55 protein-coding genes, 1 pseudogene and 1 riboswitch (2 of these 57 running past the window's edge) are annotated in these 57,671 nt (G+C 38.5%); of the genes and pseudogenes, 5 read left to right on the top strand and 51 right to left on the bottom strand.

Going from position 1 to position 57,671, the window contains the following annotated elements; translation table 11 throughout:
• The 3 genes in view from BV906_RS16405 to BV906_RS16395 are tightly spaced (each overlapping or abutting the next) and all read right to left on the bottom strand, a layout consistent with a single transcriptional unit that may run on beyond the window.
• A protein-coding gene (locus BV906_RS16405; protein WP_087974701.1) for an energy-coupling factor transporter transmembrane component T family protein crosses the window boundary here: on the bottom strand, positions 1–800 show its 5' portion. Its footprint begins 19 nt before the window's first position; 800 of the gene's 819 nt are visible here — the first part of the coding sequence; the start codon lies at positions 798–800; its stop codon lies beyond the left edge, outside the window.
• Complete coding sequence (locus BV906_RS16400) at positions 784–2,544, bottom strand: ABC transporter ATP-binding protein (RefSeq protein WP_087974700.1); 1,761 nt, start codon at positions 2,542–2,544, stop codon at positions 784–786. Before BV906_RS16400 ends, BV906_RS16405 begins: the two co-directional genes overlap by 17 nt.
• Complete coding sequence (locus BV906_RS16395; protein WP_087974699.1) at positions 2,541–3,428, bottom strand: DUF8171 family membrane protein; 888 nt, start codon at positions 3,426–3,428, stop codon at positions 2,541–2,543. Before BV906_RS16395 ends, BV906_RS16400 begins: the two co-directional genes overlap by 4 nt.
• Before the next feature lie 194 nt (positions 3,429–3,622).
• On the opposite strand from BV906_RS16395, the gene BV906_RS16390 reads away from it, so the two are divergent.
• A complete protein-coding gene (locus BV906_RS16390) occupies positions 3,623–4,456 on the top strand; it encodes a MurR/RpiR family transcriptional regulator (RefSeq protein ID WP_245844248.1) in 834 nt (277 codons plus the stop codon).
• 344 nt (positions 4,457–4,800) lie between these two features.
• On the opposite strand, the gene BV906_RS16385 is transcribed toward BV906_RS16390, so the two are convergent.
• The 6 genes from BV906_RS16385 to BV906_RS16355 form a co-directional block, all read right to left on the bottom strand.
• Entirely contained in the window at positions 4,801–5,073 is a 273-nt protein-coding gene (locus BV906_RS16385; protein WP_087974698.1) for a hypothetical protein, read from the bottom strand.
• Positions 5,074–5,649: 576 nt separating this feature from the next.
• The gene (locus BV906_RS16375; RefSeq protein ID WP_087974697.1) at positions 5,650–6,123 is read right to left on the bottom strand and encodes a MarR family winged helix-turn-helix transcriptional regulator; all 474 of its coding nucleotides are present in this window, start codon (positions 6,121–6,123) and stop codon (positions 5,650–5,652) included.
• 12 nt (positions 6,124–6,135) lie between these two features.
• On the bottom strand, positions 6,136–6,939 hold the full coding sequence (locus tag BV906_RS16370) for an N-acyl homoserine lactonase family protein (protein WP_087974696.1): 804 nt from the start codon (positions 6,937–6,939) through the stop codon (positions 6,136–6,138).
• Positions 6,940–7,293: 354 nt separating this feature from the next.
• A complete protein-coding gene (locus BV906_RS16365; RefSeq protein WP_087974695.1) occupies positions 7,294–7,674 on the bottom strand; it encodes an LLM class flavin-dependent oxidoreductase in 381 nt (126 codons plus the stop codon).
• A 30-nt stretch (positions 7,675–7,704) separates the two neighbouring features.
• The gene (locus BV906_RS16360; protein WP_087974694.1) at positions 7,705–8,556 is read right to left on the bottom strand and encodes a VOC family protein; all 852 of its coding nucleotides are present in this window, start codon (positions 8,554–8,556) and stop codon (positions 7,705–7,707) included.
• Between the two features lie 10 nt (positions 8,557–8,566).
• Entirely contained in the window at positions 8,567–8,971 is a 405-nt protein-coding gene (locus tag BV906_RS16355) for a DoxX family protein (RefSeq protein ID WP_087974693.1), read from the bottom strand.
• Positions 8,972–9,110: 139 nt separating this feature from the next.
• Between BV906_RS16355 and BV906_RS16350 the strand changes: the two genes are divergently transcribed.
• Together BV906_RS16350 and BV906_RS16345 are read left to right on the top strand one after the other, a co-directional pair.
• Positions 9,111–9,443 carry a winged helix-turn-helix transcriptional regulator gene (locus BV906_RS16350; protein ID WP_087974692.1) on the top strand — a complete coding sequence of 111 codons (333 nt, stop codon included), beginning with the start codon at positions 9,111–9,113 and terminating at the stop codon, positions 9,441–9,443.
• A gap of 247 nt (positions 9,444–9,690) precedes the next feature.
• A complete protein-coding gene (locus tag BV906_RS16345) occupies positions 9,691–10,191 on the top strand; it encodes a helix-turn-helix domain-containing protein (protein ID WP_087974691.1) in 501 nt (166 codons plus the stop codon).
• 211 nt (positions 10,192–10,402) lie between these two features.
• Here the strand turns inward: BV906_RS16345 and nadX are convergent, their stop codons facing one another.
• The 31 genes and pseudogenes from nadX to BV906_RS16195 form a co-directional block, all read right to left on the bottom strand.
• Positions 10,403–11,182 carry an aspartate dehydrogenase gene (nadX, locus tag BV906_RS16340; RefSeq protein WP_087974690.1) on the bottom strand — a complete coding sequence of 260 codons (780 nt, stop codon included), beginning with the start codon at positions 11,180–11,182 and terminating at the stop codon, positions 10,403–10,405.
• Positions 11,183–11,505: 323 nt separating this feature from the next.
• Complete coding sequence (locus tag BV906_RS19240; protein ID WP_140322014.1) at positions 11,506–11,646, bottom strand: aminoglycoside 6-adenylyltransferase; 141 nt, start codon at positions 11,644–11,646, stop codon at positions 11,506–11,508.
• A gap of 32 nt (positions 11,647–11,678) precedes the next feature.
• Positions 11,679–11,774 (bottom strand): annotated as a pseudogene (locus BV906_RS16335) (aminoglycoside 6-adenylyltransferase); the annotation flags it as partial.
• Positions 11,775–12,012: 238 nt separating this feature from the next.
• Positions 12,013–12,720: an FAD-dependent oxidoreductase gene (locus BV906_RS16330; RefSeq protein WP_087974688.1), complete on the bottom strand. Its 708-nt coding sequence runs from the start codon at positions 12,718–12,720 to the stop codon at positions 12,013–12,015.
• Positions 12,721–12,780: 60 nt separating this feature from the next.
• Complete coding sequence (locus tag BV906_RS16325) at positions 12,781–13,152, bottom strand: iron chaperone (RefSeq protein ID WP_087974687.1); 372 nt, start codon at positions 13,150–13,152, stop codon at positions 12,781–12,783.
• A 78-nt stretch (positions 13,153–13,230) separates the two neighbouring features.
• The gene (locus tag BV906_RS16320; protein ID WP_087974686.1) at positions 13,231–13,623 is read right to left on the bottom strand and encodes an SRPBCC family protein; all 393 of its coding nucleotides are present in this window, start codon (positions 13,621–13,623) and stop codon (positions 13,231–13,233) included.
• 2 nt (positions 13,624–13,625) lie between these two features.
• Positions 13,626–13,946, bottom strand: coding sequence for an ArsR/SmtB family transcription factor (locus BV906_RS16315; protein WP_087974685.1), 321 nt, complete (start codon positions 13,944–13,946; stop codon positions 13,626–13,628).
• 275 nt (positions 13,947–14,221) lie between these two features.
• On the bottom strand, positions 14,222–15,205 hold the full coding sequence (locus BV906_RS16310) for a tRNA dihydrouridine synthase (RefSeq protein ID WP_176330386.1): 984 nt from the start codon (positions 15,203–15,205) through the stop codon (positions 14,222–14,224).
• A gap of 287 nt (positions 15,206–15,492) precedes the next feature.
• On the bottom strand, positions 15,493–16,872 hold the full coding sequence (rlmD, locus tag BV906_RS16305; RefSeq protein ID WP_087974683.1) for a 23S rRNA (uracil(1939)-C(5))-methyltransferase RlmD: 1,380 nt from the start codon (positions 16,870–16,872) through the stop codon (positions 15,493–15,495).
• Positions 16,873–17,013: 141 nt separating this feature from the next.
• A complete protein-coding gene (locus BV906_RS16300; protein WP_087974682.1) occupies positions 17,014–17,922 on the bottom strand; it encodes a diacylglycerol kinase in 909 nt (302 codons plus the stop codon).
• A 249-nt stretch (positions 17,923–18,171) separates the two neighbouring features.
• On the bottom strand, positions 18,172–19,602 hold the full coding sequence (gatB, locus tag BV906_RS16295; protein ID WP_087974681.1) for an Asp-tRNA(Asn)/Glu-tRNA(Gln) amidotransferase subunit GatB: 1,431 nt from the start codon (positions 19,600–19,602) through the stop codon (positions 18,172–18,174).
• Positions 19,602–21,065, bottom strand: a complete 1,464-nt coding sequence (gene gatA / locus BV906_RS16290; RefSeq protein ID WP_087974680.1) for an Asp-tRNA(Asn)/Glu-tRNA(Gln) amidotransferase subunit GatA — start codon at positions 21,063–21,065, stop codon at positions 19,602–19,604. Before gatA ends, gatB begins: the two co-directional genes overlap by 1 nt.
• Before the next feature lie 91 nt (positions 21,066–21,156).
• Positions 21,157–21,453, bottom strand: a complete 297-nt coding sequence (gene gatC, locus BV906_RS16285; protein WP_087974679.1) for an Asp-tRNA(Asn)/Glu-tRNA(Gln) amidotransferase subunit GatC — start codon at positions 21,451–21,453, stop codon at positions 21,157–21,159.
• Between the two features lie 161 nt (positions 21,454–21,614).
• A complete protein-coding gene (putP, locus tag BV906_RS16280) occupies positions 21,615–23,138 on the bottom strand; it encodes a sodium/proline symporter PutP (protein WP_087974678.1) in 1,524 nt (507 codons plus the stop codon).
• 548 nt (positions 23,139–23,686) lie between these two features.
• Positions 23,687–24,793 (bottom strand): CamS family sex pheromone protein, encoded by a 1,107-nt coding sequence (locus BV906_RS16275; RefSeq protein WP_087974677.1) that lies wholly within the window; start codon positions 24,791–24,793, stop codon positions 23,687–23,689.
• A gap of 13 nt (positions 24,794–24,806) precedes the next feature.
• The gene (ligA, locus tag BV906_RS16270; RefSeq protein WP_087974676.1) at positions 24,807–26,810 is read right to left on the bottom strand and encodes an NAD-dependent DNA ligase LigA; all 2,004 of its coding nucleotides are present in this window, start codon (positions 26,808–26,810) and stop codon (positions 24,807–24,809) included.
• Positions 26,811–26,824: 14 nt separating this feature from the next.
• Positions 26,825–29,047, bottom strand: coding sequence for a DNA helicase PcrA (gene pcrA, locus BV906_RS16265; RefSeq protein ID WP_087974742.1), 2,223 nt, complete (start codon positions 29,045–29,047; stop codon positions 26,825–26,827).
• 19 nt (positions 29,048–29,066) lie between these two features.
• Complete coding sequence (pcrB, locus tag BV906_RS16260; protein ID WP_087974675.1) at positions 29,067–29,750, bottom strand: heptaprenylglyceryl phosphate synthase; 684 nt, start codon at positions 29,748–29,750, stop codon at positions 29,067–29,069.
• A 272-nt stretch (positions 29,751–30,022) separates the two neighbouring features.
• Positions 30,023–30,334: a YerC/YecD family TrpR-related protein gene (locus BV906_RS16255; RefSeq protein ID WP_087974674.1), complete on the bottom strand. Its 312-nt coding sequence runs from the start codon at positions 30,332–30,334 to the stop codon at positions 30,023–30,025.
• Between the two features lie 23 nt (positions 30,335–30,357).
• Positions 30,358–31,371: a DUF3048 domain-containing protein gene (locus tag BV906_RS16250; protein WP_087974673.1), complete on the bottom strand. Its 1,014-nt coding sequence runs from the start codon at positions 31,369–31,371 to the stop codon at positions 30,358–30,360.
• A gap of 150 nt (positions 31,372–31,521) precedes the next feature.
• On the bottom strand, positions 31,522–33,279 hold the full coding sequence (locus BV906_RS16245; RefSeq protein ID WP_176330385.1) for an adenine deaminase C-terminal domain-containing protein: 1,758 nt from the start codon (positions 33,277–33,279) through the stop codon (positions 31,522–31,524).
• 753 nt (positions 33,280–34,032) lie between these two features.
• Entirely contained in the window at positions 34,033–35,280 is a 1,248-nt protein-coding gene (gene purD / locus BV906_RS16240) for a phosphoribosylamine--glycine ligase (RefSeq protein WP_087974672.1), read from the bottom strand.
• 67 nt (positions 35,281–35,347) lie between these two features.
• A complete protein-coding gene (gene purH / locus BV906_RS16235; RefSeq protein ID WP_087974671.1) occupies positions 35,348–36,880 on the bottom strand; it encodes a bifunctional phosphoribosylaminoimidazolecarboxamide formyltransferase/IMP cyclohydrolase in 1,533 nt (510 codons plus the stop codon).
• A gap of 10 nt (positions 36,881–36,890) precedes the next feature.
• A complete protein-coding gene (gene purN, locus BV906_RS16230) occupies positions 36,891–37,457 on the bottom strand; it encodes a phosphoribosylglycinamide formyltransferase (RefSeq protein WP_087974670.1) in 567 nt (188 codons plus the stop codon).
• On the bottom strand, positions 37,454–38,473 hold the full coding sequence (gene purM / locus BV906_RS16225; protein ID WP_087974669.1) for a phosphoribosylformylglycinamidine cyclo-ligase: 1,020 nt from the start codon (positions 38,471–38,473) through the stop codon (positions 37,454–37,456). Before purM ends, purN begins: the two co-directional genes overlap by 4 nt.
• 88 nt (positions 38,474–38,561) lie before the next feature.
• Positions 38,562–39,911 carry an amidophosphoribosyltransferase gene (gene purF, locus BV906_RS16220; protein ID WP_245844241.1) on the bottom strand — a complete coding sequence of 450 codons (1,350 nt, stop codon included), beginning with the start codon at positions 39,909–39,911 and terminating at the stop codon, positions 38,562–38,564.
• Positions 39,912–40,038: 127 nt separating this feature from the next.
• Positions 40,039–42,264, bottom strand: a complete 2,226-nt coding sequence (purL, locus tag BV906_RS16215; RefSeq protein ID WP_176330384.1) for a phosphoribosylformylglycinamidine synthase subunit PurL — start codon at positions 42,262–42,264, stop codon at positions 40,039–40,041.
• Between the two features lie 96 nt (positions 42,265–42,360).
• A complete protein-coding gene (gene purK / locus BV906_RS16210) occupies positions 42,361–43,491 on the bottom strand; it encodes a 5-(carboxyamino)imidazole ribonucleotide synthase (protein WP_087974668.1) in 1,131 nt (376 codons plus the stop codon).
• Complete coding sequence (purE, locus tag BV906_RS16205) at positions 43,478–43,969, bottom strand: 5-(carboxyamino)imidazole ribonucleotide mutase (RefSeq protein WP_087974667.1); 492 nt, start codon at positions 43,967–43,969, stop codon at positions 43,478–43,480. The genes purK and purE overlap by 14 nt, the downstream gene beginning before the upstream one ends.
• Positions 43,970–44,171: 202 nt before the next feature.
• Positions 44,172–44,273: riboswitch (purine riboswitch) on the bottom strand.
• 145 nt (positions 44,274–44,418) lie between these two features.
• Positions 44,419–45,042 carry a DUF2179 domain-containing protein gene (locus BV906_RS16200; protein WP_245844238.1) on the bottom strand — a complete coding sequence of 208 codons (624 nt, stop codon included), beginning with the start codon at positions 45,040–45,042 and terminating at the stop codon, positions 44,419–44,421.
• Positions 45,043–45,132: 90 nt separating this feature from the next.
• Positions 45,133–45,840 (bottom strand): MOSC domain-containing protein, encoded by a 708-nt coding sequence (locus BV906_RS16195; RefSeq protein ID WP_087974666.1) that lies wholly within the window; start codon positions 45,838–45,840, stop codon positions 45,133–45,135.
• Between the two features lie 80 nt (positions 45,841–45,920).
• On the opposite strand from BV906_RS16195, the gene msrA reads away from it, so the two are divergent.
• Positions 45,921–46,445, top strand: a complete 525-nt coding sequence (msrA, locus tag BV906_RS16190; RefSeq protein WP_087974665.1) for a peptide-methionine (S)-S-oxide reductase MsrA — start codon at positions 45,921–45,923, stop codon at positions 46,443–46,445.
• A gap of 31 nt (positions 46,446–46,476) precedes the next feature.
• On the opposite strand, the gene BV906_RS16185 is transcribed toward msrA, so the two are convergent.
• Positions 46,477–47,202 carry a gamma-glutamyl-gamma-aminobutyrate hydrolase family protein gene (locus BV906_RS16185; RefSeq protein WP_087974664.1) on the bottom strand — a complete coding sequence of 242 codons (726 nt, stop codon included), beginning with the start codon at positions 47,200–47,202 and terminating at the stop codon, positions 46,477–46,479.
• Between the two features lie 241 nt (positions 47,203–47,443).
• Here BV906_RS16185 and BV906_RS16180 point away from each other — a divergent pair, with 241 nt between their 5' ends.
• Positions 47,444–48,616, top strand: coding sequence for an MFS transporter (locus tag BV906_RS16180; RefSeq protein ID WP_087974663.1), 1,173 nt, complete (start codon positions 47,444–47,446; stop codon positions 48,614–48,616).
• Positions 48,617–48,654: 38 nt separating this feature from the next.
• Here the strand turns inward: BV906_RS16180 and BV906_RS20300 are convergent, their stop codons facing one another.
• From BV906_RS20300 to BV906_RS16135, 10 genes are all read right to left on the bottom strand, one after another.
• Positions 48,655–48,852 (bottom strand): nucleotidyltransferase substrate binding protein, encoded by a 198-nt coding sequence (locus tag BV906_RS20300; RefSeq protein WP_087974662.1) that lies wholly within the window; start codon positions 48,850–48,852, stop codon positions 48,655–48,657.
• A 141-nt stretch (positions 48,853–48,993) separates the two neighbouring features.
• Positions 48,994–50,499: an acyl-CoA synthetase gene (locus BV906_RS16170; protein ID WP_087974661.1), complete on the bottom strand. Its 1,506-nt coding sequence runs from the start codon at positions 50,497–50,499 to the stop codon at positions 48,994–48,996.
• Positions 50,500–51,226: 727 nt separating this feature from the next.
• A complete protein-coding gene (locus tag BV906_RS20070; RefSeq protein WP_281254159.1) occupies positions 51,227–51,349 on the bottom strand; it encodes a hypothetical protein in 123 nt (40 codons plus the stop codon).
• 7 nt (positions 51,350–51,356) lie between these two features.
• Positions 51,357–52,265, bottom strand: coding sequence for an intracellular short-chain-length polyhydroxyalkanoate depolymerase (gene phaZ / locus BV906_RS16165; RefSeq protein ID WP_087974660.1), 909 nt, complete (start codon positions 52,263–52,265; stop codon positions 51,357–51,359).
• A 19-nt stretch (positions 52,266–52,284) separates the two neighbouring features.
• Positions 52,285–53,292 carry a 3-oxoacyl-ACP synthase gene (locus BV906_RS16160; RefSeq protein ID WP_087974659.1) on the bottom strand — a complete coding sequence of 336 codons (1,008 nt, stop codon included), beginning with the start codon at positions 53,290–53,292 and terminating at the stop codon, positions 52,285–52,287.
• Positions 53,293–53,307: 15 nt separating this feature from the next.
• Positions 53,308–54,306, bottom strand: a complete 999-nt coding sequence (locus tag BV906_RS16155; RefSeq protein WP_245844225.1) for a branched-chain amino acid ABC transporter permease — start codon at positions 54,304–54,306, stop codon at positions 53,308–53,310.
• A gap of 5 nt (positions 54,307–54,311) precedes the next feature.
• Positions 54,312–55,169 carry a branched-chain amino acid ABC transporter permease gene (locus BV906_RS16150; RefSeq protein ID WP_087974658.1) on the bottom strand — a complete coding sequence of 286 codons (858 nt, stop codon included), beginning with the start codon at positions 55,167–55,169 and terminating at the stop codon, positions 54,312–54,314.
• A 16-nt stretch (positions 55,170–55,185) separates the two neighbouring features.
• Complete coding sequence (locus tag BV906_RS16145) at positions 55,186–55,893, bottom strand: ABC transporter ATP-binding protein (protein ID WP_087974657.1); 708 nt, start codon at positions 55,891–55,893, stop codon at positions 55,186–55,188.
• Positions 55,877–56,644, bottom strand: a complete 768-nt coding sequence (locus BV906_RS16140) for an ABC transporter ATP-binding protein (protein ID WP_087974656.1) — start codon at positions 56,642–56,644, stop codon at positions 55,877–55,879. The genes BV906_RS16145 and BV906_RS16140 overlap by 17 nt, the downstream gene beginning before the upstream one ends.
• Before the next feature lie 81 nt (positions 56,645–56,725).
• Positions 56,726–57,671: the 3' portion of a substrate-binding domain-containing protein gene (locus BV906_RS16135; RefSeq protein WP_087974655.1), read on the bottom strand. 293 nt of this gene lie beyond the right edge of the window; only the last 946 of its 1,239 coding nucleotides appear in the window; its start codon lies beyond the right edge, outside the window — the gene reads right to left on this strand; the stop codon is at positions 56,726–56,728.

The following is a 57,671-nucleotide window of genomic DNA, read 5'->3' as shown; positions in this document are numbered from 1 at the left end:
CCAAACAAACTAATAACATATGTTAAAGATAATGCTAGAAATATATAATCTCGTGGTCCATAAATAAGATGTGCCAATTTGATTGCCTTTACTTTCGGATTATTGAAGGCATAAAAGCTTCCCTTCGTTTCCAATGCCTCCACCGTTGTTCGTGACCTTTTCGCGGTACTTAATAACAACGGATAAAAGGAGAGCATGGCAATTTTGATAAAATAAATAATTGAACGAATATAGAGGAATCCGTGCTTTTCCGGTGCCTTCCCTCTTAGTCGAAAGGAAAGAAAAATATGATGATACTCCTCTAGTAAACTTGGTAGCATTCTGTATCCATAAGAAATACTAAAAGCCACCTGACCTGGAACCCCAATTTTCAGAAGCCCATCACTTAGCTTCTCTGGATCCATAGAACAAAATACAGTAATGCTTGCCAATGAGATGATAGATAGCTTCAATGTTAACATCACCAATGGCATAATCGTACTTATACCGCCGCCAAAAAACAATGCTGCAATCAGTAAATATCCACCTTGTCCAAGTAAACCGAGGCAGAGGATAAAAATAATTAAAGGACTCACCTTCGCCATAATCGTTGTCAATACCATAAATGCAAACAAACCGATTAGGACTGTATCATTATGAATAAACCATGGAGCCAATCCAAAAAACAGGTACCAAATAAACAATGTTCTAGGATCAAGCTTCGCTAAAAATGTCTGATCATTTCCATAGGCCGTGTTTAATAGTTCGATCTTTGCTTGCTCCACGGAAAGCTTATCAGTCAGTTTACGAGTATACTCCATCTTTATTCTCCTCTCCCAGTATTTGAGAGTAGCTGTTAACAAAATCATCGACTGTATAAGAAATAGGCTCTATTTGAAGTCCTCTGCTCAATTCCATAATTTGTGGTGGATGAAGCCCTGCAAGTTTGAGCAATGCTGCATTAGTAAACACCGATTCCCTATCACCATCATGAAGCACTTCACCATCCTTTAAAACAATAATTCGATTTGCCCATTCAGCTACAAGCTGCATATCATGGGTTGCGATGAACACAGCTTCCACATAATTTTTCAATGATGTAATTAATTTGGTGATATGTTTCCGTGTTGCAATATCGAGATTTGCTGTCGGTTCATCTAGTAAAATTATTTTCGGGTTCATTGCAACACCTATCGCCAAGGATGCACGGCGTTGCTGACCTCCACTCATGAGGCGACTATCACGATCCTCAAGATCCGTTAAATTAAATTGTTCTAATACTTGATCCACTCTCTCCTTATACCCTGGTACTTTTCTAGCTTTCAAGAAAAACTCCACATCTTTTCTAACCGAATCCTCGATGAACATTTCCTCTGGGTTCTGATAAATGTAGGTCACAAGATCTGCCATTTTCTCAGGACTGAATTTATTTGTATTCAATCCGTCCACAGTTACTGTACCTTGTTCTGGTTTTACAAGTCCTGTTAACAGTCGCATAAGTGATGACTTACCTGCCCCATTATTTCCAACGAGAGCAATACGATCACCGCGGTTGAGGGTTAAATTAATATCCTTTAAGATTGTCTTTTTGGAGCGCGTAATTGTCTTATATGAAAAATAGACCTGTTCCATTTCAACAATTGGCTCTTTTTCCATTACTTTCGGCTCCTGAGTAATCTCCGTCGGCTCCTCTTCACTTTGTTGTTCTGAAAAAAATTCCATTGCTTCAGATAGTGTAACTGGATAGGGTTTCGTACTTTCGAATAAGGGATTAGTTACTGAATTCCCCCTCAGAAGACGCCCAACCTTGTAAGCTGCCTGTGTTACTTGAGGTGGATAGATTTGCATGGTCATTAGTTGATCTACAAGTCTTAATGCATCTTGTGTTGGTTTTTTCCATTCCACTTTCCCCTCATTGATGAGTACGACTTGATCACAGTAATCTGCGATAAATTCCGTGTGGTGTTCAATAACAATAATTGTTTTTCCATATGTTTCGTTTAGCATTTTTAAAACATCATAGACCTCTTTGGCATGATAGGGATCAAGTTGAGCAACGGGCTCATCCATAATTAGAATATCCGGATTAAGTGAAATTGCACCAGCAAGAGCAAGCAGATGCTTTTGCCCACCACTTAGTTGCCATATAAATTCATCATCACGTCCTACAAGGCCAACTTGTTCCAGCGCCTTTTTACCACGTTCCTTATAGTCGGCATAACCAAAATTTAGTGGGGCAAAGCTAGCATCTTCAAGTACTCTTGCACGAACGAGCTGATTATCGAAATCTTGGTACACGTAGCCAACAGAGTGAGATAACTCGGCGACACTCGTCTCTTCTGTTGCTAACCCATTCACACGAACAGAACCACTATAGTCCCCAACATAATAATGTGGAATCAACCCATTTAACAACTTACAAAGCGTCGACTTTCCACTTCCATTGCCACCCATGATGGCTACAAACTCACCTTTTTCAACAGTTAGGGAAACATCATTTAAAACTGGCTGCATGCCACCAGGATATTGAAAAGTTACATTTTTGATTTCAATCTGGTGAATCATCCGATATTCCTCTTATCTGTAGGACCGTTTGTATGTTTGCTTTTATTTTTGTTCATGATCATTAGAATAACTGTTAAAATTGCAATAATCGCAGCAACACTAATACTCACCCAAACGAAACCTGCTCCAAATGTTTCAACGAAATCTGCTTCCCATTCCACGTTGAAGTCTGTTTCCGATAAAAATTCAAATAAAAATGCAAGTAGAGCTAAAATGACTCCGCCGATAACAAGTCTTGGTGTAACAATCTCCTTCGTTGTAAATCTCATCGTATTATCCCGCGGCTTCATTCCTAATAATGGCTCAATTTTGCCATATAATCGTGGTACTAAATATAATGTTGGCAGTAAGGCAAACAGAATTCCTGAAAATAAAATATCATTTAAAAATGCAAATCCTTCTACAACAACGATACTTTCTGCAAGACCTGGTACAGCTTCTAACTCCTCAACACCAATCCATACCTTCCCAATGTCAACCATCATACTGATAAACTGATGGATAATTACTCCAGTTATCGCTGCGAATCCAACTTGTCTTAAGTTTTTCGGATTTCTTACCATGGATCCTGCAATGTAAATAGCTAAAGAAAATGCAATGAATTTCTCCAACTCACCGAAGCCACCGAATTGTCCGAGCATAATTTCCCCAAAAATCACTTCACCAAGAGATGCCCCGATTGCTGCATATAATGGATGAAACAGCATCGCTAATGTTAAGGGAATAAATGCAAAGTACTCGATTGAAAACTCAATTGGACCTAAATAGATAGATGGAACTAATTCTGTAATCATGTTTGAAAGTCCGTACAGTGACATTGATAAAATAAAAACCATCATTTTTTGAGAACGTGTTAGAACATACCTTTCTTTAATCTGATTCATTGGTAATACCTCCCTTTTCTTGTTAATTTCATTTTAGTTCAAAGTTGTTAAAGGAGTATATGATTCAGGTAAATTTATTGTAAATATTTTTACTGATTATTTATTAATGTAATATTTTTTACATGTAACTATTTAATTATGATTAAAAATGGTATGATTTACGCATAGAATCAACAGAAAAGGGTGAATACATCTTGGTAAATTTTAAATGGAACACCGATTCGATGTCGCCAAATCAATTTAAAATGGCAGATTACATTCAGAAGAATCTAAGACATGTATTATTGTCTACAGAACAAGAAATCTCAGATGCTTTACATATTAGCATTGCCTCTGTATCCCGATTCTGGCGTTCTGTTGGCTATAAGAACTTCAAGGACTTTAAAATACAAATGAGAAAGCAAATGGATGTTTCTCCAGCAAGTAAAATGGAAAACACGATGAACTTAGTCGAGGGACAAGAGCTCCAACAACATTATCTGAAAGTTTCTAACGAGCATTTACAACGAACGTTAGAGCATTTTTCAAAGAAATCATTTGATAATACAGTAGATTTGCTAACCAACGCAAACAAAATATACATATATAGTCCTGGTCCATCCCGCGGTCTTGGTGAACTAATGAGCTATCGCCTATCGAGATTCGGACTAAACCTTCAAATCTTAGAGAAAGGTGGAAGTGAACTACTGGAGGATCTATTGCACTTTACGAAAGAGGATGTCGTCGTTATCTTTGGATTCATTCGGATATTACCTGAAGGACAGGTAATTCTTGATTACCAGAAGAAAATTGGCTTCAAAACAGTTCTTATCACGGATCAACTCGTTGCCGATTTTATCAATCAAGCCGATATTAGCCTATTTGCAAGCAGGGGTGAAATGTGGGAATTCCACTCCATGATTGCACCAACTTTTCTCATTGAGAATCTCATTATTGCTATTGGAATGGAAAGTAAGGAAGAAAATATACAACGATTAGAGCAACTTAGTGATTTGAGGAAACAGTTTAATAAGGAATTACCAAGATAAATATGGTCCTGAGATTTCGCCTCGATTTTCAGCTTGGCGAGAAAAGTTCAGGCTGACGGAATAAAATATATGTACAAAGATTATAAATAGAAAATATAGCTAATTAGTGATGAAGATGAGTATGGGGGATTACATGAAGGTATCAATAATACGATCGCAGCAGCAAAGGAAAAAGATTCAACAAGTTCAAGACTTAAGTTTGCTACTTTAAAACTAAACTTGGAAGGGATTACTCCCTTTTAGTTTCAACTAGAAAAGCAGGCTATTTGGTTGGGAACACTTATGAAGGCTCACCAATTATAAGAGGTGCAAACAGTTCCATTCATGAAGATGGAGGAAAGCTACTATGATCGATTCATTGATTTAATAGCAGCTAACTCCCCCTTCAGTATGTCAATTTGCTCTTGAACATTTCTAAACTGTTCATCTAAATCTTTTCGTTTTTGTCGTTCGCCTGCATCTGCAGCTTTTGCTTCTTCAATTGCTTCAAGAGCTGCCATCGTGGCAATAGCATCTGCTACCGTAGTTAGGACTGCGGCTATTAATGCCAGCTGAAAACTGAAATCAACAGAGGATTCTTCGTTTTGCTTCTCAGAGCTTGAATCAGACATACTCATTCGGGTCACACCCCTATCTCTCAAATGTTGGTAGGATTCATTTTTAGTTTATGCGCTGGTTTTCACTTATATGTAAACTGTCATATAAATATCTACTATCTATTAGGAGCTTCCAATAGAAAAAGCCCAATTCCTCCTTGTAAAAATTGAGAAATTGAGCTTACCATTTGCTACCTATTACACTAATTTATTGTTAAGTTGCCTTTTCATTCTTATTCTGTCCAGGCCGAATGCAGAATATATTCACAGAAGTTCTTAATTTTATAATTCGGTCTGGAATGTTGCCAAAAGTCGTTTCTGGCTTATGCTTAAACCCTTCATAAAACGCTGGGATAATTTCCCTTTTTAAATTGTTCCGTGGGAAAGCTTTTATAATTTCTTCACGCAGGTCAGAAAATGCAGTTCTTTACTGACCATTAGAAAGTCTCTAAATGTCGTAATTCCATGTATCAACTTATACATATACCTATTGCTATTTTATAATTGTTTCTATTCTAGTAACACACCCAGCAGCTTTAGTGGACTAGCACTAATAATGTCTGTCCATCTAGTCTATCAATCTGCTAACATACCATTTCACTTATTTACACCAAAGCCCCGTTCTTCAAGTTTCTGCTCGAATGGAGTGTCCGTTAATAATTTGCTCAGCATTTGATTAGATATCTGTAATTCATCCGATGTATAAATTTGTTGAAGCATCGTATACATTTCGGCTTCTGCCTTAATTATTAACGAATATTTTTCGTTTCCCAACGGTGTAAGTGCTAGTCTAACAAATCTGGAATCGTTTTCGTCTCTAACCCGCTCTATTAGTTGATCTTTGACCATTCTTTCAACTAACCTTGAAGGACTACCATCTTCACATATTAACAATCGGCCTAATTCCTTTAAAGTAATAGATTGGGCATTTTTTAAGATGCTTATTACTTCCGCATGGGAAGGTGTAACTCCTATTTCTTTGAGATAATTCTTTAAAAGATTGTTCCCCTGTCTCTGTACCGCTAAGATGAGGTATCTAAATTTTTCAGCTTCTTTAAAGTTCTTTTCCATTCCTTTTTCTCCTTATTCAATAATCCCTGGTTTTATTTTTGAATCATGATTTGCAATTACCCTAATACAATCTTTCTTTTGCGAAAAATCCTTCAACCACTTCAAGGAATCGTACGCAGCCTTTTTGTCCGTTGTTATTCCTGGTAGTATCATTTCTTTCCATGATCTTTCTGAATAACCAACATCACTTGCTAACACGACCCATCCCTTTTTGATTTTTACTAACACCGAAATCATGCCATCACTATGACCAGGTGTATAAACGAGATATAATGTTCCGTCTCCGAATAAATCATATCCTTTTTTATACGGCCCATATGGTATGTCCATCAATTTAAAAGTATCAATTGAAATATTATCCCACATGGATTTTATGTAGCCTAATTTTCTTTGTGCAGAATGCCATTCATTTTCACTCGTAAGAATCTTCTTGGCATCCTGTACTTGCCTTAAACCGCTAACATGATCAGAATGCATATGCGATAAAATAACAAAGTCTAAATTCTTACTACTAATTCCTAAAGAATGAAGTTGCTCAGCTATTGAATGGCCTTCAGGAAGTTCTCCCTGATACATAGAGTATGCAAAACTTCCCAGATGTTTTCTTTGGTTCCATCTCATTTCTTCGTGCCAGCCAGTATCGATTAAAATTAAACCTTTTGGATGCTCTATTAAATAGGACGACACAGGTACCCACATCTTTTTCTCTCTTCCCCTCAACCATCCTGTATATGGTGCTGGATGAAGACTTTGCTCTTTATAAGCTAAAGCACGGTCAATAAGAACCCTACCCGTATGCAATATATGTACTTTCATTTAATAAACCCTCCTCATAAATTAAATGACACGTCATCTATTAAGTTTAATAATAAATGATATGTCATCTAATTTCAAGAAATAGGTGCTTCCGAATTATTTCAAATATTTCTTTTTAATTATTTTATACAAAGAGGAGTTGTTTTTCTCTTTTAGGCATGAAAAAAATCCCGGGTTTATAATATAAACCCGGGATGATATATCTAGGAGAAAGAATGGTTATAGAGAATAGCGTATCTATAAACAGCCACGCTATCGTTACATAAATAACGTTTCTTCTTTGTTCTGACCAATTGCTTTATTTAGCATTGGTATAACTTCAGTTGCTAATAATTCTATATTTTTCTCTATCTTTTAAAATGGAACTCCACCAATATCAATTTGTGCTAGAAAACGTGTAAGTCCATACAATTCGTGTTGATGGAGAATATTCTCCACTACTTGTTCTGGACTTCCCACAAACAATGCTGTTTCAGGGCTAGCTACTTGTTCAAAATTCTCTCTTGACATCCTTGTTCTCATTCCACGTTGTCGATCGACATAATTCCAGTAATTAGCGTAATAGGGGAAAATCTCATCATTTGCCTCTTCTGTTGTTTTTCCAAGGTATGTGTGTCCTGTAACACCAATATTTAATTTACCCGATGAATATCCAGCCTGCAAACCTTCCCTACGATATATATCAACGAGTGGTTTAAATCTCATTGGATCACCACCCAATATTGTTAAGACCATACCGACTCTGACAAAGCTAGTTCTCTCCTCTTAAATCGATAATTCAATCCGATTTCCAGACGGATCATAAGTGATACATCTTCCATCTTCTTCTGTTACTGGCACGCCTATCTTTTGCAAGCTATCAATTGTTTCGTTGATTGCTTCTTCATCAGGTAAAACGAGTGTAAAAGATTCCATACCTACACTATTTTCTGGAGGCTTTGGTGCTCCTACCCCATTCCACGTATTAACGCCAATGTGATGATGGTATTTGTCTGTTGAAAGAAATAATGCCTGCCTTCCATAACGGTTAACCACATCAAACCCGAGACCTTTCACATAGAATTCTTCTGTCTTTTCTAATTCGGAAACATGTAAATGAATATGCCCCATTAATGTTCCTTTAGGCATACCATTCCATAATTCACCTGGTACACAATTCGTTAATAATCTCTCGAAGTCCAATGGATCCACTGCCATGGCTACTTCTTCACCATTCCAACTCCATTCAGAGGGATCTCGGTCAATATAAATTTCAATCTCATTTCCATCAGGATCATGTAAATAGAGTGCTTCACTTACAAGATGATCCGATGAACCGAACCGGACACCTTTTTCTGATAAATGAACGACGATATTAGCCAAATCTACTTTCTTAGGTAAAAGTAGAGCAAAATGATATAATCCCGTCGTTCTTCCTTGTTTTGGAATGACATTTTCAGGCTGTTCCAATGATAAAATACTTGTCTTCCCATCTGTAGTAAGCTTTGCTTTCTGAGATGTTTGTTCTAAAATATCGAATCCAATTATTTCCTGATAATACTGTAAAGACCTTTCTAAATTCTCTACCTTTATATTAATATGACCAACAAATGTTGCTGGTTTACTGTGGAACCCCATATTATTCCTCCTAGTTTTTATCCGATGTAAATAGTTTATTATCTAATGCAAGGGCCGATTTATCCGCTAATATAAAGAAAATGGACATTGCTAGCAATACCAAATCAAGTTCGTATCCTGCCATTTGGCCATTACCAAGGAAACCAGCTGGGATTTTTGCTGTAATAATAGCTCCTGCCATGATTACTGCAAACAACAAGGCAATCACCCGCGTCCCAATTCCTAGAATTACTGCAATTCCTCCTACTAATTCGATAAATGCAACAGCATAGGCTAGAAATCCTGGTATCCCAAGACTGTCAAAATATCCTACTGTATTTGAAATTCCACCTTGGAATTTTGATAAACCATGAATGAAGAATGTAAGACCTAGTATTACTCTTAAAATAACTTTCCCTATTTCTTGTTTATTCATTTTTTTCTCTCCTTTTATAAATTGATTACTTTACGTAACTAAGTTTATAATTATAATTAATATATGTCAAGTAACTAAATTTATTTTCATTACCTAATAACCTTTTGTGGTATACTATGAATAAGAGAGGTGAATGTAAATGACACAACCAACCATCTGTCCAAAGTTTGAAAAAGCGATCTCCTTACTAAGTCAAAGATGGATGGCATTAGTTATTTATCAATTATTATTGGGTACACAACGTTTTAGTGAAATTCAATCATCTATTGGCATAAGTGGAAAAGTATTATCGGACCGATTAAAGGAATTAGAACACCTAGATATAGTAAAAAGAGAAGTTATACCCCAAACACCAGTCCTTATTGAATACTCCTTAACAGAAAAAGGACATTCGATGGAACCAATCTTAAGAACAATCGAGAACTGGTCTCAAGATTGGGTTAATCCAGAATCTAAAGTTTCTGCAGATTAGTTTACGTAAATTTCATACAAATAATTAGAAAGGGTTGTCCTCCAAAATCGTTTTCACTGATTTGTCGGACAACCTTTTTACATCGCTTTTTAGTTTTTATTCAGAATATCGATGATTACATTAATTCTTCTTTAGATAAAAGAATTTCACTTGCTTAAACGGTGAAGTTTCACATAATGAAACTCTCTTTGATTTTTTTGTATTTAAAATATTAAATACCTATACTAACAAAAGACAGGGTGATCAAATGTCACAAAATCAAGTATCCACATTAAGAAAAGGACTTCTCGTATTGGAATCGGTAAAACAAAATCAAGGGATTACTTTAACAGAACTGATGAAGGAACTTCAATTAAGTAAGTCTACGGCATTCCGATTATTAACAACGTTAGAAGAAATGAATTACATCTATAAAATCGGGACGCAATATTTTTTCAACCCTAAAATGTTTAGTGAAGGGTTGGAAAAGCGTTCTATAAAGGATTGGGTATCGTTACGTTCTATCTATCAAGTAGCTCAAAAACTTCAAATGAGCACCTACTTAGGAAAAGTGGATGGTACTGACCTTGTCATGACTCAGGTATTACATGCTCCTTTCCACCAAGCAGCAGACGAAGAAATTGGAAATCGCTCAAGACTGCATCTATCCGCTTTAGCCATTGCAGCACCAGCTGAGCAAATTTCACGTAGCAATATTAAACATATTGCGACAAAACTAGATGTAGGTAGCAAAACCGTTACAAAATAAATAGAAAATTTAGATAATTAAAGGAAATATAATTCAGACGGAGGAATAACAAATTACTTTCTATATACTCGATTGCTTGAAGCATTCTTTGAAGCCTCTCCAAGTGAAACCCTTCTTTCAATACTCAGTCTACCGACAAATTGTGATTCAATCCTGTTTATCCGTGCTCATTTATGACAGGTTCTCTTACTCTATATCTATGATTGCGTTATTACCCACCGATTCTCACTTTTCCATCAATTCTTTTTAGTGTTCCTAGAATACTCATGGCAGCTAAATAGCTTGTCTTCGGATTTTCAGGAAGCGGATTATTCGTAATAGAAAATGTCGCTTCTCCAAAATCGCCCATTATTTCTACAGAATGCATATTTTTTTCAATATCCGGGTCTGCGACGAGACACATGCGCGTCTTTTCTATCCCGATCCCAGCCAGTGAAAGGACAATGGAGACATTCACGTTTTTCGGAAATTGCTTAATTGCATCAACCGCTTTTCCCTCAAATATAACTTCCGCTTCATCGATTTCTTCCTCAATTAGGGAGCTTGCAGGTTTCCGAGTTGTCAACGAAACGCTTGTGACCGTGCCAAGGGCATGCGCATTTTGCAATAAGTCCAAACCACCTATTGCACCTGACGGCAAATGAACGGCATACTGGTACTCATCTACGAGATTACTAATTTCTGTCAGCAGTGTTTCATCTGCAAGTGCACCAACACTGATTAACACTACTTCCTTTTTCTTAATAACAGATGGTAACAAGGTTTTCACTGCATTTATATTAGCTGCCTCCACAACAATATCGATTTCCGAATCAAGGAATGCTTCGAGGTCAGTAAACAACGTCACACCATAATCTGATTCCAAGAACCGATACTCTTCCCTGTTCCGTACAAAAATACTTTTTATCCGTAAATTTCCATGTTGATTATGATTGATTTTTTTCAACAAAAAATTAGCAATCGCTCCTGCACCAATTAAACCTATATTCATAGTTAGTCTCCTTTATTATAGTAGTAAGTACCGGGAAAGTGGAATACATGTAAAATCATACTATATATTTTTTTAACAATAATCTGGTTGGATTTACTGCATAGGCATTACTTTTATACTTTTAGGTAACACTTAAAGTACAAACATCAAATTTTTATAACCTGTCCATTATTCTCAATTTCACTATATCATAATGTTCAACCAATTTGGATGAGGTATGTAACTGTAACTTCTTTCAGCAACATTTCCATTTATAATCAGGTTATTTAAGTAGTATACTGGTTAAAAAAATAATTTTAGATAGTTACGCATTTTCTTTTCTACTATCCGTCAACCGATTTATAAATATTTTGAGTGAATTTTGAAATGGCCTCATCATAATTTGGATACTCATGTCCCAGTTCTTTAGCTACAGTTTTCGAATACATTCTAAATAAATCATAACAAGTAAATAAAGACTCCATATGTCTTGGTATGAGTCACAGGGAATGTTTTAATTCGTACGTGAGCCTTCCAAAGTTACCAATCGAATTCTATTATCATTCCTAGCAAAGTCAATAATCATATCCATCATTACTAGTTCACTTCTCATTGTATTATTCCTCCATTTATTTTGCAGGCTGAAATTAATAGTAATCGTCCTAATTACAAAAATGATTAATAGAAAGTAATAAAAAGCTCAGATAGATTCTGAGCTTTTTAATGGTGTACGATGTCTTCAATTGGCTTTTTAATATACGTAAATAAAGTTTCACTTTTTTTACGGGCTGCTTCAAGAACTTTTTCGGATATATCTTATCCAATCACTGAAATTGCTTGATATCTATGCGCTAATAGCCAATTAAGGCATCTTTTTTGATACTCGGCTTTGGAATATCACTATTTTTTAAATATGCATTAACAGAATCCACCATTGACTTCGGACCAGCAATATAATATTTACCATTGTTCTTATATGAAGCGGTAAATTTATTTATCTCCTGATACAATTCATCTCTTGAATCAAGGTAAGTTACACGTATTGAAGTATTTTCAGCAACTTCATCAAGCTCATCTTTATAAAGATACGACTTTTTGCTATCCAGATAGAGTAGTTGTATTTGTTGCCCGTCTCTATTCCCTTCTGCTTCTACTTGCTTTATTATCGAACGAAATGGTGTAATTCCTATTCCACCTGCAATCAAGAGTGAAGGACTGTTATCATTTAGATAAAAAGATCCTACTGGCCCACTCATACTTATGTTCATTCCCTCTTTTAATTCTAACATCGCTTTTTTGAAATTACTTGGGTCATCACTAATACCCATTGTTATTTTAACAACATTCTCTGTGGGAGATGATGCCACACTAAATGGTCGGGTAGAATTTTTTATTTTTTTATGCGTAATAGTAAATAGACCGTGTTGCCCTGCTTTCCAGGTTAAATCTTTTTGATTTTCAAATAGAAAGCTATATACACCTTCCGATTCTTTAAAGCTCTCTAGAAATAATAATTCTTTCTTTTTAAATACTGCTATCATATCTTGAAAAAAACTCATTACGTATCTCCTTTATTATCAACTGCTCATATATTCTGCAGCTTTCTAATTACTACCTTTTTATTTCCGCCAAAAAGTTGAACACTCTGCCTTATCCCAAATATTAAACTCAATCATTTTCTCAAGTAATGCGTAATCAACTGGACTATCCCACTTCATACGTACCAATTCCTTCGTATGACTATAGCCAGTCTTCTCTATTTCATCAATAAAGTGATTAATCCCTACCCTTTCAGGGGCAACAGATAAATGATGCTTAGCTACGCTAAAACCAATAATATATGTCCCGTGATCGGTAAACATAGGCTGATTCCACTTTATTTCCGGTACTAGATTGGGGAATTTATTCGCTACCCATGTCAACACTTCTTCCGTTCTTTCCTGATGCACGGGGTTATCGATCTTAGCTAAAAACTCTGTAAATACTTCCATGTTTTCACTCCTAAAAGTAAAAGTTCAACTAAATTTGTCTTATTTGTATCATCATATTTATAAACATTGAATCAGAAGTTATTCTATTTCCCCTAACACTTTTTTAAGCTCGTCAATCTTATACGCCCAACCATATTTTGCACCATTGAACGCCGGATCTACTTTTTCGAATCCAGTATGGTCAAGATGTAAGTGGGTTGTCTCATCCTCTTGTTTTAACGTCCAAGTGACTATCGTGTTAATCGGACCACCTACCCACGTATAAGATAACTTATAAGGCTCGTCCACTACCAATACCTCGCTATCTACAATTAAATCTATTTCCTCATTCCGAAACTGACAAATGTATCCTACAATTGGTTTAAAATTATTTTCCATCACCCATTGTGCAAGCGTATCTGAATTCGTTAAGGCGTCCCATACTTTATTGATAGGACTCTTAAATTGAAAATCTAATGATAAATCCGGCATTATTATTCCTCCAATATATTTTTTAGTAATATCGCTCTTTCATTCCAGAACTCCTCATAAAAGGATAACCAATCTTTAACTTCCTGTAATGGAGCTGGATTTAGTCGATACCTTGTTTCTCTGCCTAATTTACGGTTAGTTACTAAATCAGCATCTTTAAGGATAGCCAAATGTTTAGAAACAGCAGTACGACCCATCTGAAATTGAGCAGTTAATTCGTGAAGTGGTAACTCTTCTCCATCTGCCAACAAACGTATTAATTTACGTCTAGTTGGATCTGCAATAGCTACAAAAACATCACGCTCTTGGTAAGTGTTGTTCAAAAATCCTCCCCCTTTTATGAATTAGACACTATATGGTGTCCTTATTATAGGACACCATATAGTGTCTAGTCAATTTTTATTTTTAATACTGAACATATGGATTCAGAAAGAACAAAAGAAAAAGACTGAACCCCTAGTATTGGATTCAGCCTGGTTTTGTATGATTATTATACATTTCAATTCCATGGTGACACGCTTTATAAAATTCCTAGGAAAACCAATATTATGTTTGATAAATTGGTCTGAGTCGAAAATGTTTATTTTAGCTCACACTTCTACTTTTCCTCCACCATCTCTACATTCTCTCGCTCAAAGCTATCGAGCAATGCACGCACTTCATCTGTTGAATCTGTGCTCATCAATTGATTTCTTAACTCACCCGCGCCTCGAATTCCACGGACATATACCTTAAAAAAGCGACGAAGAGGCCTGAACGGACGGGCTTCTAATTTTGAATATTTATCAAAGAGATCCAGATGCAACCTTAAAAGATCAAGCAATTCCTTACTACTATGATCTTTCGGCTCCTTTTCAAATGCAAATGGATTTGTAAAAATACCTCGTCCAATCATAACCCCATCAACACCGTATTGTTGAACAAGCTCCAAGCCAGTTTGACGGTCAGGGATATCTCCATTAATCGTCAAAAGTGTATCTGGTGCCACCTCGTCACGAAGTTTCTTAATCTCCGGGATTAGTTCCCAATGAGCATCTACTTTGCTCATTTCCTTTTTTGTACGCAGATGAATGGAAAGATTAGCGATGTCTTGTTTGAAGATATGTGTTAGCCAGTCGCGCCATTCATCTACATTCGTGTAACCAAGTCTTGTCTTCACACTTACGGGTAATCCTCCTGCTTTCGCTGCTTCTATTAGCTCTGCTGCTACTTCCGGATGACGGATGAGGCCGCATCCCTTCCCTTTCCCTGCCACATTAGGGACTGGACAGCCCATATTGATATCGACACCACTAAATCCCTGTTCCGCCATACCAATACTCATTTTCCGAAAGTATTCAGGCTTATCCCCCCATATATGGGCTACAATTGGCTGTTCATCCTCTGTAAAAGTTAAACGCCCACGCACACTTTCTTTTCCCTCTGGGTGACAATAACTCACCGTGTTTGTAAACTCTGTGAAAAACACATCAGGTCTGCCCGATTCACTCACAACATGGCGAAAAACAACATCCGTGACATCTTCCATTGGTGCTAATATAAAAAACGGCCGTGGTAAATCACGCCAAAAATTATCTACCATTTTAAAATTCAAATCCTCTCATTATGTGATACCAGATGAAACCCTTATCCCAAAATTAAAAAGCAAAAATATCCCTGCTTCTTTTACACTTATACCATGATTAAGTACTTTTTATCAAACTGATTAGAAATGTTTATTTTAACTTGACACTCCTTGTACACCCGAAATAAGCTATTCCGAAAATCTCTATCTCCAACTCCCATTTCATCAACAGTTCGTGCATAAAAAGACCCCGCATTCGCAAATAATTTTTAACGAAATCAGGGTCGGACTAGGAAATGTTTATTTTAGTTAGACACACGCTTTTCCAACCACGTTACCGCTTCAACATGCGGGGTCTGTGGAAACATGTCAACTGGCTGTACTTCTTTAGTCTCATAGCCGCTATCTTCCAGAATTCTGAGATCTCTTGCTAATGTTGATGGGTTACATGATACATATACAATCCGCTTCGGCTGCATATCAATCATCGCTTGCAAGAAGTCGACTTCACAGCCTTTACGTGGTGGGTCTATGACAATCACATCCGGATTTAGTCCTTCCTCTTTCCACTTGGGCATGACTTTTTCAGCTTGTCCTACATGGAATTCTGCATTGGTAATCCCGTTTAATTTAGCATTCATCTTTGCATCGTTAATTGCTTCTGGTACAACTTCAATACCATATACTTTTTTTGCCTTTTGAGCGAGGAATAGGGAAATAGTTCCGATTCCACAATAGGCATCAATAACAATGTCATCACTTCCAATTTTGGCGTATTCTAATGCCTTGTCATATAGTTCTCTTGTTTGAACTGGATTGACCTGAAAGAATGATTTTGCAGAGATAGCAAATTTGATATCGCCGATCATATCATAAATATATTCTTCGCCCCATAGTACCTTCGTTTTATCACCCAAGATAACACTCGTACGCTCTCTATTTACATTTTGAATAATGGACCTTATTTGCGGGAATCTCTCGGTTAACTCATTGATTAGTACTTCCTTATTCGGCAGCTTATCGGTTCTCGTCACTAATACAACCATTGCCTCTTTTGTTGCTTGTCCAGTCCGTACCATAATATGGCGTAATTCACCACTATGTTTTTCCTCATTATATGCTTTAATACCAAAGCGGTTAGCGATTTCTCTGGTTGCTTTTATAATCTCATTTATTGCTTTATCCTGGATGCTGCACATGTCCATATTTTCAAGAATGCGGTGGCTGCGTTTCTGATAAAAGCCAACAATAAGTTCACCATTCTTTTCTCCAACAGGAATTTGTACTTTATTCCGATAGTGGAATGGGTTATCCATCCCCATAATGGAGTGGACTGGGACATGTTCTAGATGCGCAACTTTTTTCATCACATTTTTCACTTGATTTTGTTTCATTTCAAGCTGTAATTTATAGCTCATATGCTGAAGCTGACAACCACCACAATGGATATGGCAAGTTGCTTCAACTCGCTCTGGGCTCTTTGTTTTAAGTTCAAGTAACTTGCCAAAGCCAAAATTCTTATTTACTTTCACTACTTTTACGATTGCCTCTTCCCCGGGTAAACCATTCGGGACGAACAATGGATAACCACCAATTTTCGCAACGCCACTACCTTCATGGGTTAGGTCTTCAAACGTAAGTGTAATCGTATCATTTTTCTTAACTGGAGCTGTATGTTTAGCCATTTATATCTTCCTTTTACGTACAATTTTATGTGGTACCTATCTTATCATATTTTCCTCGGGAAGTTTATTCAAAACCAACTTGGAACATATTCAGATAAAAATCGGGAAGCAATAAGCACCAAAAAAGGAAGACCTCTAGATTCAGTCTTCCTCATTGTCGATGAATTCTTCCGGCACGCAAAATTCAATATGTTGCTGCAGGTTTATAAATTCACCTGGTAGCAATCCGCCATATTCGCCATCGATATTCAATTGCATTTTTTCATCTGTGTTTACTTTAATATGTTTTGCTTGCTTATAGATGATATTCTTGCTTTTCAAATGTTCGCCTCTTAATGCAAGCGTTGCAATTTGAATAAACTCTGCAAGATTTGTTTTACGTAAAATAAGCAAATCAAAATAGCCGTCATTCATTTTTGCATCGGGAGCAAGTTTTTCAAATCCACCCACAGAATTGGAGTTGGAAACTAGAAAAAGCATAATATCTTCTTCCAGTATTTCTCCATCATATTCAATTTTAACGTTGGAAGGTTTCAAAGATGGAAGCATTTCGATACCTCTTATATAATAAGCCAACTGTCCAATTACTGTCTTTAGCTTACTCGGCACATCATAGGTTAACTCTGTTAATTTTCCGCCACCAGCGATATTGATGAAGTAATGTTCATTCACTTTGCCAATATCAAGTAACATTGATTTTCCAGATAGGATAATATCTACGGCCTTTTGAATATCCCTTGAAATGTGCAATGCTCTGGCAAAGTCATTGGTTGTACCTGCTGGGATAATTCCGAGCCTCGGTCTATGGTCTTGTTCGGCAAGTCCATTAATTACTTCATTTATTGTCCCATCTCCACCAGCAGCCACAATTAAATCATAGCCACGTTCTACGGCTGTTCTTGCTGCTTTAATTGCATCCCCTTCACTGGTTGTTGCATGTGTAGATGTCTCATAACCGGCAACTTCAAATTTTTCCAGAATGGTAGGCAGCGACTTTTTAACTGCTTCACGCCCAGATGTTGGATTATATATGATACGAGCCTTTTCCATTTTATTACCTCCCCCAAATACGTTAGCGATATAGGGCTTCTTCGTTTATTAATTTTTCTTTACATCTAAACTTTATGATAGTCCTTTTTGGATCATTTGAAAAGGTTTATCATTGGAAAGTGTGGCTTTGGCTATCGGTTAGCACATACCTTAAATGCACTTATACAACTGAATTGTGAACAAATTTCTTTACTGCAAACATATGTGGAGGCTGCCAACTCTAAAAGAGATGGCAGCCTTCAATAATTTTTATCTATTGTTTAGTTCTTCTGCAAGAATTTTATTTACTAATGGTGGGTTAGCCTGTCCCTTCGTTGCTTTCATAATCTGCCCAACTAGGAATCCTTTAGCTTTACCTTTCCCATTTTTGAAATCAATAATCGATTGTTCGTTTTCATCCAAAATCTTATTAACGATTTCTTTCAATTGTGCTGGGTCAGAGATTTGAACTAAACCTTGATCCTTAACAATCTGTTCTGGATCTCCGCCTTTTTCAACCAATTCCGCGAAAACTTTTTTCGCAATCTTAGAAGAAATTGTACCATCTTCAATAAGCTTAATCATTTTCGCAAGTGCTACTGGTGTAATGGCTAATTCCTGAAGTTCTTTGTTGTGCTTATTCATATATGCAGAAACTTCACCCATCAGCCAGTTAGATACTTGTTTAATATCTCCACCCTGATTCACTGCTTCTTCAAAGAAATCCGACATCTCCTTCGATGCAGTCAATACATCTGCATCATAAACAGAAAGTTCAAGTTCTGTAATGTATCGTTGTCTTCTTGCATCTGGAAGCTCCGGAATTTCACTGCGTACGCGCTCTTTCCATTCCTCATCAATATATAATTGTACAAGGTCTGGTTCTGGGAAATAACGGTAATCATCAGATCCTTCTTTTACACGCATCAGAATCGTTTCTTTTGTTTTCTCATCATAACGACGAGTTTCCTGAAGAATTTCACCACCAGATAATAAAACTTTTTCCTGACGTTTTTCTTCAAATTCAAGTCCTTTTTGTACATACGAGAAGGAATTCAGGTTTTTCAGTTCTGCCTTTGTTCCAAACTCTTCTTGTCCAATCGGGCGTAGCGAAATATTCGCATCACAACGGAGTGATCCTTCTTGCATTTTCACATCAGAAACACCTGTATATTGAATGATATTTTTGATTTTCTCCAAGTATGCATATGCTTCTTCAGGTGAGCGCATATCCGGCTCCGATACGATTTCAATTAATGGTGTACCTTGTCTATTGAAATCGACATAAGAATGACCGTCTTCACCATGTGTCAGTTTACCTGCATCTTCTTCCATGTGCAGGCGGGTAATACCGATACGCTTTTTCTTCCCATTAACTTCAATCTCAATCCAGCCGTTTTCACCGATTGGCTGATCAAACTGTGAAATCTGATATGCTTTTGGATTATCTGGATAGAAGTAGTTTTTACGGTCAAATTTCGTATTGGTAGCAATTTCACAGTTCAGTGCCATTGCAGCCTTCATTGCAAAGTTTACTGCTTCTTCATTCAAAACAGGAAGTGTTCCTGGATATCCGAGGTCAATTGGATTTACATTCGTATTCGGATCTGATCCAAATTCATTCACACTCGGGCTGAATATTTTTGAGTTCGTTTTTAATTCTACGTGTACCTCTAGTCCAATAATTGTTTCGAAATTCATTAGTTGGCACCTCCAAGCTGAGGTCGTTTTTTATGATGTTCTGTTGCCTGTTCAAATGCATGTGCAGTACGATATACGGTACTCTCATCAAAATATTTTCCAATGATTTGCAATCCGATTGGCAGACGGTCTTCAGTGAATCCACATGGAATGGATATTCCTGGTACACCTGCAAGGTTAACAGGGATTGTTAGGATATCATTTGCATACATTGTTAATGGATCATCCGTATTTTCTCCTACTTTAAATGCTTTGGTAGGTGTTGTCGGTCCAATAATAACATCATATTCCTCAAAGATTTTATCAAAGTCATTTTTGATTAATGTACGGACTTTTTGTGCTTTTTTATAATATGCATCATAATAACCAGAACTAAGTGCAAATGTTCCAAGCATGATTCGACGTTTCACTTCCGGTCCAAATCCTTCACTACGGGAATTTTTGAACATATCAATCATATTGTCTGCATTCTCACTGCGCACGCCATAACGGACACCGTCAAAACGAGCGAGGTTGGCAGATGCCTCCGATGATGATAATAAATAATACGTTGCAACTGCATACTTAGAATGTGGTAAGGATACTTCTTCCCAAGTTGCGCCTAGGGATTCATATACCTTTAACGCTTCAAGTACCGATTCTTTTACTTCCGGTGCTACACCTTCAGCCAAGTATTCTTTTGGAACAGCGATTTTAAGGCCCTTCACATCATTTGTCAATGCTTCCGTATACTTAGAAACCTCGACATTTGCACTTGTAGAATCCATTGCATCATGCCCTGCAATCACTTCGAGTACACGTGCATTGTCTTCAACCGTACGTGTAATTGGTCCAATCTGATCAAGTGAAGATGCGAAAGCGACAAGACCAGCACGAGATACACGTCCATATGTTGGTTTCATTCCTACCACTCCGCAAAATGCTGCAGGCTGGCGAATCGATCCACCTGTGTCTGAACCTAAGGAGAACAATACTTCTCCCGCTGCTACTGCTGCTGCAGAGCCACCACTGGACCCACCAGGAACATGGTCCGTATTCCATGGGTTTCTTGTTGGATTGTAGCTGGAGTTTTCATTGGAAGAACCCATTGCAAATTCATCCATATTTAGTTTTCCGATTGTTACGGTTTGTTCCTTATTTAACTTTTGAACAACCGTTGCATCGTATAATGGATCTGTGAAGTTATCGAGAAATTGACTCGCACAAGTTGTACGTAGCCCTTTCGTCATAATATTATCTTTGATTCCACTCGGCATGCCAAAAAGGCTTGCTGTCGCTTCTGATGCATCGAGTTCTTTCGCCTTTGCTCTAGCGTTCTCTTCATCCAATGTTAAAAAGGCATGAACTTGATCATCAACCTCTTTTATTCTTGTATAAGATTCATTTACTAAATCTTCTACTGTAATCTCTTTGTTATGTAACTTTTCTTCCAATTGTTTAATCGTATGGTCAAATAATGACATCTAAGATTACCCTCCTTATTCTATGTATACTTTGCATTCGCATATTATTGTAGCAAATGCCTTCGTGTCTTTTGCAGAAAAAAAATTATACTTAATTATCTGCCATTATCGATGGAACACGGTATTGACCATCTTGCTGATCAGGGGCATTTTTCATTGCTTCCTCGTGTGTGATCCACTCTTTAGGCTCATCTTTACGCATAACATTTTTTAGATCAAGAACGTGTGTAGTTGGTTCAACACCTTCTGTATCCAATTCATTCAATTGTTCTGCATAACCAATGATTGCACTTAATTCATCTGCCATTGTTTTAACTTCTTCATCAGTTACTGCAAGTCTTGCCAAATCGGCTACATGCTTTACTTGCTCTTTCGAAATATCTGCCATTGCTTATACCTCCATATCGATGTTTTATCTATGTTTACTTTTTATTCTCATTTGATTATTATAACACTATTGATAATAGCAAAGATAGTCACTTATAGGCAAATTATGTCGTGTAAATGAATAAAAAACCACTTCCATTTATCAATAGAAGTGGTTTTAGCTTATCTTTCCTTTGTTATCCTGACTGTTTCATTGAATTCTGCTTCAACTTCAGGTGCTGGTTTGCCCATCATACTGACTACCACAGCAACAATTAGATTAAGCAAGAATCCTGGAAGTAATTCATAAAGGTCAAAAATTCCACCTTCAAGCATTTCTCCCCATATAATAACCGTTAAAGCACCTACAATGATACCTGCAAGCGCACCATTACGAGTGATTCTTTTCCAGAATAGCGCTAGAAGAATAGTTGGTCCAAACGCTGCACCAAATCCGGCCCATGCGTAACTTACAAGACCTAGTACAGAACTATCCGGATTCATGGAAATCAGAACTGCGATTAACGCGATGACTAATGTAGCAATTCTTCCAATCCAAATCAATTCTTTATCTGTTGCATTTTTGCGGAAAATCGCTTTATAAAAATCTTCCGCTACAGCTGAAGATGAAACGAGTAATTGAGAATCAATTGTACTCATAATCGCTGAAAGAATTGCAGCTAACAGAATACCAGCAATTACTGGGTGGAATAAGAGTTGTGAAAAAGCAATAAATATTTTTTCCGGGTCACCCAACATCTGTATACCATTTTCTGTTACAACTTGAATTCCGAAACTATTTAACAAGGAAACATCCTGTGTACTAATGAATGCCAACCCAATAAAACCTGTAAAAATTGAACCATAGAGGCCAATAACCATCCAAGTAGTACCAATAAGACGTGCTTTTGGAACATCTTTTGCTGAGCGTAATGACATAAAGCGCACAAGAATATGTGGTTGACCGAAATAACCAAGACCCCATGCTAATGATGAAAGGATAGCAATTACACCTACACCTTGCACCATATTAAGATGTGATGGTGAGATGTCACCAACTGCTTGTACTGCCGCATCCCAGCCTCCGATTTCATTTAATGCTACAATCGGGACAACGATTAATGCTAAGAACATTAATATTCCCTGGAAAAAGTCTGTCCATGCTACAGCAAGATAACCACCAAGTAAGGTGTAACCAATTACGACAACTGCACCAATCCACAATGCTGTTTGATAGGGTAGCCCGAATGATGCTTCAAAAAGCTTTGCACCTGCTACCATTCCTGAAGAAGTGTAAAATGTAAAGAATAATAGAATTACCAAAGCAGATAAAACGCGAAGAATATGTGACTTATCTTTAAAACGATTTTCCAGAAAATCCGGGATTGTAATCGAATTATTGGAAACCTCTGTATAAACTCGCAGGCGCTTTGCAACAAATTGCCAGTTCAAGTATGCACCTACTGCCAAACCGACCGCCATCCAGGCCTCTGCCATCCCTGAAGCATAAATTGCACCTGGCAGACCAAGCAAGAGCCACCCACTCATATCTGAAGCTCCAGCACTTAATGCCGCCACACCGGGGCCAAGGCCTCTTCCGCCTAGAACATAATCAGATAAATTATTAGTTCGATAATACATGATTAAACCTATGACAAGCATTCCAAGTAAATAAACGGTAAATGTAATTAATGTTGTAAGACTCAACGTTTACTTTCTCCTCTCTGTAAATAATGTAATGATGGATAATAATAGTATGATAGGCATCGGTATAAATAACCAAAACCATGTTACACCCCTGATTGCATACTCCATCCTAATACCCCCCCTAATTCAAGTTCTATTAATTCTATCTATGCCTTATCTTTTTTTACGGACCTTTATAGGATTTCATAAATTCGAATCATTTTCAACCCCTACAGAGTTATCACACCGCTATTTAAAGCACTATTAGAACATTTTAATTCCGTGAATTCAGCCAAATTTTTCGATTAAAAGTGGTATCACGTGGTGAGCTTTGTTTAATTAGCTTAGAACATATAATCCTAGTGAAATATCCATATAACTTTAGTTACCTTCCATTTTAAGCAATGAGAAAATTATTTAAAAAAATTTATCATAACGTAATGACTCGAGCTCTTCTTTAATAAAAAAATACCACTTTCCCTGTTAAGATTCCCCGAAAGTGGTATTTTTATTTCTCAGTTGTAATAATATTAGGTATTTTTCTGGATTCTGATGTAGTTCTAATCTAACTAATCAAAAATATGAACGGTTGGAGTTTCCTCTCCTGCATTACGATAAATTAGACTTTCAATCTTTTGACTAGAGGTGATTTTTATTTCAAGTTCATAGTAATTGGAGAACATTTCCTGAACCAATCCATATGCATATTGTGTAAATCCGAGTACTTCTGCCTTTCCGTAAAACTCGATTGGTACTTCAATGGTTAGCTTTTGGAGCTCTTCATCGATATAGAAACCTTCACCAATTAATCCAACATAATTAGGGAAAAACTGTGCAATTTCATTACCAAAGCTTGTAACGATTTCATGATCATCGTAATACTTTTCCTGTCCTTCATCAGACGGGAAAAGGATATTCTCTTCATTTAGTGATTCCCAATTCTCTACAGTATTACTGCCTCCTGGAACATTTACTTTCGCAACAAAATTTCCCGGCACTGGTGAGGCTTGCTCTTCCTCCTGATACAAAGCTATCATAATCGGTACATCCATTAATCCTTCCATTTCGCGGATTTCCTGGACTATTGCTTTGGCAATCTTATTTCCTTGTGACAGCATTTCCTCTTTGGGAATATCTTCATAGTATGGCCCTGCATCCTTTGTGTTGAAACGATAAACTGATTTCATCGCAATCCCAATGGAGATACCTGCAAGCCCAACACTTTGATCTTCATTATGTTTCATGTAATTTTGTTCCAGTATATGGGATAGATACCGTGGATTCTCCCGGTGGGTTTCCGCATCGGCATCCTCTTCCAACTTTGGATTAAGCTCATCAATCCAACTGAATATGGTACTTGAATTTAAGTATTGCCCCTCCTGAAAATATAACTCTCCTGGGTCATATACTTCTTTTGACAATCTTCTAAGTCCTTCTTCCATTTCATCAATATCCACCCGATTAGCCATCTGATTTACGATGACCCCTCTTGCTTCACTTGTTTTATACGGAAGAATCATGCGGTAATTTTCCTCTGACAATTGATAACTTGGCACAATGGAAGTTTCCTCTTCTGCGGTCTCCTCATTTTGCAAAACTTCATCTTCGTTTGAATTTTGCACACAGCCTGTAATAAAAAGGAGTGTACATAGTAGCAACACACTTATCTTTTTCAAAGCGAAACACTCCTTACTCTTCCACAACAGTTTTTAGTTGCTGTTCATTCCATATGTCAATCCCTAGCTTTTGTGCTTTATCATATTTGGAACCTGCATCAATTCCTGCAATGAGGATATCTGTTTTTTTGCTGACACTCCCAGTAACAGCACCACCCATAGATTCAATTAATTCCTTTGCCTCATTTCGGGTGAATTCTTCCATTTTCCCTGTCAATACAACTGTTTTCCCAGCAAAGATGGAATCATTATCAGCTTCTGATTTCCTCGGTCCATTATATTCCATATTTAGATTAAGACTACGTAAGTCATCCAATAGTTCTGTTACTTTGTCTTCTGAAAAATACTGAACAATAGAGTCCGCCATTTTGTCACCAATTTCGTCCACTGCAATTAAATCATCAAAAGTTGCCTGTTGGAGTGCATCCATCGTTTTAAATTCCATTGCAAGTGTTTTAGCTGCCTTTGCCCCAATAAATCGAATACCGAGTCCAAATAAGAGTCTTTCAAGTGAATTCTCTTTAGAAGCCTCGATGGATTCGAGCAAATTCGTGACTGATTTTTCTCCCATCCGTTCTAGTCGGAGAAGTTCTTCACGTTCCAAGCGGTATAAGTCTGCCATCGTATGGATGAGCTTTTCCTGGAACAGTTGCATAACTACTTTCTCTCCCAGTCCATCGATATTCATTGCATTTCTGGAAACATAATGAATAAGCCCTTCCATCAATTGTGCTGGACAATTTGGATTAATACAGCGCAATGCTACTTCTTCTTCAAGTCTGACCAATTCACTGCCACATGCTGGACAATCGGTTGGCATTTGAAATTCCTTTTCCTCACCCGTACGTTTTTCGGTCAGCGTACGGACTACTTTCGGAATAATGTCCCCAGCTTTCTTAATCACTAATGTATCTCCAATCCGAATATCCTGTTCTCGGATTAAATCTTCATTATGCAATGTTGCACGCTGTACGGTTGACCCAGCTATTTTTACGGGATCGAGAATCGCGGTTGGTGTAACGACACCTGTTCTGCCAATACTTAACTCGATGTCTCTCAGTTTCGTAATTGCTTCTTCTGCAGGGAATTTATAAGCAATTGCCCAACGCGGACTTCTGGCAGTGTATCCAAGCTCCTCCTGCTGCTCGAGGTTGTCTACTTTTACAACAATCCCATCAATTTCATAGGATAAATTGGGACGCTCTTTTGTCCAATAGGTCACATATTCAATGACTTCTTCTATAGTTGAGCACTTTTTCCATTCTGGATTCGTCTTAAAGCCAAGTTCTTTTAGCTTTTCAAGACGTTCACCATGGGAGGAAATGGCACTACCTTCCCATTCACCTACACCGTATAAAAAAATATCCAGATTACGTTTTGCGGCAATCTTTGGATCGAGTTGCCTTAATGACCCTGCCGCAGCATTTCTTGGATTGGCAAACGGTTCTTCCTCCTGTTCTTCCCTTGCTTCATTCAAAGCAAGAAAGGACTTATGCGGCATAAAGGCTTCCCCACGTATTTCCAATGTCCCTCGTTCCTTAATGGAAAGTGGAATACTTCTTATTGTCTTCAGGTTAGTTGTAATGTCTTCACCCGTATTTCCATCGCCACGTGTTGCACCACGTACAAATTTCCCATTTTCATATGTTAACGAAATGGCAAGTCCATCTATTTTAAGTTCGCATACGAATGTTACGGCTTCCTCTGTTCCACCACTTGCACGTTTTGCAAAATCCCTTAGATCCTGCTCATTGAACGCATTGCTAAGACTTAGCATTGGTACATTATGTTGAACTTTTTTAAAAGCATCCAGGGGTTTCCCACCTACACGTTGAGTTGGGGAATCATCTGTAATCAGCTCTGGAAACTCTTTCTCTAATTGCCTGAGTTCCCTTAGCAACTCATCATATTCTGCATCGGGAACACTTGGTTGATCAAGCACATAATATTCATAGCCGTATTGGTTCAATAACTCTACTAATGCTTTTATTTGATTCTCTGCTTTTTGTTTATCCATCCAACAAGGCACTCCTATTCTTTCGTAATTGGTGCAAATTTCGCCAGGAGCCGTTTGATTCCAACTGGGGCAGGAAAGGCAACATCAAGTTCCATATTATCTCCCTCACCTTTAACCTTTACGACCGTTCCAACTCCCCATTTCTTATGGTTCGCTTTATCACCCGGAGCCCAACCTTGACTCTGGGCACCAGTTGTTTTCTGCATCCGCTCTGCCCTTCTTTTAAGTGGAGCAGGTTTGTCCTTAGTTCGCTCAATGGATCTGCCACCGAACATGGAAGTTCTTGCTTGTTCAATTCCTTCAATTAATTCTTCTGGAATTTCGTTAATAAAACGGCTGATTGGATTCATATTCGTTCTGCCGTATAGTGTCCGCATTTTCGCGTGAGTCAGATAGAGCTCTTTTTCCGCTCTTGTAATCCCTACATATGCAAGTCGGCGCTCCTCCTGCATTTCTTCCTCATCCATCATGGATCGACTATGCGGGAAGACATTTTCTTCCATCCCAATTAAAAAGACAACCGGAAATTCCAGCCCTTTGGCTGCATGTAACGTCATGAGTGTAATCTTCTCCGCGTTATCAGGGTCTTCCTCATCAACACGGTCAATATCAGCAATCAATGCAAGATCTGTCAGGAATGCAACCAATGTTTTATCTTCACTAACCTCTTCAAAGTCCTTAGTAACCGTCATAAACTCTTCCAAGTTTTCCAAACGACTTTGTGATTCAATTGTTTTTTCATTTTTAAGCATTTGCTCATAGCCTGTCCGTTCCAGAACGGCCTCAACCATATCTGTTGCAGTCAGGAATTCCTGTTGCTGTGTCAATGTTTTAATTAAATTTCCAAATTCTGCAAGTGCATTCGCTGCTTTTCCTGATACACCTGTAAAATCAACTTCTTTAACTGCTTCGTAAAATGAAATGTCATGTTGTGCAGCATATACTCTTAGTCGTTCCACAGAGGTTTTTCCAATTCCGCGCTTTGGTTCATTTACAACACGTTCAAAACTAAGATCATCTTCTGGGTTGGTAATCAATCGTAAATAGGCAACCATATCTTTGATTTCTTTACGGTCATAGAACTTCTGGCCCCCAACCATTTGATAGTTAATACCAGATTTAAGAAATGTATCCTCAATTGCACGGGATTGTGCGTTTGTTCGATACAAAATAGCAACATCACTTGGAGATAATCCTTTACTTCGGGTTAGTTCCTGTATCTTATCTGTTACATAAAGCGCTTCTTCCTGTTCTGTTGCACCTTGGAAGTAACTAATTTTCTGTCCTTCCGCATTTTCGGTCCAAAGGTTTTTCGGTTTGCGTCCGGAGTTATTTCCAATGACTTTGTTTGCAGCCGCAAGAATGGATTTTGTTGAACGATAATTTTGTTCAAGGAAGACGGTCCTTGCTTTCGGATAATCCTTTTCAAATGACAGGATATTCGCAATATCCGCCCCTCGCCAACGATATATCGACTGATCAGAGTCACCTACAACACAAAGGTTCTGATACCTGCTTGCAAGCTGTTTAACAAGATAATATTGGGCATGGTTCGTATCCTGATACTCATCGACATGGATGTACTGGAAGCGACGTTGATAATACTCCAATACCTCTGGCACACGATCAAACAAGTGGATAGTCTGCATGATCAAATCATCAAAATCAAGCGACTGATTTTTGCGCAGCATCTTCTGATAGCCTTCATACACTTGTGCTACTTGTCTGTCATAGAAATTCCCTGAATTTTTACTGAATTCTTCATCTGTAACCAGTTCATTTTTTGCACCACTTATTTGCCCGAGCATTGCCCGTGGATCAAACTTCTTCGGATCGATGTTCAAATTTTTAAGTACCTGTTTAATAACGGAAAGCTGATCCCCACTATCAAGAATAGTAAAACTACTGTTGTAGCCGATTCGGTCAATATCCCTTCGTAAAATACGCACACACATCGAGTGGAAGGTGGATACCCACATATATTCACCTTGTGAGCCGACCAATTTTCGTACACGTTCTTTCATCTCTCTGGCAGCCTTATTCGTAAATGTAATAGCGAGAATATTTCTTGGTGAAACCTCCTTCTCTCCCATCAGATATGCAATCCGATGTGTTAATACCCTCGTTTTTCCACTCCCCGCGCCTGCCATAATTAAGAGTGCTCCTTCTGTATGTCTTACAGCTTCCTGTTGTTCCTTATTTAATCCATTAATCATATCGTCTATTGCCTGACTCATCATTACACCGTCCTCTGAATCAATTTACTGCTTTTACCGTTTTTAAAGCATTTTTTAGATCTGTATAAATACTGTTTCCAACAATAATAACATCTGCATGCTCTTTCATTTCCTTAGCCTGCACACTATTTTCTATCCCACCGCCATAGAACAGGAGCGTATTATCCAGCTCTTCCTTCACTTCGCTTACCAGCTGTGGATCACCGTATGTACCACTGTATTCCACATAAAAAATTGGCAGGTGAAAAACATGCTCCGCCATATATGCATATGCTTTTACATCGTTCGCATCAGGCAAATAACTATTCGAATGCTTAAAAGCCTTAGCATCTTCATTTAAGATACAATATCCTTCAAAAAAAATCTCACTATATTCCATCATATCGATATATTCTTTAATTGCCTTATGTTGAAGATCCATCATGTATTTCTTTTCTTTGGAATTCAGCACGAGCGGTATAAAATAAAAATCAAATCCTGGAGTTAGCGCTTCTTCATCTGATATTTCCAATATACATGGAACCGTATGACTGCGGCGAATTCGCGATAATAAATCAAGCACACCGTCCAAGGTCACATTATCCGTCCCACCTACAATAACAGCATCTGTTCCTGATTCACAGATTAAATCCAAATCTTCATCCGATATTTCCTTTGCAGGGTCAAGCTTAAATATATGTTTCCATTCATTTATCTTTTTCAATAGTAGTATCCTCCATCAACAGAATTCATTAGTCTATTATAGCAAAAATATTAGGCGGAATTTAGGGATATGGTTAATCTTTTTAGAATATGTATGAGTCGACCCTGAAATGGATGAAGATTCGGGTCCAGCGGGTGAGAGGGGGGCGATGCATCGTTATCCGCGAATTTTTCACTTATTCCGCGAATTCAGTTCTGGTAAATTTGTTCGTTCTCATACCGGACCAAGAGGAATACAAAAAAAACGCCACCAAAAAAGGTAGCGGTAAATTGTTATTTTGTTCCCTTATCTTCGTCTTCCAACATCCGTTCCAATACCATCTGATATCCGTCACTTCCATAATTAATACAGCGACGAACACGAGAAATGGTGGCAGTGGACGCCTTTGTCACTTGTTCAATTGCACTGTAGGTGTTACCAGCTGTCAGCATTTTAGCAACCTGTAAGCGTTGTGAAATTGACTGAATTTCTGACATCGTTGCGATATCATCAAAAAATCGGTAGCATTCTTCCCGGTCTTTTAATGATAGAATCGCATCAAATAGTTGGTCCAACTGCTCTCCACGTAATTTATCAATTTGCACAGAAAATCCTCCTGATCGTTATACTAATTTGAAAAAGTTACAGATTGCTGTATACCAGGATTTGTCGGCACTACATTAATCCATGTTTTCCCAGGTACAAACCCAATGAGTTGACCATCCTTAACAGGAACAATTCGTCCATTCCTATTTTCCCACGTGACCTCCTGCACCTGTCCTTTTTGGATTAAATAAGCATCGCCACCTGATTCCATATCTACTGCTCTTCTTCCAGCATCATCCATTACTTCATGATACGTTTCTACAATAAAGACATTGTCCAATAGAATGGGGTCTTCTGAATTTAACTCTATCGTCGGTTCTCCATCACTTGATCTGTAGTAGTTACCATTTGCATCATCATAGGAATACTCTACAATCCGTGACGGGTTATTACTATATACAATTTTAACATGATTTGCAGTTTCACCTGATAAATCATCTACTTCTTCATCTGTCAAAAATTTGAAAGGCTCATAGGAAGCTTTAGTCTCATAACCTTTGCTATTCGCTACTTCATTGACAGCATTCATTTGCAAGTAGGAATTATGTGGTGCTTTGCGGAAAGATTCCCGTTTAAATAGATTACCATCATTATCATGGATTGCGCCATCTAAATAGTTAATCCCACGACCTTTAATCATATCGTTAACAAAACCGGCAGCTCCATGATATACATACAGTGAATCATACCCTTTTGCAAGTTCAAAGTAATATTCTCTTGCACTCCTTACAGGCCCAACGACATTTGGCATCTCACTTTGATAGAACGCAAGCAATCGGGTAATCGAACCTTCTGCAAGAATCTCAAAAATAATATCTGCTTCTGATAATCCAGATTGGGGTCTTGCGTTTTGATGATTATTTACCATGACACTGATAATACGATTATCAACGACTTCATTTGTTTCAATACCTGTCAGCGGAAAAATAGTCTGACTTTCCTTTGTTCCATCATCATTTGCTGGAAGCTCTTCCTTCGAACACCCAGCAATAAAAATAATGAAAACTACCATCAACATGAAAAAAAACTTTCTCATTCCCTAAACACGCTTTCTCTAATTTAGTTTGTTTATTAGAAAACTTGGCGTTCGACATGCCTCCTGAGCGAATGCTTAGTTGCACTTATGCAGATAGGAAAGTTTTATACTTTCCCATCTGCCAAGAAGATTTGAATATCTTTCTTTTAGCTATAATCTAATACGCTGCCTCATTGTTGCCGGGAAAAGGATTTCCCTATTTTTGACATCCATTAATCCTTGCTGGGTAACACGGAAATATGGTAGATGTATTGCCGATAAGAATAACAAATTAGAGACGGGATCACCAAAAGCATACCCGAATCCTTTTAGATGTTCTTTTAACTTTCTCTCTTTCGATATAATCGTTTCCATAGAAAGTCTCGACATACTTCCACCTAAATCCAGTGGAATTTCCAGCAACACTTCACCTTCATTCACTAGTACAATTCCTCCACCAATTTCCTTCAATCGGTCCCAGGAAAGCAGGATATCACTTTTACTTTTACCAATAAAAATAAGATCACCAGAAGCAGAGTATGTACTTGCCAACGCCCCTAGCCTTGGTGCAAAGCCCCGAATAGCAGTATTCACCCGCCAGTTCCCAAATTTATCTAACAAAAGTAAAAACTGATCCCCTTTCACTGCTGACAATTCTTCGACCGAAATATCCGTATCGATTGTATATGGCTTAATAATAACATTATTGACCATTTCCATCCCTACAGGTGCAGAGAATTGCAAATCTCCTTCATCAAGTTGCCAATCGAATGTCATTGGTCCGATATCAAATTGTTTCCAATCGATGCTAGATTTATAGTTTTGGTCTTTTGAATTTTTCACAATCCATTGACCTTTTGCCAATACACTTTCTGGATGTGGATTAGACTTTTCTTTTAAAATATTAATGTGGGCTATTCTTCCTGGCGCAATACTACCAATCTGTTCATCCATGTGGAAATGTCTTGCAGCATTATAGCTTGCCATCCTGTATGCGTCTGCCAGTGGAATCCCCCTGCTAATTGCTATTTCGAGACAGACATTTATAATTCCATCCTGCATAAACTCTGGTGGTGCGCCATCCATTGTCATTGTCAAATTATCAAAGGATTCCAGACCAGCCTCTAAAATTTCTTCTATCAGTTTCGGTAAGTCTGGTCTGATGGATGAATAACGCAAGCCAACATTGTAGCCCATTTGCAGGCGATCGATTACTTCCTCACCTGTCATCGATTCATGATCTGCGCTGACACCGAGCAGTTTCATCTTTGTCAATGTTTTCAGTGAAGCTCCCGGAAGATGTCCTTCCACCGGTTTTCCAAGTCGTTTCGCTTCCTGAATCCAGTACAGTAACCGGTCATCCCCAGCAAGCAAGCCCGGCCAGTCTGTCAACTCTCCACCTTGCACAACATTCGGATGGGAAAGCCATGAAAGGACATCTGTCGTATTAAAGTATTGTTCTTCATCCTGTAATGCCGTCTGTGAATCAAAACGTGCCCACCAATACATGGAAACCGGTAGTTTAGTGAACTCATCCAGAATAGAAAACGCTTTCTTTTTGTCCAACAAAAAATTCCATATCAGATTGTCATTGATTATTGTTGTTGTACCTGTCTTTGCAGCATGTAATGCAATCTCTTCCGGATTTGAAAGCTGGAATGGGTGTGAATGCGGCTCGATATAACCTGGAACTACATACTTTTCACTACAATCAACCATTTCAACATTTTCCATAAGTTTTGGTAATTTATCCCCAACATAGACAATTCGTTCGTTAAAAATCCATATATTCGCTTTGATCCATTGCTTCGTATATACATTTAAATAAGTTGCATTTGTAAGTATGAGTGTAGGTGCCTCTATGCCGTCGACTACCTTTACATGTTGTCTGAGTTCACGGTTACGCCAGTTAAATCCATTTGTCATCATATCTGTCAACTCTCCAATAAGCTATTTTCTTTATTTTAACACATTTTACACTTTAATTAAGTGAAGTTTTTGTTAATATAAGGAAAAACTTATTAAGAACATGCAAAGAGGAAATAAACTAGGAGGTGTAACGTTGATTCCGCGAATTTATATGGATATTCTGTGTTTTTCCTTTTTATAGAGCGAATAGAGGTGTTTTCCAGAAGATTGGGACTGCAGTTAACTCGTCATATCGAAATCACTTGTTGCTATTGCGACAAAGTCTATAAAACTCGTAAGATAAACTTCGGCGACCGCTCTGGGAAAATACACTTCGCTTTCCATGGGCGGCTGGTGAGCCCCTTCATGCTGACGCATTTCAGGGTCTCACCTATGCCTCTCTTCCCATAGGGGTCTCCGTGTATTTCCCAGAGCTAGCCAAGCTAGCAAGACACAGCTTCACCAGTCCGGGTGAGCGGCGGGCGGTGACTCCTGCGGGAAAAGCACGTGTCCGAAGACCTCGCAGAGTGGGTTTCTCGAGGAGGCTGAGGCCGTGCCCTAAGGTGCGCATCCGCCCAGAGCGATCCCGGACGGTAGCATAGTACACGTCTTTGGATATCAGCTAGCAGTTATGTCGCATTTTATATCAACTCTGTAATGATTAAAGCAACATTTCTTTTCTCTAGGATTAGTAACCTCAGTCTCAAATTTGACGAAAAGAGCCACCAAAAAAAACGAACCATCCACAATTAATGCAGATGGTTCGTTATAATTTTACTGTTTTCCAATGTCTTTTCTATAGAAGAAATCGCCACTAACATTTGCCTTTTCGAGCAATCCGTAAACATCATTTGCGCATGCATCAAGTGAAGGACCTTTAGAACCAACTAAGAGGACACGACCGCCATCAGAAACAAGGGCATCTTCTGCTTGTTTTGTACCAGCATGAACAATAAATGTGCTTGCAGACTCGTTAAATTGAGGAATAGCAACACCTTTCTCATATGAGCCAGGATACCCTTCAGAAGCAAGTACCAATCCAACACATGATTGGTCCTCCCACACGAGTTCAGGGTCTTTCCCATTGAGTACGTCTGTAAATACTTGGATGAGATCGTTTTTCAATAATGGCAAGACAACCTGTGTTTCTGGATCACCAAAACGAGTGTTGAATTCAATTACTTTCGGTCCTGCATTCGTCATGATTAGCCCTGCATATAAAATTCCTGTAAACGGACGATCTTCTGATATCATTCCATCAGCAGTTTTTTGTAAAATTTGCTCCATGGAAAAGTCAAGATGTTCCCTTGTTACATCAGGAACAGGGGCAAATGCACCCATACCACCTGTGTTTGGACCTTGGTCGTTATCGAATGCTCGTTTATGATCTCTTGCTGTGACCATAGGAAACACTTGATTTTCGTGGACAAATGCCATCAAGGAGAACTCTTTTCCTGCCAAAAACTCTTCAATAACGACTGTTGCACCCGCATTTAAAAATGCCTTGGAAACGAGCATATCGTCAACAGCCTGAAGGGCCTCTTCTTTCGTCATAGCTACAATAACACCTTTACCCGCAGCGAGACCATCCGCTTTAACGACGATTGGTGCTCCTTTTTCTTCGATATATGCCTTTGCTTCCTCTGCATTCGTAAAGACCGCATAGTCTGCTGTTGGCACATCATATTTTTTCATAAATTCCTTGGCATAGCTTTTACTTCCTTCCAGAAGGGCTGCTTCCTTTGTTGGTGCAAATACTGCCAGACCTTCCTCATGAAACCGATTGGTAATCCCCGCATTTAAGGGAGTTTCCGGACCAACAACCGTCAAATCGATGGATGCTTCTTTTGCATATGCTACAAGTCCTTCGATATCCATTTCATCAATGTCAATACAAACTGCTTCTTCCTGCATACCGCCATTTCCTGGTGCAGCGTACAGATTTGTTAGTTGATTACTTTCGGCAAGTTTCTTTACAAGACTATGTTCACGTCCGCCTCGTCCTACTACAAGTACATTCACGATTTAATGCCCCCCTATTGAAACACCAGGAGGCCAGTTAAAACAAAGGCCTCCTGAGGATTATTTTTTAATGTTTAAAATGACGCATACCTGTGTATACCATTGTAATTCCATGCTCATCACAAACAGCAACAGAATCTTCATCACGTTTGGATCCACCCGGTTGGATGATTGCAGTAATTCCAGCCTTTACTGCTGCTTCCACTGTATCAGGCATTGGGAAAAATGCATCTGATGCCATGACAGCACCTTTTGCCTTCTCTCCTGCCTGCTCGATTGCAATATTGGCAGAACCAATTCGATTCATTTGCCCAGCACCAACACCAATTGTCTGGTTATCTTTTGCCAGCAATATTGCATTTGATTTTACATGCTTAACTGCTTTCCAGGCGAATAATAAATTTTCAAGTTCGTCATCTGTTGGCTTGCGTTTTGTTGCGACCGTTAAATCTTCAATCCCAACGATTCCATTGTCACTGTTTTGAATCAATACGCCACCACTAACGGTTGTAAGCTTCTTCGTAACAGTTTCACTTTTCTTCAATTCAAGTTCAAGTAAGCGAATATTCTTCTTCCTTGTTAAAATTTCCAATGCATCTTCGGTAAATCCGGGTGCAATAACAATCTCAAGGAAAATTTCACTTAATTTCTCTGCGGTAGCAACATCAATCTCTCGATTACATGCTATGATGCCACCAAAGATGGAAATTGGGTCTGCATCAAATGCACGTGTAAATGCCCCAGAAATTGTTTCTGCCACACCAATACCACATGGATTCATATGTTTGACAGCTACAGCTGCAGGATCGTTATATTCTGCTAAAATTTCCAATGCTGCACTTGCATCCTGAATATTGTTATACGAAAGTTCTTTACCATGCAACTGTTTCGCCGTCGCAAGACCCTTAATCCTATCAATTGGATTTTTATAAAATGCTGCATGCTGATGTGGATTTTCTCCATAACGTAAGTCCTGAACTTTCTCATATGTTACGGTGTACGTCTCTGGAAATTCCTCTTTTGTTTCTCCCATGAAATATTGGGCAATCATTGCATCATAATTCGCCGTATGACGGAATACTTTAGCTGCAAGCTGTTGCAGGAGCACCTTTTCTAGCTTGTCTTCCTGTATCGCCTGAAGGACACGACCATAATCAGATGGGTCTACAATCACTGCTACATCTTCAAAGTTTTTCGCTGCAGAACGTAACATTGTTGGTCCACCGATATCAATGTTTTCAATAATTTCTTCCTTTTTAACGCCATCTTTTTCCAATGTTTGTTTGAAAGGATACAAATTAACAACAACCATATCAATTGGTGAAATATTATTTTCTTCCATTTGCCTCATATGATCTGGGTTGGAACGTTTCCCAAGCAATCCTCCATGTACGAGAGGATGCAATGTTTTTACACGTCCATCCATTATTTCTGGGAAACCAGTAATTTCATCCACTGCTTTCGCTTCAATACCAGCATTTACTAATGTATGTAATGTGCCGCCAGTTGAAATTATTTCGTATCCCGCTTCAACCAAACCTTTGGCAAATTCCTCAATATTACTTTTATCCGATACACTAATCAGTGCTCTTTTACTCATTGCCTATCCCTCACTTTTGTTCTAGAAGTTGATTAATTACCTTTGGATATAATTCATGCTCTACTTTCTGGATGCGCTTCTTCAATGATTCCTCTGTGTCTTCCTTGAGAATAGCTACCGTTTCTTGGGCGATGATTGGACCTGTATCGATTCCTTCATCAATATAGTGTACAGTAACCCCAGTTGCTTCCACACCTGCTTGAAACGCCTGACCAATTGCATCCATCCCAGGAAATGCTGGCAATAGCGATGGATGGATATTCACGATTCTACCTTCGTATCCTCGCAGTAATGTTGGTCCCGCGATTCGCATGTATCCTGCAAGGAAAATCCATGAAATCTTCATTTTTTCGAGTTTCTCTAGGATGACCTTTTCATAATCTGCCTTGCTTGGGAATTGTTTAGCATCAAATACGAAGGTTGGGACACCGTACTTTTCAGCCTTTTCCAACACGATCGCACCTGGTTTATCACATACGAGCAGTGCAATATCACAGGCGAGATAAACTGATTCCATCATTGCCTCAAAATTACTTCCAGTACCAGAGGCAAATACGGCTGCTTTTATCTTGCTCATGAGGAAAAATGCACTCCTTCAGTAGCTGTAACACTCCCAATTGCAGTCGCAACCTCACCATTTTCATTTAAGATGGAGAGTGTACGGTCAACATCCGCTTCCTCAACAACAAGTGCCATTCCAATCCCCATATTAAAGACTCCGTACATATCTTTCTCTGGGATGCTTCCCTTTTCTTGTAGGAAAGTAAAAATCTCAGGAACATTCCAAGCACTCTTATCTAGTTCCACGCCTAAGCCTTGTGGTATCATTCTTGGAAAGTTCTCATAAAATCCTCCACCAGTAATATGGGAAATTCCTTTTACGGTAATTTCTTTTAGTACAGCGGCTACAGGTTTAGCATATATTTTGGTAGGCGTCATGACAGTTTCTCCAAGGCTTGCTGACAGTCCTTTATAGGTCTCATTTAAATCAAGCTCTTCAATGACATTACGTACGAGTGAATAGCCATTTGAATGGATACCACTGGAGCTTAAGCCAATAACAACATCACCGGCTTTGATTGCTTCACCAGTAATGAGTTTTGATTTTTCTGCAATGCCAACCACAAAGCCTGCGAGATCATATTCATTTTCTTCGTACATTCCAGGCATCTCTGCGGTTTCCCCACCAACAAGTGCTGCACCTGCAGTAACACAACCATCTGAAATTCCTGCAACTATTTGTTCAATCATTGCTGGGTCATTTTTACCACAAGCAATGTAGTCAAGAAAGAATAAGGGCCTGGCACCTTGAGCAACAATGTCATTCGCACACATAGCGACGAGATCGATTCCGACAGAATCATGCTTGTTTAATTCAAAGGCAAGCTTCAATTTTGTACCAACACCATCAGTGCCGGAGACCATTACAGGCTCTTTATAGCTAAAGCCGGAAAGGTCGAATAGTCCTGCAAATGAGCCAATACCGCCAAGCACTTCTGGACGTGTCGTTTTTGCAATATGCTTTTTCATTCGTTCAACAGCCTCATAGCCCTTCTCCACGTCTACACCGGCTTTTTTATATACATCCGACATAATCACACATCCTCTTTACATTAATCATACCTGCTTTTATTTTAGTCGGCGATCAACCAACATCACTAAGCTTTCATTGTTTAACTTTTCATTCACTTACTGTTACAGGATAAATCCCTGTCATACAAGCAGTACAAATTCCTTGGTGAATCGTTTTATCCTTTACAATTGCCTTTTCCAAACCACTGACAGATAGATAGGCCAAACTGTCTGCACCAATAATTTCACATAGTTCGTCAAGGGAATTATTTGCGGCAATCAGTTCTTCTTTTGTTGACATATCGATCCCATAGTAACAAGGATCTTCGATTGGTGGTGAAGCGATCCGAACATGTACCTCGGCAGCGCCAGCTTCCTTTAAAAGTTTAACGATTCGTTTACACGTTGTTCCTCTTACAATAGAATCATCGATCATTACAACCCGTTTCCCCTTAACAATACTACGGACTGGTGAAAGCTTCATCTTTACACCTTGTTCACGTAATTCCTGTGAAGGTTGAATGAATGTGCGTCCAATATAACGATTTTTAATAATACCCATTTCATATGGCAGCCCACTCTGTTCTGCATACCCAATTGCAGCAGATATACTGGAATCTGGAACACCTGTTACAACATCTGCTTCTACAAGAGATTCCTTCGCTAGTTCTTTCCCCATTCTTTTCCTTGAGGCATGAACGTTGACATGATTTAAATCACTATCCGGTCTGGATAAATATACATACTCCATCCCACATAATTTTCTTTGTTGTCTAAATGCATACCGTATTGATTTTATTCCCTCATCACTAATAACAATTAGCTCGCCAGGAAGTACTTCACGTTCAAATGTTGCCCCGACAATGTCAAATGCACTAGTCTCTGAAGCAACAACATACCCATTGCCTAATTTCCCTATTGATAATGGACGTATACCGTACGGATCTGTAACAACATACATCTTGTCTTCATTCAAAATCATAAAGGTGTAAGCTCCGATTAATTTTTGCAAAGCTTCAACGATCTTATCCTCTGTGTTTGCCTGCTCGCTTCGTTTTATCAAGTGTGCAAGTATTTCTGAATCTGTAGATGTTTGTAAAATACTTCCTAAATCTTCCAGTTCACTGCGAAGCTCATGGGAATTCATGATATTTCCACTATGAGCAACCGCGAGACTTGTTGTTTGCGAGTTAAATAACAATGGCTGTACACTATCGACACTCTTACCTTTATCGCCCTCTGTCGAATAGCGGATATGACCAATTGCGGCATGACCTTGAAGTTCTTTAAATTTGGCATGCTTGAACACATCATTCACTAGCCCTAAACCTTTATGAAGTTTTAATGTTTCTCCGTCACTTACAACAATACCCGTACCTTCTTGCCCGCGATGCTGTTGGGCATGTAGTCCATAATATGTTAATTCAGCTGCTTTTTCATGACCCCAAATCCCAAACATTCAGCATTCCTCTTTTATGCTTTCGATTTTTAGAAAAACTTGCATTCGCTTGTTTCTAGCGAATGTTAGTTTTTCTTATACTTAGTCTTTAAAATTTTTTCTACTTCAAGATGCATCAAGCAAAATTTTATGCTTTCCTAACGTGCAATAAATTTGGAATTGCTTCTTTCCATAATTTATTGATTTGTTCAACGTCTTCGTTAATTACATTTTTATCATCTATAGTTACCGTAAATTTACCGTTATCTGTTACAGCACCAATTTGCTCTGCATTAGCAAACAATTGTTCGAATTTTTCTTTGTTTTCATTTTTTACCGTTACGATAAACCTTGATTGTGATTCACTAAATAATCCGATTGTTGGGTCACCAGCAAGTTCTACCTGAGCTCCTAGCCCTTTTCCATTAAAAACACTTTCAGCTAGCGCAACAGCAAGTCCACCTTCTGCCAAATCATGTGCAGATTCAACCAGTCCTAGATGAATTGCTTCTAACAGTTGCTTTTGACGATTTGCTTCTATCTCTAAATCAATTGCTGGTGCTTTACCAGAGTAGCTGCCTTCGATAATATTTTGTAATTCGCTTCCACCAAACTCTGCATGGGTTTCACCGATAACATAAATAGCATCTTCAGCACGTTGGAAATAACTTGGTGTCACATTTTTAGTTGAATCTACAAGTCCCACCATCCCAATAATCGGTGTTGGCATAATTGCTTCTCCCTCTGATTGATTGTATAGAGAAACATTTCCACTAATGACAGGCGTTCCAAGAGCAAGACAAGCCTCGCTTATTCCATCAATACTTTTCTCCATTTGCCAAAATACTTCCGGGTTTGTCGGATTACCATAGTTCAAGCCATCTGTTATAGCTAATGGCTTCGCACCGGAACAGACAATATTACGAGCAGCTTCAGCAACAGCAATCTTTCCACCAACCTCTGGATCTAGATAAATATAGCGAGAATTACAGTCGGTTGTAATGGCAATAGCTTTATCTGTGCCTTCAATTCGAACGATAGCTGCATCTGAACCTGGTCCTGCAATTGTATTGGACTGTGCTTCTGTATCAAATTGCTTATATGCCCATTCTTTACTAGCGATAGTTGGTTGTTGTAATAATTTCCTTAACATTTCTTGATGATTTTCCACTGTTGGAACATTATTTTTCATTGCATTAAATTCCTTGAAATATTGGGCTTCTGTTGATGGCAAGTGATAAACTGGTGCATCTTCTGTTAATGCGTCAACCGGAATATCTGCCCATACTTTTCCGTTTTGTTTAATACGAAATGCCTTCTCTTCAATAACCTGACCAACAGCTACTGCTTCAACATCATGTTTCTTGAAAATATCAAGGATTTCTTGCTCTTGTCCTTTTTTGACGACGAGCAGCATCCGTTCCTGAGACTCAGACAGCATGATTTCGTAGGCGTCCATATTTTCTTCACGCTGTGGTACAAAGTCAAGATTCATTTCAATCCCAGTACCTGCTTTACTTGCCATTTCACTTGCAGATGACGTTAAACCAGCAGCACCCATATCCTGAATACCAACAAGTGCATCAGAATGAATCACTTCTAAACAGGCAGCAATTAGTTTCTTTCCGATATGCGGGTCACCTATTGCTACTGCTGATGTATTATCCTTTTCCCCTTCAACAACATCTGATGAAAAGGTTGCCCCGTGAATTCCATCTCTTCCAGTTGATCCCCCGGCATAAATGACTGTATTTCCGACACCAGCTGCGATTCCTTTTTGAACATCGTCATGGTTTACAAGACCTACTACCATTGCATTGACAAGCGGGTTTTCTTTATAACTTTCGTCAAACTGAACTTCCCCACCAACTGTTGGCACTCCAGCCACGTTTCCGTAGCTTGCAATCCCACGGATAGATTCAGAAAATAACATGCGTGTATGATCCGTCGTTAAGTTTCCAAATCTTAGTGAGTTCATTGAAGCAATTGGTTTTGCCCCCATGGAAAAGACATCACGGAGTATTCCTCCAACACCTGTCGCAGAACCTTCGAATGGTTCTACAGCGGAAGGACTATTATGACTTTCAATCTTAAATACAACTGCCTGATTATCACCAATATCTACAACCCCGGCACCTTCACCAGGTCCTTGAAGAACATGTTCTCCTTCTGTAGGGAATTTCCTTAATAATGGTTTTGACGTTTTATAGCTGCAATGTTCAGACCACATCACTGAAAAAATACTTGTTTCTGTATAGTTCGGATGCCGTTCCATTTTTTCCTTTACCAAGCTGTATTCTTCGTCACTTAAACCTAATTCTTTATATAACTGTTCTGCTTCAATTTGCTCTGGCTTAATATTTTTAATATCCATTATTTCGTTCCCTCCATCTATTTCATTCTTCAGTGGTTGTAGAGACATTTTAAAATGATAAGCATAATAAAATATCTTTTCGATTGTACTAGCTAATTAGTCCATGAACAGCTTGAACTTTTCAAGCTGTTTCTGTACTGCATCTTTATTCTCTGCAATAAATGTAATATGGCCCATTTTCCGCTTTTCTTTTGGCTCTGCTTTGCCATACAAATGCACAAATCCATCCTCTGCCTGTGGTAATGCCTTCAGTACGCCATCCATATCTACCCCTAATATATTGATCATTACGGTTGGCATAAGTAATTTGATCTCTGTCAATGGGAGTCCGCAGATTGCACGGATATGCTGCCCAAATTGAGAAATATTACAAGCCTCAATTGTATAATGTCCGGAGTTATGTGGTCTTGGTGCCATTTCATTCAAGAAAATGCTATCTCCTCGAACAAACATTTCAATTGCAAATGTACCAACGATATTCATTTTGTCTGCCAGTGTCTTTGCCGCTTCATATGCTTTGTTTTGGACATCGACACTGATCTCTGCCGGGACTGTTGTTTGATACAAAATATGGTCCCGGTGATCATTTTCTGCAATAGGGAAGAAGGTAATCTTTCCCGTAGTAGATCTTGTAAACACGACAGATATTTCTTTATCAAAAGTGATCCACTGTTCAATAATGCAATATTCATTTTCCTCAGCAAATACTGCGGCCTGTTCACTATCATCCTGTGAATTTAATTTAATTTGCCCTTTACCATCATAACCACCACGGCAAGTTTTAATTACAGCCGGAAAAGTAAATTCCTTTAATGCTTCTCTGCATTCCGTAGCATTTTTAACAATTGCAAAAGCAGGAATTGGGAGATCAGTATTTTTCATTAACTGCTTTTCTTTTTCACGGTTTTGCGTAATTTCAAGGGCATATGTACCTTGCGGAAGTTTCCCCTTTTTTTCTATATATGCTGCTGCATGGAGATCAACATTTTCAAATTCATAGGTTACAACGTCACTAACTTCTGTTAATTCCTTAATTGCATCCATATCATCATAGGGAGCGGTTATTTGAATATCTGCTACCTGGGCAGTTGGACAATTTGGTGTTGGATCGAGGACAGCAATCTTATATCCCATATATCTGGCTGCAATTGCCATCATTCTGCCAAGTTGGCCCCCACCGATAATACCAATCGTTTGTGGCGGAAGGATTGTTTTACTTTTCTGCAAGATTTTCCCTCATTTCCGAGACGCTAGCTCGCATTTTTTCGCGATAATTCTCAAGATTTGTTGCTGCTGATTCATCAAAAGTACCGATGATTTGTGCTGCAAGGATTCCAGCATTAATTGCTCCAGCTTTACCAATTGCCACTGTCGCTGTTGGAACTCCACCAGGCATCTGTACAATGGAAAGTAACGAATCCAATCCATTTAGCGCTTTACTTTGAACAGGAACTCCAATAACTGGCAACGTCGTCTGTGATGCAACCATACCAGGCAGGTGTGCAGCACCCCCAGCCCCAGCAATAATTACCTTTAACCCACGATTCCGAGCTGTTTTTGCATAGGTAAACATCTCATCCGGTGTACGATGTGCTGAAATGACATCTTTTTCATAGGTAATGTTCAATTCTTCAAGTACTTTACATGTATGTTCCATTGTGTCCCAATCGGAGATACTTCCCATAATAACGCCAACATTTGCCATCAAATCCCTCTTTCCACTTTATTATTCACTCATAAAAGAAGCCTATTCCTCTCCCTCATAATGAGAGAAGATGAATAGACTTTAGCTTTCGAAAACATTTAAATCGAAGTCAAAAAGAAGAGTAAAAAATAACCGGAATTAGCAACTTGTCATTTTTACCGGCCTTCTTGATCATTCATTTAAACAGATTATTGCATTTATGCAATAAATCATCCTCCCTCATAGTCCAGCATTTTATGGTGCTGGGTAGAAACTTCCGAGCCATATTCTCAGTAAATATATGAGGTACCGTATTTAATTGTCGAATTAAGCATAACAAATCAATAGCAAAAAATCAATAAATTAACGAACATTTTTTATTATATTTCAACCAACGTTCGGCTTTTGAGCAAACACATCTTTATAAGATGTAAAAAGAGCATATCAATACGATATGCTCTTGACGAAAGTCATTTTTCCCCTGGCTTCGATTCCGGACCAACATCCGGTTGCTGTACAACTGGCTTATCTTCACTTACTTTCTTTTTCTTCGGCTTCATCAAGCTGCCTTTTCGCACTTGTTTCACCCAGAATCCACCATAAATTTGCTTTGGTTCATAGGAAATGATAAATGCCTTTGGATCAATCTCCTTAATCATTTCATAAAGTCGCAATTCATATTTTCTTGGTGTCAGAATTTGCATAGATAAACGGTCCCCATCCATTCCATAGGAAGACCAGCTTGTTACACCATATCCTTTTTCCCTTATTTTTCTTGTGAACTTAAGATCTGGATTTGATGAAACCACATTTACCGTTATGTAGCCAAGTGCAAGTTTCTCTTCAATTTTGGTTCCTACAATGACACCAGTTCCGAATCCAATCGCATATGCAACGAGGTTTTGGATTTCATTTAAATTATCTAACACAAGTCCAAGTCCCACAACATAAATAACAATTTCAAACATACTTACAAATGCAGCTATATACCTTCGACCCTTTAATGTAAGAATCATACGTATCGTTGATAATGTTACATAGACGACATTAATTACGAATATAATTGCGACCATTACAAATGCATTACTAAGCAAAATAATTCCTCCCTATATTGCTGATGACATAAGGATAACGTAAATATTATGTTTAATGTGGAAATTTCTATCATTTTAAAAAAGTAATTTTTATTTATTTGGCCCAAAAACCCGCTTCTCCACATTCGAATCTTGACCGCGTAATCTTTTCTGTAATGTCCGCTTCCAATTTCCTGCTAATAAGTCACAGGATGCAAGATCATCTGCTAAACGTAGATCATCTTTATATACATGCATTACTTCATTACATGCAGCAATCGACCATTGTGGATATGGTCGTTCGATTAACTCCATATCGGATCCAGCTTGGACATGACCTTCTTGCAATACGCGGAAATACCAGCCAGTTCGGCCACTTTGTTGAATACGTAATATGAAATCCATGACTTGAACACGACGAGCCGGCTTCCAACAAGGCTGGCGCGGCTGTGAAACTTGAATAATTGCATCACCAATCTTGTATGTATCACCAATACAAACCGTAAATTCATCCATTTCCAGAACAGCAAAATTCTCCCCCATCGTTCCCATATCAATGGAATCGGAATCTAGCTCTTCTTTCCAGAATGTATAGTGTTTAATCGGGTAGGCAAATACAGCTTTTTCCAATCCACCGTGATTCTTTTTATCTGCAACTTCATCTCCTGAAAATCCCATTTTACTTAACCAGATTTTTTCATCCGTTTCGTTTTTAAATATGCCACTTTCCCAAGGTCTATCCATCCTATCGGTAGCATTTTCCTTGCCGGTTTGCTTCACTTTACCGATAAATAATTTATGTACATATGGTTCATCCATTATCTCACCTGCTTTAGATTATGTTATATTATAATATACTTGAATATTATAACGATAACAATTAACTGGGGGATATTCAATTGACTAAAACTAAAAAAGCAACATTTGCAGGTGGCTGTTTCTGGTGTATGGTCAAACCATTCGATCAGTGGGATGGCGTACATCGTGTGATTTCTGGATATACAGGCGGTCATATTGAAAAACCATCCTACGAGGAAGTTAAGCTTGGAAATTCTGGACATTATGAAGCTGTGGAAATTACCTATGATTCGGAAAAGATTACTTACGAGACCATTGTAGACCTATATTGGAAACAAATTGACCCGACAGATGACGGTGGGCAATTTCAGGATCGCGGTGACCAATATCGAACAGCAATCTTTTATCATGATGATGAACAAAAGAGGGTTGCAGAAGCTTCCAAGCTGGAATTAGCTGGCAGTGGGAAATTTTCCAAACCAGTTGTTACTGAAATCCTTCCAGTAAAAGTCTTTTATCCTGCTGAAGATTATCATCAGGATTTTTATAAAAAGAGTAAGAAGGACTATGAAGCAGATCGAGCGAAATCCGGTAGAGATGAGTTTATCGACACTGTATGGAAGTAACAAGTTTACAAGTTAGAACGGAGCCAAACAATCAGGCTCCGCTTACTATTTCCTTACATGCGTCAATAAAACCTCGATAAATATTAAGCGAAGGATCATCTTTTACATCTACCATTCCCTCTGGATGCCATTGTAAACCAAGAACAAATGGATGGTTCTTACTTTCAATTGCTTCAATAACACCATCACTTGCCTTCCCACTAATTTGAAAATTTTCAGGAACTGCTCTATTTGCCTGATGATGATAACTGTTTACCCGGAATTTACTTTTACCTGTCAACCGGTAAAGCAATGTTCCTTCCTCAACTTGGACGAAATGGGAGCAATAATCAAATGGTGCTTTTTGTGAATGCTGCAACAGCTCTTTATCCATTTGCGAATAAATATCCTGGTACATATCACCACCCACAGCAATATTTAATATCTGACTTCCCCTGCAAACTCCTAGGATTGGTTTTTCCTTTTCAAGCATTTTCTTCATCATAGCTAATTCTGCTTGATCCCGTTCAGGAATGATGGTTCCAAGCTTTGAGTGGGGTTCTTCGTTAAAGAGGATTGGGTCAATATCGTAGCCACCTGTAGCATATAACCCATCGATTCGCTCTGTGATCTGATTTATTTCCTGATCATTCGCTAAATAAGGCAGAATAATAGGGATTCCTCCCGCTTTCTGAATCGCCTTCACGTTTCTGTTTGCTACAGAGTAATAGGCCCGATTTGTTTCCATCGATGCTGTAATACCAATTATCGGTTTCATTAAACTTCCCTCTTTTCTATACATATGCTATACGTTTCATTTATTATTCTTTATAGAACCATTTTGTCCTGCTTCATTTGTTAATAAGTTTTTCCATACAAGTATTTAACTCTAAAGAATCATGATATAGTAAGAAAATGAAATTTATACTAATGCACTTGTTCATGATAGATTTCCTGAATAGTCATTGTGATCAATTCATCGTTTTAAAAAGTACATGGAGAGGGAGAACTGAATAATTTTGTCTAAGAAAGAATCGCTCATACCTTTAAAAACGCTGTTTATTAGCTTTCATGCTTCCAATACAATTCTTATTAGTTTTCTACCGTTGTATTTGCAATTCCGTGGCTTGAACGGGACACAAATCGGTTGGGTTCTTGCTGTTGAATCACTTGCATCCATACTTGCGCAGCCTTTTTGGGGCTATTTAAGTGATAAATATAAAACAGTTAAAAAAATCTTATTTATTTGTATTATTGGTCTGCTGATAGGAAGCACCATTTTCTTTCAAATGGATACATTACCTACTATCTTAGTAATGGGAGCAATATTCTACTTTTTCGCCACTCCAGTAGGTGCACTTACGGATAGTCTCGCACAACGACGATCAATGGAATTAAATGTCTCATTTGGTTCTATACGCATGTGGGGATCTGTCGGCTTCGCCATATCATCACTCATTGTGGGCGAAATTCTCTCAAGCTTCGGAATCGAATATATGGGTTGGGCATATTTAGTTTTTGGTATGTTAGCATTAATGACTCTTTTCCCATTAAAGGATGTTAAAGTTGATGCCACACCAGTCCGAATAAAAGACTTAACAAGGATTGTAACAAATAAGCCTTTTTTAATCTTTTTATCTGTTATTGTTTTTATTACCGTTACACATCGGATGAATGATTACTACATGGCATTATACATTACGGAACTAGGTGGAACGGAAAGTTTAGTTGGTCTGGCCTGGTTTGCTGGTGTTATTGCGGAAGCAGCAGTCTTTGCACTTGCTGGTTTCTGGTTTAGGAAGTACCATTCCATGATATTCATCATCGTTGCTTCCATTTTGTATACAGTTCGCTGGTTTTTATATGTCGCTGTTGATGATCCGATGATGATTGTTGCACTACAATTTATGCATGGATTAACCTTTGGTGTATTTTACACGGCTGCATTTGATTACGTGACAAGATTAATCCCAACATTTTTACAATCGACCGGACATCTCGTATTTTTCTCCGTATATTTTGGCTTCTCAGGGATTATCGGATCACTTGCAGGGGGCTCAATTATCGAGAACTTTGGCGGAGAATCGATGTACTTGTTTATGGGATCCCTAGCTGCAGTAGGAACGGTCTTAGTTATTGTCTATCATGTGCTACCGTACGGCAAAGAAAATATTGCCCGTAATAATGAATAAAAAAATAGGAACTGTGGATTGGATAACAGTTCCTGTTTTTATTTACTTTTATTAATTTTCTCTTCAATAGAATGACCAAATTGTAAAGGTAAATTATTATAGTTGCTTTTAATCTTTTCATATATTAGTCTCGCTTCTGCTTCATCATATAAAAGTGAAGTTTTATTGCAATCTATCATCATATCGATCCACTGCTCACCATCTTCAATTATTCCATATGCTAATGCTTCACGAATAGCTCCTCTTGACTTCTAATATCACCTATACCTGTAAATTCCAGATACATTTTCATAAGTTTTAAAGCTTAGTTCAAAGGTAAACTCGGGAACGTTGGATGACTCCATCAATAATAATATCTTCTAAAAGCACAATTCCCATTAGGATACTGTGCTATCTTTGGCATTGCTGAACTTCTCCTTCAGTGCAGCTTTATTTATTTTACCGACATGGGTTTTCGGCAGTTCTTCTATTATGATGAATTTTTTGGGAACCTTGTATCGGGATATCTTTTGGCTAGAATGCAATTCAAGTTCCTTTGGTGTTATCTCTGATTTGGTAACAACAAATGCCACGACAATTTCACCCCACTTTTCATCTGGCAAACCAATGACTGCAGCTTCATCAACAGCCTGATGGGATTCAATCCAATGTTCCACTTCCAGCGGATATACATTTTCTCCACCGGTAATAATCATGTCTTTCTTTCTTCCGACAATGTATACAAAGCCCTCTTCGTCCTTTCTGGCAAGGTCCCCAGTATGGATCCACCCATCTTTAATCGTTTCCTTTGTCTCCTCCGGTTTATTCCAATAGTACTCAAATCCGTGGTTTCCCCGTATCAATAACTCACCGACTTCCCACGGCTTTGCCACTATACCGCCTTCTCCAATAATTTCTATATCATTGAAGATCATTGCTTTTCCTACAGAGCCTAGTTTACGTACTGTATCTTTCGGATCGATATAAAAGTTATTCGGACCTGCTTCCGTTAAACCATAACCTTCTTTAAAAGCAAGCCCTTTTTCAGAAAAAGCCTGATATATTTTGAGTGGGCACGGGGCACCTCCGGACACAAAAACCTTCATATCCGGGAAACTAGATTGTTTAAACAAATCAGTCTGAATGATCATATGGTACATGGTCGGTACAAATAATACGACTGTACATTTGTATGTAATAAGATCTTCAACCGCTTTATTGGGTTCGAATTCAGAAGATAGTACGACCCTTCCACCAACCAATAATAAGGGCAAGGAATGTACATTTAATCCACCCGTATGAAACATGGGCAAGCATGTCAATGTCGTATCATCCTGATTCAGATTCCAGCTAATTATTGTATTCAGGGCATTCCACAAAATGGAGCGATGCGATAAGACAGCACCTTTAGGACGGCCAGTGGTTCCTCCTGTATAGATCATTGCTAAAGGTTCTTCCTCTTTTAATTGGTTATCTATGGTGAATGATTCGGATTGCAAATGGTTCAGATAATCATTGTGATCAATCATTATCAATTCTGATTTTGTATCAATTGATTTTATTTTATCTTCGAATAACGGGTCAATTCCAATCATCCTTGGATCACAGTCTTTAATGACGTATTCCAGTTCAGCCTCAGCCAATCTCCAGTTTAGTGGGATAAAGATTGCACCTATCTTAATGGCAGCAAAGAGGAAGTCAAAAAAACTTATGTGATTTGGAGCAAGTATCGCCACCCGATCCCCTTTACGGATTCCTTTTGAATAGAAATAATTCCCAACTCTAGTGGCGCGTCGATGAAGCTCGGCGTATGTCCACGAATCATTTGTATCTGAATCGATAATTGCTATTTTATTTGGTGTCAGACTAACTCGACTTTCAAACCAATTAATATCATAATTCATTCTCCCGATTCCTCCCCGTCAATCCAAACTTTGCCTTACTTAGTTGTATTAAGTATATGAATCGATAGTTACAACACAGTTACATTTGAATTTTGGGATAGCTTCTAAATCAGCACTTCCTGTACCATGATTGTCGATCTCTACCTCCTCTCATTCAATTAACTTTAATAAAGAGGCTCTTATCTTAATGTCAGTAGTTCAGATAACGTATGTAGAGAAAAACTTAAATTCGCAACAATATTCTCACCTTAATTAACCATATAAAAACGCTCGGACTAAAAATCCAAGCGTTTCTCTAGTTTAACTTTTGTCTTATTCAACTAAATTCACCAGATAAGACAATTAACATTTCCTATATGAAGCTTTCGCTTGTATTTTTATCTTATTTGATGGTTCATGAGCTCTATGAGTGACCGTTTCCTTGTATTTTTGTCTTGTTCGGTCGTTCATCAGCTCTATGAGTGACCGATTTCTCGTATTTCGGCCTTGTTCGGTCGTTCATCAGCTCTATGAGTGACCGATTTCTCGTATTTCGGCCTTGTTCGGTCGTTCATCGGCTCTATGAGTGACCGATTTCTCGTATTTCGGCCTTGTTCGGTCGTTCATCGGCTCTATGAGTGACCGATTTCTCGTATTTCGGTCTTGTTCGGTTGTTCATCGGCTCTATGAGTGATCGATTTCTCGTATTTCGGCTTTGTTTGGTCATTCATCAGCTCTATGAGTGACCTTACTCTTGTATTTTTTCGTTGTTTGGTTGTTCATCGGATTTATGAATTACATTTTTCTGAGCGCTTGCCAGGTGACCGATTCCATTTGCTGACCCTGTTATAATCGAAATTTTGTTCTGCAACGGGTATTTACGATTCATTCCCCTCTCCCATTAAAAAATCCTCCATCGTATGCAGTAACTGTTCCAAATCATCGATATGCGGGGAGTGTCCACAGCCCTTCAGTTCTTTATAAACAGCACGTTCACCAAAGTCTTCTATCAGTTCATCTGTCATTTGTTTTGTCACAACCATATCATGCTCTCCCCATAGGATCATTACAGGGATACGGATATCTTTCACCTTGTTCTCACCTGCTACGAGTCCATTATGAACATCGCTAATATTAAATATGTTCAATGCCCGATAGCATTCTGCTAGATTACGTTGTGTTGTCATGTCCTCCAAATATTTTTGATACCTGAACGGATCCGGTTGATTTTTAACATAAATGGTCATATCCCATATTTGCTTTAAAAAGGCATAATTCAGCGTATCATATGCCGTTTGGATAATTTTTGTCTTATCATCATCACGTACTTCTTCCAAGGTTTTTAATCGATTGTTGATATCCGGTAGTCCATCCTCACCTACCGGATAAAAGGCATATCCTCTGGAAGACCCTGAAGCAAGTAAAACTAAGCGATTACAATAAGCTGGATAATCAGCACAGAATTGCTGACAAACCATTCCACCTAAAGACCAACCGACCAATGCAAAATCCTTTAAATCCAATTCATCTGTAAACAGTTTTAAATCGTCTGAGAAGTCTTTAATACTTGAAATCGGATGTTGATAACTGGATTCCCCATACCCTCGTAAATCTACCGCATACACCTTATAATCCTGGGAAATATTTTCGATTACGATATCCCAATGAACAGAGGATGTCATGTTGCCGTGTACGAGTACAACAACCTTATGGCCACCTTCTCGCTCTCTGTATGCTATTGATTCCCCATTGGATAATGTTACTTTTTTTAAAACTACGTCTGTCATTCTAACGACCTCCTATTAGTTACCCCCATTTAATAACATTTGCTCCCCACGCATAGCCAATCCCGGCAGAAACCAGTACGACTATATCACCATCTTTTAATTTCCCTTGCTGTTCGGCAAGTTCCAGTGAAATAATTTGATCCATCTGACCAATGTGCCCAAGGTTTTCCAAATAGATTGACTTATCATGGTCCACGCCAAGTTTATCCAGGACATTAAGATGGGCAGATCGCTTCATATGAAGCATGGCAACATAGTCTATGTCTTCTTTCACATACCCACTTTTATACAATGCTTTCTCGATACAAGTAATAAAATTTGCCATTGATTTTTCTTCCAATCGCCGTTTCATACCAGTCGGATCTAACACGTCAAATTGATAAAGCCCAGCTTCTAACGTTTCCTTTGTAATTGGATTCTTTGTTCCACCTGTCGTAACAACTACATCTTCAGACAATGCCCCATCTGTCATTAAGTGCGTCCCAAGCAAGTTATTTTTTTCATAACCTTTTTGAAGTATGATTGCTCCACCACCCGCTCCAAGATTGAACATAAACCTCGTGTTGGCATTCTTGTAATTAATAAAGTCACCATTACGATATCCACCAGCTAAAAGCACTGTTTTTATTTCCTGATCAGCAGTCATTAAATCTTTTGCCAGCTTTAGTGCCATGATTGTCGTCCCGCATCTTAATGCTGTGTCAAAGGACCATGCATGTACTGCACCAATCTCGTGTTGCAATTTTATTCCCGCTGTCCAGAGGGGGTATTCTTTATGTTCTTCACCAATATAAATAACGAGATCAATCACTTTTGGGTCAATTCCAGCCTTCTCAATCGCTCTCTTAGCAGCAAGAACACCCATATAGGCCGTGTGATCATCTTCTGCAGGTATCGTTTTTTCCTTTATACCTAGCTTTTGCTCGACAACGTCAACCGGAAGTCCTGCAAGACCAGCCAATTCATTTGAAGACATTCGTTTTTCAGGGAGATAGACCCCCGTACTGACAATTCCAATAGCAACCATATTAAACACATCCTTTTATTTTCCAACTGTTTTACGACTATTCCGTAATCCCTTTATGGAACGATTCATAAATTTAGACTGGAGAGTACCAATTATTCCTAATGGGAAAAATATAACAACTAAAATATATACCGTTCCATAAAGAATGATCCAACGTTCAAATATCCAATGGACATCGGATAAACCAGATAACCAGTGATGGGCAAGTTCAACAAGACCAGCTCCCAAAATCGGCCCGACTAACGTGCCAACTCCACCAATAATCGTCATTAGCAACACATCGATTGTTAGATCAGTAGCAAACACACCTGTATTAACAAAACGGAGGGACAGCGCGTATAAAACCCCTGCAATACTGGCAACAACTCCCGCTGCAACACTTGCAATAACTTTGTAATGCAGTACTTTATACCCTAATGATTCAGTCCGTGCTTCATTCTCGCGTATCGCCATTAATACTCTGCCAAAAGGAGATTTTGTAAAACGTCTTAATCCGAAGAATAATAGGACTAAAGAAACCAAACAAAGTACGTATAGATGATGGGAGTCACGCAATATTTCTGGAAGCCGAAACGTAAATCCGTCGTTTCCTCCTGTAAGTGAACGCCACTTTTCAGCTGCCACCAGAAATAGTCCGGCAAGTGCTAGAGTCAGCATGGCATAGAAATGACTCTTTAATCGAAGTGTTAATGCTCCAACAATAAAACTTACGATGGAAGCAATAACAACAGCTACCAATATCGCTACAAAAAAAGACAACACGGTAGCATCCATGCGATCCATAACAATAGCGGTTGAATACGCACCAATCCCAAAAAACATCACATGTCCAAATGAAATAATACCTGTGAAACCTAGCAATATATCATAACTCATTGCAAAGATCGCAAAAATAAATATTTGTATAATAATAAATTGCATACTCCGTCCAGTTATGATAAACGGAACGATAAATAATAATAAACCGATGATGATAAAAATCCAAGTACTCTTCTCCACATTACGGATATTCAATTACCTCACCCCTTTCCGAATAATCCTTGTGGTCTGAAAATCAGGACAACAGTCATTAATAGCATATTTACCGCAAGCGATAGTGCTGGAACATAATAAGCCATAAATGCCTGTGCCAATCCTACTAGAATTGCTGCAAAAAGAGATCCCGAGAAACTGCCCATTCCACCAATAACTACTACAATAAAAGCAAGGATTGAAAATTCAAGTCCCATTTCGGCATAGATAACTCCCGAATACACTGCATGCAATATTCCGCTTAATGCTGCCATACCAGATCCAACCATAAAAACGAGCATGAATACAAGTTTTATATTAATACCAAGGGATTGAACCATTTCTTTGTTCATCACTCCCGCCCGGACGATTAACCCGACTCGAGTACGTTTTAAAATAAATGATGAAACGATAAAAATAAGTAAACCGACTGCAATAATAAATAGTCTATACTTTATAAGTACGATATCTCCGACTAGGAAACTGCCCTGTAGAATTTCAGGAGGGAATACAGCCTTCTGATCTGGACCAAATACAACCTTTATAAATTCCTGTAAAACGAGCATAAAACCGAGTGTAATCAGAATCTGCTGAATATGATTTCCGTAAACAGGCCTTATAATTAGCCTTTCCGTTACGAGACCAAGCAATAAACCAGTTATGATTGCTATAATAATCCCCACAATGAAACTGCCTGTCATCTGAAAGCTCCATACACCAGTGTAAGCTCCCCATATAAATAGTCCACCATGTGCGAAGTTCAATACACTCATTAAGCCGAATATTAATGTTAAACCTGCTGCAAGAAGGAAGATCAACATACCTGTCGCAAGTCCATTAACGGTTAAACCAATGATTAAATCCATATGTCTATCCTCCTCCCTATGATATACCGAGGTATTTTTTCATTAATCCCTTATCATTCTTCAATTCTTCCATTTGTCCCTCATGCACCGTTTTACCGTCGTCGATAATGAAAAATTGATTTCCTATTTTACTTGCCATCATAAAGTTCTGCTCAACAAGCAAAATGGTTGTATTTTCTTTCATTTGTTCAATCGATTCAGTAACTTTGTCTACAATAATTGGTGCAAGGCCTTTACTTGGCTCGTCGATTAGCAGCAGTTCATTCTTATTCACATATGCACGTGCAATGGCGAGCATCTGTTTTTGCCCACCACTTAACGCACCTCCTGGTTTTTTCCAAAACTTCTTCAGATCCGGAAATAACTCAAGTACCCATTCCATTCGTCTCGTTGTTTCCTCATCCTCTTTCTTCATCGCAACTCTCATATTCTCACCAACTGTTAATTCACCAAAAATACCTTGGTCTTCCGGCACATAACCAATACCTAAATTCGCTATTTTGTGGGGTGGCAAATCGTTAATTTTTTCATCTTTAAATCGAATCGTTCCTTTACTAACTTGATTGAGCCCCATGATTGTACGTAATGTAGTGGTTTTCCCAGCGCCGTTTCTTCCTAGTAATACTGTCACCCCGCCTTTTTTTACACCAAAATTGATTCCTTGCAAAATATGAAACTTCTGGATATGTGCTTCCACCTGGTTTAATTCAAGTAAGCTGTTCATTGTAACTACCTCCTAAATAGGCAGACTGAACCGTCTCATTTTCAACTATTTGTTCTGGAGTTCCTTGAGCAATCAACTCTCCGTGGTATAAAACAAGCACCTCATCAGACATGTCCATAATCATATCCATTTTGTGCTCAATTAGAACGATGGTGCGATCTTCCTGTCTTTTAATCTCCTTAATAACTTCGATGATGGCTGGTACCTCTTCCAGGGACATTCCTGCTGTCGGTTCATCGAGCAATAGAATTTCTGTTTCCAGAGCGAGCAGCATGGCAATCTCCAACTTTCTTTTTTCTCCATGGGCCAAATGGACAGCAATGGATTTCGCCTTATCTTTCAAGTAGACTCTTTCAAGCAGTTCATGTGCTTTATCTTCAAATTGTTTGTAATGGAGAAAGTGAGCGATCATCTGGTAACGAACCTTTGCTTGGGACTGGACAGCTAAGCGAACATTTTCCAGTACCGTTAGATTCGGAAAAATATTAGTAATCTGAAAAGACCTTCCAATGCCTCTTCTTGTTCTTTCAGTAGTTGGAAGCTTTGTTATATCTCGGCCTTTATAATAGACGGAACCAGTTGTTGGAGAAAGTTGCCCGCTAAGCAGATTAAAAAAAGTGGTTTTTCCTGCACCATTCGGACCAATAATAGAGGTGAATTTCTTTTCCGTTATTTGGACAGACACGGAGTTTACAGCCACATGCCCTCCAAAAGCGATGCTTAAGTCTTTTGTTTCCAATATTGTTTTCATCGTCTTCCTCCTCTAATGCTTGATGAAGAACATACCCTTACCAACAAACAAGGAGGTAAGGGTAATGTTCTAAATCGATTATTACTCATTCATAATTGGTGGTGCTGTTTCTTCCGGTGTTAGTATTCGATTTAATACTGGAACAGGATAATCCACTTCATCACTTTCTTCTAATGTAATGGAGTACATTTCCTGCAATGCCTGATGGTCTTCTGGACGGAAAGTCATGGTACCTTTCGGCGTATCAAAGCTCATTCCTTCCATCACTTCAATCAAAGCATTCGCATCTGCTTCACCTTCATTTTTGTTAAGCGCTTCCACAATTGCAATGGCTGCACTCATTCCACCTGGAGTAAATAGATCAGGAACTGCTCCATCAAAACGTTTCTTATGTTCCTCAACCAACCAATCATTCACTTCATTATCCGGCAATGTATGGTAGTAAACAGTAAATCCTTCCATTCCTACTAATTGAGTCATTGTAGCAAGTGCAGCGATATCTGGAGCACCTGTTGTAATTTGGATACCTTGGTCCTGCAATCTCATATCAGAGATCTGATTCCAAGGTGAATTTGCTCCAGACCATACAACAAATAAGTAATCTGGGTCTGACTCAATTATTTTTTGGATATTTGCTGTAAAATCTGTTGCAGCCTGATCCGCATATTCCTCATGGACAATATCTGCTCCCAAGTCTTCTGCAGCTGCCACAAATGCCGCTACACCATCATGTCCAAATGAATAATCAGGTGCCAGTGTCGCAATTTTGACACCTTCCCCTGCAATAGACGCTGCTGCTGCAACCGCATCCTGTGCTGAATTCCTTGCAGTTCGGAAAATGTAATCATTGTATTCGGATCCCGTAATGCTATCAGCCGCTGCAGGTTCAACAACCATAATTTTCTCGTATTCTTCAGCCAAAGGTGTCACCGCCAACGTATCACCAGAACTGGAGGAACCTACGAGAAAATCAACTTCCTTATCTTCTAGCAGACCAATTGCTTTCTGGCGTGCAACTGTGGGATCT

Origin of the sequence: Oceanobacillus rekensis, from assembly GCF_002153375.1 — a bacterium.
In the GTDB taxonomy this organism is placed as follows: Bacteria; Bacillota; Bacilli; order Bacillales; family Amphibacillaceae; genus Oceanobacillus; species Oceanobacillus rekensis.
Note: the sequence above shows the minus strand (reverse complement) of the source record. Positions and strands in the feature narration are given on the sequence as shown.

Bases quoted from the DNA above. Each gene is read 5' to 3' on its own strand.
- BV906_RS16400 (WP_087974700.1), bottom strand. From the start codon at position 2,544: ATGATTCACCAGATTGAAATCAAAAATGTAACTTTTCAATATCCTGGT.
- BV906_RS16395 (WP_087974699.1), bottom strand. From the start codon at position 3,428: ATGAATCAGATTAAAGAAAGGTATGTTCTAACACGTTCTCAAAAAATG.
- BV906_RS16385 (WP_087974698.1), bottom strand. From the start codon at position 5,073: ATGAGTATGTCTGATTCAAGCTCTGAGAAGCAAAACGAAGAATCCTCT.
- BV906_RS16375 (WP_087974697.1), bottom strand. From the start codon at position 6,123: ATGGAAAAGAACTTTAAAGAAGCTGAAAAATTTAGATACCTCATCTTA.
- BV906_RS16370 (WP_087974696.1), bottom strand. From the start codon at position 6,939: ATGAAAGTACATATATTGCATACGGGTAGGGTTCTTATTGACCGTGCT.
- BV906_RS16365 (WP_087974695.1), bottom strand. From the start codon at position 7,674: ATGGTCTTAACAATATTGGGTGGTGATCCAATGAGATTTAAACCACTC.
- BV906_RS16360 (WP_087974694.1), bottom strand. From the start codon at position 8,556: ATGGGGTTCCACAGTAAACCAGCAACATTTGTTGGTCATATTAATATA.
- BV906_RS16355 (WP_087974693.1), bottom strand. From the start codon at position 8,971: ATGAATAAACAAGAAATAGGGAAAGTTATTTTAAGAGTAATACTAGGT.
- BV906_RS16350 (WP_087974692.1), top strand. From the start codon at position 9,111: ATGACACAACCAACCATCTGTCCAAAGTTTGAAAAAGCGATCTCCTTA.
- BV906_RS16345 (WP_087974691.1), top strand. From the start codon at position 9,691: ATGTCACAAAATCAAGTATCCACATTAAGAAAAGGACTTCTCGTATTG.
- nadX (WP_087974690.1), bottom strand. From the start codon at position 11,182: ATGAATATAGGTTTAATTGGTGCAGGAGCGATTGCTAATTTTTTGTTG.
- BV906_RS19240 (WP_140322014.1), bottom strand. From the start codon at position 11,646: ATGGAGTCTTTATTTACTTGTTATGATTTATTTAGAATGTATTCGAAA.
- BV906_RS16330 (WP_087974688.1), bottom strand. From the start codon at position 12,720: ATGAGTTTTTTTCAAGATATGATAGCAGTATTTAAAAAGAAAGAATTA.
- BV906_RS16325 (WP_087974687.1), bottom strand. From the start codon at position 13,152: ATGGAAGTATTTACAGAGTTTTTAGCTAAGATCGATAACCCCGTGCAT.
- BV906_RS16320 (WP_087974686.1), bottom strand. From the start codon at position 13,623: ATGCCGGATTTATCATTAGATTTTCAATTTAAGAGTCCTATCAATAAA.
- BV906_RS16310 (WP_176330386.1), bottom strand. From the start codon at position 15,205: ATGGTAGATAATTTTTGGCGTGATTTACCACGGCCGTTTTTTATATTA.
- rlmD (WP_087974683.1), bottom strand. From the start codon at position 16,872: ATGGCTAAACATACAGCTCCAGTTAAGAAAAATGATACGATTACACTT.
- BV906_RS16300 (WP_087974682.1), bottom strand. From the start codon at position 17,922: ATGGAAAAGGCTCGTATCATATATAATCCAACATCTGGGCGTGAAGCA.
- gatB (WP_087974681.1), bottom strand. From the start codon at position 19,602: ATGAATTTCGAAACAATTATTGGACTAGAGGTACACGTAGAATTAAAA.
- gatA (WP_087974680.1), bottom strand. From the start codon at position 21,065: ATGTCATTATTTGACCATACGATTAAACAATTGGAAGAAAAGTTACAT.
- gatC (WP_087974679.1), bottom strand. From the start codon at position 21,453: ATGGCAGATATTTCGAAAGAGCAAGTAAAGCATGTAGCCGATTTGGCA.
- ligA (WP_087974676.1), bottom strand. From the start codon at position 26,810: ATGGATAAACAAAAAGCAGAGAATCAAATAAAAGCATTAGTAGAGTTA.
- pcrA (WP_087974742.1), bottom strand. From the start codon at position 29,047: ATGAGTCAGGCAATAGACGATATGATTAATGGATTAAATAAGGAACAA.
- BV906_RS16250 (WP_087974673.1), bottom strand. From the start codon at position 31,371: ATGAGAAAGTTTTTTTTCATGTTGATGGTAGTTTTCATTATTTTTATT.
- BV906_RS16245 (WP_176330385.1), bottom strand. From the start codon at position 33,279: ATGATGACAAATGGATTTAACTGGCGTAACCGTGAACTCAGACAACAT.
- purH (WP_087974671.1), bottom strand. From the start codon at position 36,880: ATGAGTAAAAGAGCACTGATTAGTGTATCGGATAAAAGTAATATTGAG.
- purN (WP_087974670.1), bottom strand. From the start codon at position 37,457: ATGAGCAAGATAAAAGCAGCCGTATTTGCCTCTGGTACTGGAAGTAAT.
- purM (WP_087974669.1), bottom strand. From the start codon at position 38,473: ATGTCGGATGTATATAAAAAAGCCGGTGTAGACGTGGAGAAGGGCTAT.
- purF (WP_245844241.1), bottom strand. From the start codon at position 39,911: ATGTTTGGGATTTGGGGTCATGAAAAAGCAGCTGAATTAACATATTAT.
- purL (WP_176330384.1), bottom strand. From the start codon at position 42,264: ATGGATATTAAAAATATTAAGCCAGAGCAAATTGAAGCAGAACAGTTA.
- purE (WP_087974667.1), bottom strand. From the start codon at position 43,969: ATGGCAAATGTTGGCGTTATTATGGGAAGTATCTCCGATTGGGACACA.
- BV906_RS16195 (WP_087974666.1), bottom strand. From the start codon at position 45,840: ATGGATGAACCATATGTACATAAATTATTTATCGGTAAAGTGAAGCAA.
- BV906_RS16185 (WP_087974664.1), bottom strand. From the start codon at position 47,202: ATGAAACCGATAATTGGTATTACAGCATCGATGGAAACAAATCGGGCC.
- BV906_RS16170 (WP_087974661.1), bottom strand. From the start codon at position 50,499: ATGAATTATGATATTAATTGGTTTGAAAGTCGAGTTAGTCTGACACCA.
- phaZ (WP_087974660.1), bottom strand. From the start codon at position 52,265: ATGACAGACGTAGTTTTAAAAAAAGTAACATTATCCAATGGGGAATCA.
- BV906_RS16160 (WP_087974659.1), bottom strand. From the start codon at position 53,292: ATGGTTGCTATTGGAATTGTCAGTACGGGGGTCTATCTCCCTGAAAAA.
- BV906_RS16150 (WP_087974658.1), bottom strand. From the start codon at position 55,169: ATGGATTTAATCATTGGTTTAACCGTTAATGGACTTGCGACAGGTATG.
- BV906_RS16145 (WP_087974657.1), bottom strand. From the start codon at position 55,893: ATGAACAGCTTACTTGAATTAAACCAGGTGGAAGCACATATCCAGAAG.
- BV906_RS16140 (WP_087974656.1), bottom strand. From the start codon at position 56,644: ATGAAAACAATATTGGAAACAAAAGACTTAAGCATCGCTTTTGGAGGG.